The 57,671-nt window shown below is 67.8% G+C and carries 43 protein-coding genes; 28 read left to right on the top strand and 15 right to left on the bottom strand.

Annotated elements, in window-relative coordinates; genetic code table 11:
- Positions 1-484: 484 nt before the first annotated feature.
- The 6 genes from ACTCB7_RS07270 to hmgA form a co-directional block, all read right to left on the bottom strand.
- On the bottom strand, positions 485-2,194 hold the full coding sequence (locus ACTCB7_RS07270; RefSeq protein ID WP_463006140.1) for a methyl-accepting chemotaxis protein: 1,710 nt from the start codon (positions 2,192-2,194) through the stop codon (positions 485-487).
- Between the two features lie 153 nt (positions 2,195-2,347).
- Positions 2,348-3,658, bottom strand: a complete 1,311-nt coding sequence (locus ACTCB7_RS07265; RefSeq protein ID WP_463006139.1) for an arsenic transporter — start codon at positions 3,656-3,658, stop codon at positions 2,348-2,350.
- A 16-nt stretch (positions 3,659-3,674) separates the two neighbouring features.
- A complete protein-coding gene (gene arsC / locus ACTCB7_RS07260) occupies positions 3,675-4,085 on the bottom strand; it encodes an arsenate reductase (glutaredoxin) (RefSeq protein WP_463006138.1) in 411 nt (136 codons plus the stop codon).
- Complete coding sequence (locus tag ACTCB7_RS07255) at positions 4,082-4,426, bottom strand: ArsR/SmtB family transcription factor (protein WP_463006137.1); 345 nt, start codon at positions 4,424-4,426, stop codon at positions 4,082-4,084. The genes arsC and ACTCB7_RS07255 overlap by 4 nt, the downstream gene beginning before the upstream one ends.
- Positions 4,427-4,652: 226 nt before the next feature.
- Positions 4,653-5,672: a fumarylacetoacetate hydrolase family protein gene (locus tag ACTCB7_RS07250; RefSeq protein WP_463006136.1), complete on the bottom strand. Its 1,020-nt coding sequence runs from the start codon at positions 5,670-5,672 to the stop codon at positions 4,653-4,655.
- Between the two features lie 34 nt (positions 5,673-5,706).
- A complete protein-coding gene (gene hmgA, locus ACTCB7_RS07245) occupies positions 5,707-7,014 on the bottom strand; it encodes a homogentisate 1,2-dioxygenase (RefSeq protein ID WP_463006135.1) in 1,308 nt (435 codons plus the stop codon).
- Between the two features lie 308 nt (positions 7,015-7,322).
- Here hmgA and ugpB point away from each other — a divergent pair, with 308 nt between their 5' ends.
- The 5 genes from ugpB to ACTCB7_RS07220 all read left to right on the top strand — a co-directional run bounded on the left by ugpB (position 7,323) and on the right by ACTCB7_RS07220 (position 12,429).
- A complete protein-coding gene (ugpB, locus tag ACTCB7_RS07240; protein WP_463006134.1) occupies positions 7,323-8,669 on the top strand; it encodes a sn-glycerol-3-phosphate ABC transporter substrate-binding protein UgpB in 1,347 nt (448 codons plus the stop codon).
- A gap of 67 nt (positions 8,670-8,736) precedes the next feature.
- Complete coding sequence (ugpA, locus tag ACTCB7_RS07235; protein WP_463006133.1) at positions 8,737-9,612, top strand: sn-glycerol-3-phosphate ABC transporter permease UgpA; 876 nt, start codon at positions 8,737-8,739, stop codon at positions 9,610-9,612.
- Entirely contained in the window at positions 9,612-10,457 is an 846-nt protein-coding gene (gene ugpE / locus ACTCB7_RS07230; RefSeq protein ID WP_463006132.1) for a sn-glycerol-3-phosphate ABC transporter permease UgpE, read from the top strand. The genes ugpA and ugpE overlap by 1 nt, the downstream gene beginning before the upstream one ends.
- Before the next feature lie 104 nt (positions 10,458-10,561).
- Complete coding sequence (locus ACTCB7_RS07225; protein WP_163650235.1) at positions 10,562-11,680, top strand: sn-glycerol-3-phosphate import ATP-binding protein UgpC; 1,119 nt, start codon at positions 10,562-10,564, stop codon at positions 11,678-11,680.
- On the top strand, positions 11,677-12,429 hold the full coding sequence (locus ACTCB7_RS07220; protein WP_463006131.1) for a glycerophosphodiester phosphodiesterase family protein: 753 nt from the start codon (positions 11,677-11,679) through the stop codon (positions 12,427-12,429). The genes ACTCB7_RS07225 and ACTCB7_RS07220 overlap by 4 nt, the downstream gene beginning before the upstream one ends.
- A gap of 152 nt (positions 12,430-12,581) precedes the next feature.
- On the opposite strand, the gene ACTCB7_RS07215 is transcribed toward ACTCB7_RS07220, so the two are convergent.
- The gene (locus tag ACTCB7_RS07215; RefSeq protein WP_463006130.1) at positions 12,582-13,610 is read right to left on the bottom strand and encodes a LacI family DNA-binding transcriptional regulator; all 1,029 of its coding nucleotides are present in this window, start codon (positions 13,608-13,610) and stop codon (positions 12,582-12,584) included.
- A gap of 116 nt (positions 13,611-13,726) precedes the next feature.
- Between ACTCB7_RS07215 and ltnD the strand changes: the two genes are divergently transcribed.
- The 15 genes from ltnD to ACTCB7_RS07140 all read left to right on the top strand — a co-directional run bounded on the left by ltnD (position 13,727) and on the right by ACTCB7_RS07140 (position 33,267).
- Complete coding sequence (gene ltnD / locus ACTCB7_RS07210) at positions 13,727-14,740, top strand: L-threonate dehydrogenase (RefSeq protein WP_463006129.1); 1,014 nt, start codon at positions 13,727-13,729, stop codon at positions 14,738-14,740.
- Entirely contained in the window at positions 14,737-16,017 is a 1,281-nt protein-coding gene (gene otnK / locus ACTCB7_RS07205) for a 3-oxo-tetronate kinase (protein WP_463006128.1), read from the top strand. Before ltnD ends, otnK begins: the two co-directional genes overlap by 4 nt.
- Positions 16,014-16,661 (top strand): 3-oxo-tetronate 4-phosphate decarboxylase, encoded by a 648-nt coding sequence (otnC, locus tag ACTCB7_RS07200; protein ID WP_224416217.1) that lies wholly within the window; start codon positions 16,014-16,016, stop codon positions 16,659-16,661. The genes otnK and otnC overlap by 4 nt, the downstream gene beginning before the upstream one ends.
- A gap of 30 nt (positions 16,662-16,691) precedes the next feature.
- Positions 16,692-17,504: a 2-oxo-tetronate isomerase gene (otnI, locus tag ACTCB7_RS07195; protein WP_463006127.1), complete on the top strand. Its 813-nt coding sequence runs from the start codon at positions 16,692-16,694 to the stop codon at positions 17,502-17,504.
- Between the two features lie 34 nt (positions 17,505-17,538).
- Entirely contained in the window at positions 17,539-18,501 is a 963-nt protein-coding gene (gene denD / locus ACTCB7_RS07190) for a D-erythronate dehydrogenase (protein WP_463006126.1), read from the top strand.
- A 108-nt stretch (positions 18,502-18,609) separates the two neighbouring features.
- The gene (locus ACTCB7_RS07185) at positions 18,610-19,623 is read left to right on the top strand and encodes a TRAP transporter substrate-binding protein (RefSeq protein ID WP_224416220.1); all 1,014 of its coding nucleotides are present in this window, start codon (positions 18,610-18,612) and stop codon (positions 19,621-19,623) included.
- Between the two features lie 56 nt (positions 19,624-19,679).
- A complete protein-coding gene (locus ACTCB7_RS07180) occupies positions 19,680-20,279 on the top strand; it encodes a TRAP transporter small permease (RefSeq protein WP_224416221.1) in 600 nt (199 codons plus the stop codon).
- Positions 20,276-21,550 (top strand): TRAP transporter large permease, encoded by a 1,275-nt coding sequence (locus ACTCB7_RS07175; protein WP_463006125.1) that lies wholly within the window; start codon positions 20,276-20,278, stop codon positions 21,548-21,550. The genes ACTCB7_RS07180 and ACTCB7_RS07175 overlap by 4 nt, the downstream gene beginning before the upstream one ends.
- A gap of 31 nt (positions 21,551-21,581) precedes the next feature.
- Positions 21,582-23,042, top strand: a complete 1,461-nt coding sequence (locus ACTCB7_RS07170) for an aldehyde dehydrogenase family protein (RefSeq protein WP_463006124.1) — start codon at positions 21,582-21,584, stop codon at positions 23,040-23,042.
- 27 nt (positions 23,043-23,069) lie between these two features.
- Positions 23,070-23,963 (top strand): NAD(P)-dependent oxidoreductase, encoded by an 894-nt coding sequence (locus ACTCB7_RS07165; RefSeq protein WP_463006123.1) that lies wholly within the window; start codon positions 23,070-23,072, stop codon positions 23,961-23,963.
- 127 nt (positions 23,964-24,090) lie between these two features.
- Positions 24,091-25,998: a heavy metal translocating P-type ATPase gene (locus ACTCB7_RS07160; protein ID WP_463006122.1), complete on the top strand. Its 1,908-nt coding sequence runs from the start codon at positions 24,091-24,093 to the stop codon at positions 25,996-25,998.
- Positions 25,999-26,074: 76 nt separating this feature from the next.
- Positions 26,075-28,456: an endopeptidase La gene (lon, locus tag ACTCB7_RS07155; RefSeq protein WP_463006121.1), complete on the top strand. Its 2,382-nt coding sequence runs from the start codon at positions 26,075-26,077 to the stop codon at positions 28,454-28,456.
- A gap of 55 nt (positions 28,457-28,511) precedes the next feature.
- The gene (locus ACTCB7_RS07150) at positions 28,512-29,030 is read left to right on the top strand and encodes a porin family protein (RefSeq protein WP_463006120.1); all 519 of its coding nucleotides are present in this window, start codon (positions 28,512-28,514) and stop codon (positions 29,028-29,030) included.
- Positions 29,031-29,045: 15 nt separating this feature from the next.
- Positions 29,046-31,778, top strand: a complete 2,733-nt coding sequence (locus ACTCB7_RS07145; RefSeq protein ID WP_463006119.1) for a cation-translocating P-type ATPase — start codon at positions 29,046-29,048, stop codon at positions 31,776-31,778.
- Between the two features lie 166 nt (positions 31,779-31,944).
- Positions 31,945-33,267: an erythromycin esterase family protein gene (locus tag ACTCB7_RS07140; protein WP_463006118.1), complete on the top strand. Its 1,323-nt coding sequence runs from the start codon at positions 31,945-31,947 to the stop codon at positions 33,265-33,267.
- 26 nt (positions 33,268-33,293) lie between these two features.
- Here the strand turns inward: ACTCB7_RS07140 and ACTCB7_RS07135 are convergent, their stop codons facing one another.
- From ACTCB7_RS07135 to ACTCB7_RS07105, 7 genes are all read right to left on the bottom strand, one after another.
- The gene (locus ACTCB7_RS07135; protein ID WP_463006117.1) at positions 33,294-33,665 is read right to left on the bottom strand and encodes a YkvA family protein; all 372 of its coding nucleotides are present in this window, start codon (positions 33,663-33,665) and stop codon (positions 33,294-33,296) included.
- A complete protein-coding gene (locus ACTCB7_RS07130; protein ID WP_463006116.1) occupies positions 33,650-35,707 on the bottom strand; it encodes a bifunctional DedA family/phosphatase PAP2 family protein in 2,058 nt (685 codons plus the stop codon). Before ACTCB7_RS07130 ends, ACTCB7_RS07135 begins: the two co-directional genes overlap by 16 nt.
- Before the next feature lie 36 nt (positions 35,708-35,743).
- Positions 35,744-36,292: a phosphatase PAP2 family protein gene (locus ACTCB7_RS07125; RefSeq protein WP_224420301.1), complete on the bottom strand. Its 549-nt coding sequence runs from the start codon at positions 36,290-36,292 to the stop codon at positions 35,744-35,746.
- A gap of 97 nt (positions 36,293-36,389) precedes the next feature.
- On the bottom strand, positions 36,390-36,788 hold the full coding sequence (locus tag ACTCB7_RS07120) for a SirB2 family protein (RefSeq protein ID WP_463006115.1): 399 nt from the start codon (positions 36,786-36,788) through the stop codon (positions 36,390-36,392).
- A 108-nt stretch (positions 36,789-36,896) separates the two neighbouring features.
- On the bottom strand, positions 36,897-38,072 hold the full coding sequence (locus tag ACTCB7_RS07115) for a glycosyltransferase family 9 protein (RefSeq protein ID WP_463006114.1): 1,176 nt from the start codon (positions 38,070-38,072) through the stop codon (positions 36,897-36,899).
- Between the two features lie 179 nt (positions 38,073-38,251).
- Positions 38,252-39,358 carry a histone deacetylase family protein gene (locus ACTCB7_RS07110; RefSeq protein ID WP_463006113.1) on the bottom strand — a complete coding sequence of 369 codons (1,107 nt, stop codon included), beginning with the start codon at positions 39,356-39,358 and terminating at the stop codon, positions 38,252-38,254.
- 125 nt (positions 39,359-39,483) lie between these two features.
- Entirely contained in the window at positions 39,484-41,103 is a 1,620-nt protein-coding gene (locus ACTCB7_RS07105) for a Na+/H+ antiporter (RefSeq protein WP_463006112.1), read from the bottom strand.
- A gap of 302 nt (positions 41,104-41,405) precedes the next feature.
- Between ACTCB7_RS07105 and ACTCB7_RS07100 the strand changes: the two genes are divergently transcribed.
- The 6 genes from ACTCB7_RS07100 to ACTCB7_RS07075 all read left to right on the top strand — a co-directional run bounded on the left by ACTCB7_RS07100 (position 41,406) and on the right by ACTCB7_RS07075 (position 53,374).
- On the top strand, positions 41,406-44,774 hold the full coding sequence (locus ACTCB7_RS07100; RefSeq protein ID WP_463006111.1) for a helicase-related protein: 3,369 nt from the start codon (positions 41,406-41,408) through the stop codon (positions 44,772-44,774).
- On the top strand, positions 44,771-45,454 hold the full coding sequence (locus ACTCB7_RS07095) for a DUF4391 domain-containing protein (protein ID WP_463006110.1): 684 nt from the start codon (positions 44,771-44,773) through the stop codon (positions 45,452-45,454). Before ACTCB7_RS07100 ends, ACTCB7_RS07095 begins: the two co-directional genes overlap by 4 nt.
- A 177-nt stretch (positions 45,455-45,631) precedes the next feature.
- Complete coding sequence (locus tag ACTCB7_RS07090) at positions 45,632-47,494, top strand: site-specific DNA-methyltransferase (protein WP_463006109.1); 1,863 nt, start codon at positions 45,632-45,634, stop codon at positions 47,492-47,494.
- 4 nt (positions 47,495-47,498) lie between these two features.
- Positions 47,499-49,202, top strand: coding sequence for an RNA-binding domain-containing protein (locus ACTCB7_RS07085; RefSeq protein ID WP_463006108.1), 1,704 nt, complete (start codon positions 47,499-47,501; stop codon positions 49,200-49,202).
- 88 nt (positions 49,203-49,290) lie between these two features.
- The gene (locus ACTCB7_RS07080; RefSeq protein ID WP_463006107.1) at positions 49,291-52,338 is read left to right on the top strand and encodes a type III restriction-modification system endonuclease; all 3,048 of its coding nucleotides are present in this window, start codon (positions 49,291-49,293) and stop codon (positions 52,336-52,338) included.
- Positions 52,339-52,447: 109 nt separating this feature from the next.
- A complete protein-coding gene (locus ACTCB7_RS07075; protein ID WP_463006106.1) occupies positions 52,448-53,374 on the top strand; it encodes a restriction endonuclease in 927 nt (308 codons plus the stop codon).
- A 9-nt stretch (positions 53,375-53,383) separates the two neighbouring features.
- Here ACTCB7_RS07075 and ACTCB7_RS07070 read toward each other — a convergent pair whose 3' ends face one another.
- Entirely contained in the window at positions 53,384-54,439 is a 1,056-nt protein-coding gene (locus ACTCB7_RS07070) for a tellurite resistance/C4-dicarboxylate transporter family protein (protein ID WP_463006105.1), read from the bottom strand.
- A 588-nt stretch (positions 54,440-55,027) separates the two neighbouring features.
- On the opposite strand from ACTCB7_RS07070, the gene hmpA reads away from it, so the two are divergent.
- Both hmpA and ACTCB7_RS07060 read left to right on the top strand, forming a co-directional pair.
- Positions 55,028-56,212 carry an NO-inducible flavohemoprotein gene (gene hmpA / locus ACTCB7_RS07065; protein WP_224416242.1) on the top strand — a complete coding sequence of 395 codons (1,185 nt, stop codon included), beginning with the start codon at positions 55,028-55,030 and terminating at the stop codon, positions 56,210-56,212.
- A gap of 13 nt (positions 56,213-56,225) precedes the next feature.
- The gene (locus ACTCB7_RS07060) at positions 56,226-57,422 is read left to right on the top strand and encodes an NnrS family protein (protein ID WP_463006104.1); all 1,197 of its coding nucleotides are present in this window, start codon (positions 56,226-56,228) and stop codon (positions 57,420-57,422) included.
- The last annotated feature ends 249 nt before the right edge of the window (positions 57,423-57,671 follow it).

The following is a 57,671-nucleotide window of genomic DNA, read 5'->3' as shown; positions in this document are numbered from 1 at the left end:
GAGCGATGCGATGATCTTCGCAGCCGTCATGCAGATTCGTATATCACTGGCCAAAAGGGAGCCAGGGTCGCAATTCGCCGTGCGGGAAAGGATGTCTCGGAGGCAGGGTTGCCGGTGGGAGTATGCGATAAAGAAAGCCCGGCCCCCCTGGGCTGGGGCCGGGCTTTCCTCAAGCGCTTCGAGCGCCGCCTTCCTTGCTTACCTTTCGCAGGCTTCCAGCCCGCGCGTCCCTGGTGCTACCGCGAACATCCTGTCCGCGCATCCTTGGCTACCTGAGCCATCCTGGCCCGTTCTTCCCTGAGTTGGGCTTCCTGCCCAACGGGGCTCATCTTGCCAAAGCCAACTTGGTCTCTACATAACCTGCGTTATGCTTATTTGTAGGATATTGACTACAAAACCCTGGAAATAGCCGCATCCCGTCCGTGGCTGGTGCAAGAGGGTTTCTGGATCGTGAATCCCCTATCCTCGCCTGCGCGGTTTCCGCTTATGCCGCGCAGGCGGTGTCGCGCTCGTGCATGACGGTGGGTGTATCGACGGGGCGGGCAGCCAACGCGGGCGCCGCCCCTTCCTGCGGTTCGGCTACCGGCGTCGTGGTGAACCGCGACACGTAGTCGTCGAGCCGCTCGGACTGCTGATACAGCGCGTGGGCGGCGGTGACGGCGTGCTGGGCGAGGTCGGCGTTGTTGCGCGTGGTCTCGTCGATCTCGGCGATCGCCCGGTGGATCTCGCCGATGCCGTGGCTCTGTTCCCGCGAGCCCTGGGCGATTGCCTCGAGCCGCGAGGTGATGCGCTGGCCCACGCTCTCGACCTCTTCCATGGTGCTGCCCGCTGTCTCGATGCGCCGGGTGCCGCGGTCCACGAAGGTGTGGGTGTCCTCGATCAGGCGGCGAATGTCGCCGGCCGCCGAACCGCAGCGCTGGGCCAGGTTGCGCACCTCGCCGGCCACCACCGCGAATCCGCGGCCCCGCTCGCCGGCACGCGCCGCTTCCACCGAGGCGTTCAGTGCCAGCAGGTTGGTCTGGAAGGCGATGTCGTCGATCATCGCGATGATCGTGAAGGCCTGGTCCGAGCGCTGCGTGGCCTCGTGCATCGCGGCGATCGCCTCGCGGGTCTGCTGTCCGCCCTGTTCGATGACCTGCACGGCCTGCCGGGACAGCGCGAGCCCCTGTTCGGCATGGGCAGTGTTGCTGTCGACCGTGGTGGTCAGCGCCTGCATGCTCGCCGTGGTCTGCTGGACGGCACCGGCCTGGCGTTCGGCCCGGGTAGCGAGGGCGTCGCTGGTTTCCGCCAGGGCGCCGGCGCTGTCGCGGACGCCGTCGCTGCTCGCCGCCATCGTGGTCACCGTCTGGCGCAGCGCTGCCTGCATCCGGTCCAGCGCGTCGAACAGGCGACCGATCTCGTCGGGGCGGCCGGTCTCGACCGGGGTGGCCAGTTCGCCGTCGGCGATGCGCTCGAAGTGCTGCCGGGCCTGGGTCAGGCGGCGGAACAGGGCGCGTTGCATGGCGATGAAGCTCAGCCCGACCAGCAGCATGGCCAGGCCCAGCGTGGCGGGCATGCCCAGGCGCATCCACGTCACGCTGCGGGCCATGTCCGCCGCCGCGCGGGCTCCGTGGCCTCTGGCGTAACCGGTGAGCTGCTGCAGGGCGTCATCCAGCCGGCCGGTCAGCCGGTTGGCCGTCAGCTTGGCCTGGGTATAGGCCGCCATGTCCCAGGCGTCGAGGGCGGTGAAGGAAGGCTTGATGCCCTCGGCGATCAGCGCCTGGAAGGCCTGTTGCGTGGTCTCGAGCAGCGCCTTCTCGTCGCCGCTCGCCGCAGTGGCGTCGAAATGCGCCAGTGCCGCCTTCGCTCGGGTGAGCTCGGCCTCGGCCTTGTCCCAGGCCTGCTGCGACTGCTTGACCTTGAGGCGGTTGTAGAGGGTCTGGAAGGTGTCGAGCTGCAGGCGCGTGCTCATCAGGGCGCCGTAGGCGCGCTCGGCGGCGCCGATCTGGTGGACGTTCAGGCGGTCGAGGGTGTCGAAGGAGGTCTTGGCGCGCTCGGCGGCGCCGATCTGGTGGACGTTCAGGCGGTCGAGGGTGTCGAAGGAGGTCTTGGCGCGGCTCAGCGCGACGTAGCCGGCGCCGCCGACCAGCATGAGCAGCAGCGTGAAGAGCAGCAGCATGCCGATCATGCCGGTGCGCAACGTCATCGTTTTCATGGTGTTCCTACCCTGCGTCGGTGCGGCTCTGGTGGCCGTTTCAAGGAAGCCGGCCTCGAGCCGGCGCCGGACGGTGGCGCCGAGTATGTAAGAAACAGGTAACAGAACGATGACAGGGCGGGCCGGACGCGGCGTCCGGCCCGGTGCGGCGGTTCAGGGCGCCGTGACGGCGGGCAGCCAGAACGCCAGCGCGAGCAGGGCGGCCAGCAGTACCGGCGGGGTGATGATCAGCCCCACCTTCATGTACTGGCCCCAGCCGATGCGATAGCCCTTGCCGGCCAGCACGTGCAGCCACAGCAGGGTGGCCAGGCTGCCGATGGGCGTGAACTTGGGCCCCAGGTCGTTGCCGATGACGTTGGCGTAGACCATCAGCTCCCGGGTGGTGTCCGATACCGCCGCCTGGTCGATGGCCAACGCGCCCACCAGGGTCGAGGGCATGTTGTTCATCAGCGAGGCGAGCAGTGCCGAGAGGAAACCGGTGCCCACGGTCGCCACCAGCTCGCCCTGGCCGCCGAGCCAGCTGAGTACCCGCGATGCGCCGGCGGTGAGCCAGGCGTTGCCCAACCCGTAGACCACCAGGTACATCCCCAGCGAGAACAGCACGATCTGCCAGGGCGCGTTGCGCAGTACCCGGCCGAGGGGGATGACGTGGGCATGGCCCGGCGTGAACCAGCGTCCGGCGATGGCGATCAGCACCAGGGCCGCTGTGCCCATGATCACGGAAAATGGCAGCTGCCAGCGGGTGGTCAGGAACAGCGCGACCAGCAGCACGGCCAGCAGCGGGAAGGCCGCACGGAAGACCTGCCGGTCGCGGATCGCCTGCGCCGGGGCCTCGAGCCGTTCGACGTCGTAGGTCCGGGGGATCTCGCGGCGAAAGTACCCGCCCAGCACCAGCAGGGTGGCGGCCAGCGAGACCAGGTCGACCGGTACCATCACCTGGGCGTAGCGCGTGAAGCCGACCGCGAAGAAGTTGGCGCTGACGATGTTGACCAGGTTCGAGATGACCAGCGGCAGGCTGGTCGAGTCGGCGACGAAGCCGGTGGCGATGATGAAGGCCAGCGCGGCGCCGGTGCTGAACTCGAGCCGTGCCAGGATGGCGACGACGATCGGCGTCAGCAGCAGCGCTGTGCCGTCGTTGGCGAACACCGCCGAGATCAGCGCCCCGAGCACCACGATCAGCGGGAACAGCCGGCGCCCCCGGCCGTTGCCCCAGCGGGCGATGTGCAGCGCCGCCCAGGCGAAGAATCCGGCCTCGTCGAGGATCAGCGAGATGATGATCAGCGCCACGAAGGTGAAGGTGGCATCCCAGACGATGTGCCAGACGATGCCCACATCGGCCCAGTCGACGACCCCGGTGGCCAGGGCTACCGCGGCGCCGCCCAGTGCACTCCAGCCGATGCCCAGCCCCCGGGGCTGCCAGATGACCAGCACCAGCGTGATCAGAAAGATGGCGAAAGCCAGCATGCGTGTCTCCGGGGAATCAGGGGGCGGGAGAATGGCGCACGACCTCCCCATCCTCCTTGGTGAAAGTCGCCACGGGGCCGGGCAGCAGCTCGAGGACCGTTTCCGACGGCCGGCACAGGCGGGTTCCCTTTTCCGTCACCACGATGGGGCGGTTGATCAGGAGGGGGTGCGCCAGCATGGCGTCGATCAGCTGCTCGTCGGTCAGCGCCGGGTCATCCAGACCCAGTTCGGCGTAGAGCGTGCCCTTGCGGCGCAGCAGTTCCCGCGGGGCCATGCCCATCGCCGCGAGCAGCTCACGCAACTTCGCCCGCGAAGGTGGCGTCTTCAGGTACTCGATGACATGGGGCTCCTCGCCGGACTGGCGCATCATCGCCAGCGTATTGCGCGACGTGCCGCAGTCCGGGTTGTGGTAGATCACGCTGATCATGACGGGGTCTCCGTATCGGTGGGGCAGGCGGGTTGCAGGGCCTCGCACAGCTCGGGGCGGCCGGCGCAGCAGTCGTTGACCAGGAAGCCGAGCGTGTCGCGCATCGCGGCCAGGTCGGCGCGGTAGACGATCGATCGGCTGCGGCGCTGCGCGATCACCAGGCCGGCGCGTGACAGCACGCCCAGGTGGGTGGACAGGGTGTTGTGGGGCACGTCCAGCCGCCGGGCGATCTCGCCGGCGGGCAGGCCGTCCGGTTCATGGCGGACCAGCAGCCGGAAGGCCGCCAGCCGGGTGGGCTGGGAAAGCGCCGTGAAGGTCTTGATGAGGGTTTTATCGTCCATATGTCGAGAATTACAGACATGATGGATAGGCGCAAGGGATGGCGACCAAAGTAATCGCAGTGGGCTTTGACGAGGGCGCAGGGGCCGGCTGGAGAGGAGAGCTATCTGCACTAGCCCGGGGATGGCGGCGTCGATCCGAACCGGCGCGACATTATCGCTGAATGGTGCAAAGAGGCGCGGCCACCGTATCGACGGCGGCCGCGTGCGGAGCTGGGAGGCTAGCGCGTCACGCCGCCGAGTAGGGCACGACCTTCTGGTCGATGGCGCCGAAGAGGCTGTTGCCCTCGCGGTCGAACATCTCGATGCGTACCCGGTCGCCGAAGCGCAGGAAAGGGGTCTTCATCTCGCCGTGGAGGATTTTCTCGACCATGCGCACCTCGGCCAGGCAGCTGTAGCCGACGCCGCCCTCGGCGATCGGCTTGCCGGGGCCGCCGTCCTCGCCGGGGTTGGAGACGGTGCCCGAGCCGATGATCGCGCCGGCCTCGAGACGGCGGGTCCGCGCGGCGTGGGCGACGAGCTGGGGAAAGTTGAAGATCATGTCCGGTCCGGCCTCGGGCTCGCCGAACGTCTCGCCGTTGAGGTGCACGGTCAGCGGCCGATGGACCCGGCCGTCGCGCCAGGCGTCCCCCAGCTCGTCGGGGGTCACGGCGATCGGCGAGAAGCTCGACGCCGGCTTGGCCTGGAAGAAGCCGAAGCCCTTGGCCAGCTCGCCGGGGATCAGGCCGCGCAGGCTGACGTCGTTGACCAGCATGATCAGCTTGATGTGCCCGGCGGCCTGTTCCGGCGTCACCGCCATGGGCACGTCGTCGGTGATCACCGCGATCTCGCCTTCCAGGTCGATGCCGTGCTCCTCGCTGACCGCCTCGATGTCCTCGGTGGGCGCCAGGAAACTGTCGCCGCCGCCCTGGTACATCAGCGGGTCGGTCCAGAAGGTCTCGGGCATCTCGGCGCCACGCGCCTGGCGCACCAGCTGGACGTGATTGAGGTACGCCGAGCCATCGGCCCAGTGGTAGCTGCGCGGCAGCGGCGAATGCAGCGCGCTCATGTCCAGGTCGAAGGCCTCGTCGGCTCGGCCGGCGTTGAGCTCGGCATAGACGGCCTCGAGCCGCGGGGCCAGGGTGTCCCAGTCCTCGATGGCCTGCTGCAGGGTGGCGGCGATCTGCGGCACGCGCACGGCGCGCGTCAGGTCACGGGAGACCACCACCAGTTGGCCGTCGCGGCCATGCTTGAGCGAAGCGAGTTTCATGGGTCGATCCTTGGTTGTCGTCGGGAAGGCGAACTCAGCGTTGTTCCGGGGTGAAGTGCGAGGCCAGCCCCGCCCAGACATCGACGTAGTCGGTCTGGCGGAACGGCGCCTGTCGCGCGGCGGACGTGGTCCGGAAGACGTAGCGGCTTTCGAACATGAACGCCAGGGTATCGCCCTGGTACTGCGGCGCGAGCTCGGCGTGGCTGGCCTTCTCGAACGTCTCGGCGTCGGGCCCGTGGGGCGACATGGCGTTGTGCAGGCTGGCGCCGCCGGGCAGGAAGCCGTCCGCCTTGGCGTCGTACTCGCCGTGGACCAGGCCCATGAACTCGCTCATCAGGTTGCGATGGAAGTAGGGCGGGCGGAAGGTGTCCTCGGCGACCATCCAGCGCGGCGGGAAGATCACGAAGTCGATGTTGGCCGTCCCCGGGGTGTCCGAGGGCGAGGTCAGCACGGTGAAGATCGACGGATCCGGATGGTCGAAGCTGACCGTGTTGAGGGTGTTGAAGCGCGCGAGGTCGTACTTGCAGGGCGCGACATTGCCGTGCCAGGCCACCACGTCGAGCGGCGAGTGCGCAAGGCGCGTCGCCCACAGCCGGCCGGCGAACCGGGCGACGAGCTCGAAGTCACCGTCGATGTCCTCGTAGGCCGCCACCGGGGCCAGGAAGTCGCGCGGATTGGCCAGGCCATTGGCGCCGATCGGCCCCAGGCCGGGCAGCTCGAAGGGCGCGCCGTAGTTCTCGCAGACGTAGCCGCGCGCCGCGGTGGCGTTCTCGAGGCGAACCTGGAACTTGACGCCGCGCGGGATCAGGCCGATCTCGCCGGGCGCGACGAGCAGCTCGCCGAGTTCGGTGCGCAGCCGCAGGGTGCCCTGCTGGGGCACGATCAGCAGCTCGCCGTCGGCGTCATAGAGGAAGCGCTGTTCCATGCTGCGGTTGATGGCGTAGACGTGTACGCCGCAGCCCTGCTGGGCGCTGGCGTCGCCATTGACGGCCAGGGTCAGCAGGCCGTCGATGAAGTCGACACCGCCCTCGGGCAGCGGCCGCGGGTCCCAGCGCATCTGGTTGGGGTCGGCGGCGGCATCCGCCGAGGGCGCCGTGACCCAGTCGCTCTCGGCCAGCGGGCGGTAGGCGCCCTGCACCACCGACGGGCGAATGCGATACAGCCAGCTGCGCAGGTTGCGATGGCGCGGCGCGGTGAACGCCGAGCCCGAGAGCTGCTCGGCGTACAGGCCGTAGGGGCAGCGCTGCGGCGAATTCTGGCCCTCGGGGAGGGCGCCCGGCAGGGCCTCGCTGGCATGGTGGTTGGCGAAACCGCTCTGATAGGAAGGATGAGCAGGGCGCATCGTGGACCTCTCTCGACCGGTCGCGGTGTGACCGTGGGTGTTGTTAGTTTCATTTGAAACTAAATCGTAGAGAGAAGTGGGGGCTGCGGTCAAGGACTGCGTGTGCGAGGCGCGCAATCGAAAACCGCAGGCACCGGGGTGTCATCAAACGAACATCTAATGGTCAGGATTTTGAAACACGGCCACCTTTAAGATCGCCGTCGTCTTTCGAACGACGCATAACCGATAACAATACCTGATCGTTCGGTCAGCGAGTCGCGGTACGGATACCCCGTGTCCGACGACCCCAATCTTTACAGGAGCCTTGCATGTCTCGTTCGCTGTTGACTTCCCCCCGCGCGTGGCGCCGTCCCGCCCTGGGGCTGGCCGGTACCCTGGCCGCGACACTCTTGAGCATGGGCTCGGCCCAGGCCGAAACACAGATCGAATGGTGGCACGCCATGGGTGGCGCGCTCGGCAAGAAGGTCAACGAGATCGCCGCCGACTTCAACGCCAGCCAGGACGAGTACGTCGTCAATCCGGTCTTCAAGGGCAACTACACCGAAACCATGACCTCGGCGATTGCCGCCTTCCGCGCCGGCAAGGCCCCGCAGATCGTGCAGATCTACGAGGTGGGCACCGCGACCATGATGCATGCCAAGGGCGCCATCGTGCCGGTCTACCAGCTGATGGCGGACGCCAACGCCGACTTCGATCCGAACGCCTACCTGCCGGCGGTCGCCGGCTACTACACCACCACCGACGGCAAGATGCTCTCGCTGCCGTTCAACTCCTCCACGCCGGTGACCTACGTCAACCGCGACATCCTCGACAAGGCCGGGGTCGACGAGGTGCCGACGACCTGGCAGGGGCTCGGCAAGGCGCTCGAGAAGGTGGTCGATTCCGGCGCCGCGGAGTGCGGCCTGACCACCACCTGGCCCTCCTGGGTGATGCTCGAGAACTACTCGGCGCGCAACGACATTCCCTTCGCCAGCGAGGCCAACGGCTTCAAGGGGCTGGACGCCCGCCTGCAGTTCAACAAGACCGCGGTGGTCGACCATATCCAGCGTCTCGACCAGTGGCAGGAGGACGGGCGCTTCGTCTACGGCGGCCGCAAGGACGAGGCGGCGCCCAAGTTCTATTCCGGCGAGTGCGCGATGATGATGGGCTCCTCGGCCTCCTACGCCGGGGTGCGTGACAACGCCGACTTCAACTTCGCCGTCGCCCCGCTGCCCTACGACGCCGATGTCGTCGACACCCCCAACAACACCATCATCGGCGGCGCCTCGCTGTGGGTGCTCAACGGCGCCAGCGAGGCGCAGAAGGAAGGCGTCGCGGCGTTCTTCAAGTACCTCTCCTCGCCCGAGGTGCAGGCCGACTGGCACCAGTTCACCGGCTACCTGCCGATCACCACCGCGGCCGCCAAGCTGACCCGCGAGCAGGGGTTCTATGACAAGAACCCGGGCACCGACGTGGCGATCAAGCAGATGACCGGCTCCGCGCCCACCGAGAACTCCAAGGGGCTACGGCTGGGCAACATGGTGCAGATCCGCGACGTGATCAACGAGGCCCTGGAGAAGATCTTCTCCGGCGACGTCAGTCCCCAGGCGGGGCTCGACGAGGCCGCCGAGAAGGGCAATGCACTGCTGGCGAAGTTCCAGCGCGCCAACAGCTGATTGCCCGGCAGGACCGGCCCGCCACCGTGAGCCGGTGGCGGGCCGGCGTGCGTTGCGGAGACCCTGAATGACCCACTTTCAACGTTATCGCTTCACCCCCTGGCTGCTGATGGCGCCGCAGCTGATCATCGTAGGGGTGTTCTTCTTCTGGCCGGCGCTGCAGGCGGTCGAGCAGGCCTTCTATGTCGAGGACGCCTTCGGCCTGTCGCGGCAGTTCGCCGGGCTGGCCAACTTCATCGCCGTGCTGCAGGAGCCCGACTACTACCAGGCCCTAGGCACCACCGTGGTCTTCTCGCTGTCGGTGGCGCTGGGCGCCATGGCCATCGCCCTGCTGCTGGCGGTGCAGGCCGACCGCGTCCTCAAGGGCGCCAACGCCTACAAGACGCTGCTGATCTGGCCCTATGCCGTGGCGCCGGCGGTGGCCGGCGTGCTGTGGCTGTTCCTCTTCGACCCGACCCTGGGGCTGGTGAGTGCCGCGCTCAAGGCGCTGGGCATCGACTGGAACCACAACCTCGACGGCGGTCAGGCGCTGCTGCTGGTGATCCTGGCCTCGATCTGGAAGCAGATGAGCTACAACTTCGTGTTCTTCCTGGCCGGGCTTCAGGCCATCCCCAAGAGCCTGCTGGAGGCGGCCGCCATCGACGGCGCCGGCCCCTGGCGGCGCTTCTGGACGGTGACCTTCCCGCTGCTGTCGCCGACCAGCTTCTTCCTGCTGGTGATGAACAGCGTCTACGCCTTCTTCGAGACCTTCGGCACCATCGACACCGTCACCGGCGGCGGTCCGGGCGGTGCCACCACCACCCTGGTCTACAAGGTCTACCAGGATGGCTTCATCGGCCAGGACCTCGGGGCGAGCGCCGCCCAGTCGGTGCTGCTGATGATCCTCGTGGGTCTGCTGACGCTGATCCAGTTCCGTTTCGTCGAACGTCGAGTCCAGTACTGATGCGCTACCAACGACCCGGGCTGGATCTGGCCAGCCACCTGCTGCTGGCCGTGGGTTGCGGCCTGTTCTTCCTGCCGGTGTGGCTGGCCTTCACCGCCAGCACCCACTCCATGAGCGACCTCTACGCCAACGTCGCGCCGCTGTGGGTGGGCGACGCCGGACTGTCCAACTACGCGCGGCTGATCCACGACCCGGTGGGCGGCCTGGGCACCGACGTGCTGCGGCTGCTCGCCAACTCGATGGTGATGGCGCTGGGCATCGCCGTGGGCAAGATCGCCATCTCCTTGCTGGCCGCCTACGCCATCGTGTTCTTCCGCTTCCCGCTGCGGCGGCTGTGCTTCTGGCTGATCTTCATCACCCTGATGCTGCCGGTGGAGGTGCGCATCCTGCCCACCTACGAGGTGGTCGCCGACCTGCACCTGCTCGACAGCTATCCCGGCCTGATCCTGCCGCTGATCGCCAGCGCCACGGCGACCTTCCTGCTGCGCCAGTTCTACCTGACCATTCCGCCGGAGCTGGTCGAGGCCGCGCGCATCGACGGCGCCGGCCCCTGGCGCTTCCTGCGCGACATCCTGCTGCCGCTGTCGAAGACCAACATCGCCGCGCTGTTCGTGATCATGTTCATCTACGGCTGGAACCAGTACCTGTGGCCGCTGCTGATCACCACCAACGCCGACTACCTGACCGTGGTGGTGAGCCTCAAGCGGCTGCTGACCACCGGCGACGCCCTGGTGCCCTGGCAGGACGTCACGGCCACCGCGATGCTGGCCATGGGGCCGCCGGTGCTGGTGATCCTGCTGATGCAGCGCTACTTCGTCAAAGGCCTGGTCGAGACGGAAAAGTAAGCGGTTACTACGGGTGCGAGGTGCTTTGTACGAAAACCGGCGAGCGCAGGCCGTTTTCGTGCAACGCCCGGGCGCCCTCGAAGAATGCTGACGAGACAACTGTTATGGCAACCCTGCAACTGAGCGCCCTCCAGAAACGCTACGCCAACGGCTTCGTCGCCCTGCACGGGGTCGACCTGGCCGTCGAGGACGGCGAGCTGATCGTGATCGTCGGCCCCTCGGGCTGCGGCAAGTCGACCCTGCTGCGCACCCTGGCCGGGCTGGAATCGATCACCTCGGGCGAACTGACCATCAACGAGCGGCGTGTCAACGAGCTGGAACCCGCCGAGCGCGACATCGCCATGGTCTTCCAGAACTACGCGCTCTATCCGCACATGAGCGTGTTCGACAACATGGCCTACGGGCTCAAGAACCGCGGTGTGCCCAAGGACGACATCCGCCGCCGGGTCAATGCCACCGCCGAGCTGCTCGATCTCGGCGCGCTGCTCGACCGCCGCCCGCGCCAGCTCTCGGGCGGCCAGCGTCAGCGCGTGGCCATGGGCCGGGCGATCGTCCGCGAGCCCCAGGTGTTCCTGTTCGACGAGCCGCTGTCCAACCTCGACGCCAAGTTGCGCGTGCAGATGCGTCTGGAGATCCGGCGCCTGCAGAAGCGGCTCAAGGTCACCTCGGTCTACGTGACCCACGACCAGACCGAAGCGATGACACTGGCCGACCGGCTGGTGGTGATGAACGCCGGCCGGGTCGAGCAGTGCGGCACGCCGATGGCACTTTACGAACGCCCGGCGACCCGCTTCGTCGCCGGCTTCATCGGCTCGCCGGCGATGAACTTCCTGCCGGTGACGGTCCACGGCGAGCGCCTGCGGCTGCCCGATGGCGGAGAGCTGGCGCTGGCCACCGGGCTGGAGTCCGGCAGCGAACTGACGCTGGGGGTGCGCCCCGAGCATCTCGTCGCCCTCGACGAGGGCGACGCGACGACGGACGCGGGCGCAGTCATCCGGGCCACGGTGGAAATGATCGAGCCGCTGGGCGCCGATACCCTGGCCTATGCCCGCATGGAGGGCCTCGACGAACTGCTGGTGGTGCGCCTGCACGGCGAGCACGCCGCCGGCGAGGGCAGCGTCCTGCGGCTGTGGCTGTCGCCCGAGCGCTGCCACCTGTTCGGCGACGACGACCGCCGCATCGAGGCCCACCACGCCACGCCCGTCACCGGAGCCCGAGGATGAGCATGTCACCCCATCGCCCGACGCCGGACCTGCCGGCGATCATCGCCCATCGCGGCTATGCCGCACGAGCGCCCGAAAACACCCTGTCTGCCATCGATGCCGCCCACGCCGCGGGCTGCCGCTGGGTCGAGCTGGACGTGCAGCGCCTCGGCGACGGCATGCCGGTGATCTGGCACGACGCCGACGTGAGCCGCTGCTCCGACGGCCACGCCCGGCTGCGCGAGCTGGACTGGGTCGCCGCCCAGGGGCTCGACGTGGGGCGCTGGTTCGACGCGCGCTTCGCCGGGGAGCGCATGGCCAGCCTCGATGACGCCCTGGCGCGGCTCGCCGAGCACGGCATGGGCCTCAACCTCGAGCTCAAGCTCAGCCCCGGCCACGACGCCACCGCCCTGGCCGCGGTGGCGGGACGTGCCCTGGCGGCCCTGCCGCCCGAGCGGCTGCTGATCTCCTCGTTCGACGACACCCTGCTGGCCCAGGTCCGTCGCGACCATCCCGAGGCCGTGCTGGGCTGGCTCGCCGAGGCGCTGCCCGACGGCTGGCTGGCGCGCTGCCGCAGCCTCGACGCCTTCAGCATCAACCTCGACTGGCAGCGGCTCACCCGCGACGATGCCGCGGCGGTGAAGGCCGCGGGCCTGCATCTGGTGTGCTACACCGCCAACGACCCCGCGGCCTTCGCGCCCTGCTCGGAATGGGGCGTGGATGCCGTGATCAGCGACGACCCGGCGCGCTTCGGCGCCCATCCGGCCTGAGCGGGCTTCAGGGTTTGTACGAAAAGTCGGCGAGCGAAGGTAAGACAAGGCAAAAATTGGTGAAAAAGACGCAGTTTACGCGCTGTAAATGAGTACTTTGAGCCGATTTTTAACGCCGTATTACCGAGCGCAGGCAGTTTTCGTATTAAGCCTCAGGTACTCTCGCCGGCCATCAGCGTAAAGCCCACGTCGAGCGGGCCGTCGACGGTAGCCTCGCCGTCGAGCCGCGCCAGCACCGCCTGGGCGGCACGGCGGCCGATCAGCTCCCGGGGCGAGGCGATGCTGGTCAGCCGCGGCGTCACGTGCTGGCCGATCGCCAGGCCGTTGAAGCCGGCGATGGCGATACGCTGCGGTACCGCGATGCCGAGGCGGTTGGCGTGGAGCAGGGCGCCGGTGGCCAGGTCGTCGTTGGCGAAGTGGATGGCCTCGGTTTCGGGGTGCGTCGCGAGTACCTGATCCAGGGCCCGGGCGCCGGTCTCGAACTGCCCCAGTTGATCCATGTCCAGCAGCGGCGCCTCGAGTCCCGCCGCGGCCAGCACCTCGCAATGCCCCTCGTAGCGCAGCCGGGCGCGATAGTCGCGCGCCATCTGCGCGCCCACGTAGACCACGCGGCGATAGCCGCGCTCGCGCAGATGACCGGCCATGCAGCGCCCCGCCTTGAGGTGGTCGAGGCCGACGTTGAGGTCGATCGCCGTGCCCAGCTCCATGATCTCGACGATCGGCCCCTCCCACTGGCGCAGGCGCCGCCCGCAGACCTCGCTGTGGCGCAGGCCGGTGATGACCAGGGCAGCGGGCGACCAGCCGAGGAAGGTGCCGACCAGCTGGTCCTCGCGCTGCAGGTCGTAGTCGGTGTTGCCGAGCAGGATCTGGTAGCCGCGCGCCTCGAAGGTGGCCTGCAGCCCCTGGATCACCTCGGTGAACACGATGTTGGACAGCGACGGCACGATCACCGCGATGAAGCGCGACTGCGCCGAGGCCAGGCTGCCGGCGAGACGGTTGGGCACGTAGCCGACCGTCTCGATGGCCGCCTCGACCCGGCGGCGGGTGGTCTCGCGCACGGACTCGGGCGTGTTGAGCACGCGCGAGACGGTGATCGCCGAGACACCGGCCTCCCGGGCCACCTCGGCGATGGTGGGCTGCTTGGCGCGCCGGCGGGGGCGGCGGGACGAGGTGTCGGCCATGACCGGAGCGATCTCCTGTGCGGCAGGGGGAGGGTAGGGCGACCGTCAATGCTTAGACATTGGTCGTGCCGGGCGCAAACGCACTTGTGCCTGCGGAACGGCTCATCTAACAATGGATGTTAGCGCTAACATTGAACCGCGTCGACAGCCCCGAACCCGTTTCGCGGTGGCCGGCGCCCAGCACGAGGAGGTCGCGAGTGTCTCATCCACAACCGGTTACCGTCGGTGTCATCGGCCTGGGGGCCATGGGGCTGGGAACCGCCCTGGCCATGCAGGAAGCGGGGCTGCCGGTGATCGGCTGCGACGTCTCCGCCGCCGCCCGGGAGGCCTTCGTGACCGCCGGCGGTCGCTGCGTCGATACCCCTCGCGAGCTGGGCGAGCACTGCGACGTGGTGGTCGTGGTGGTGGTCAACGCCGATCAGGTCGAGTCGGTGCTGTTCGGCGAGGCGGGGCTGACGGCCGCGCCGGGTCGCACGGGTCTGGTGATCCAGTGCGCCACGGTGGCACCGAGCTATGCCGAGTCACTGGGGGCGCGGCTGGACGCGGCGGGCCTGCTCCTGCTGGACGCGCCGATCAGCGGCGGGGCCGCCAAGTCGCGCCAGGGGCGGCTGTCGGTGATGGCCTCGGGCAGCGCCGAGGCCTTCGAGCGCGCCGCGCCGGTGCTGGACGCCATGGCCGAGACGGTGCACCGCCTCGGTGACGCCGCAGGCATGGGCTCGCGGGTCAAGCTGGTCAACCAGCTGCTCGCCGGCGTGCACATCGCCGCCGCCGCCGAGGCCATGGCGCTGGGGATCCGCATGGGCATCGATCCCGAGGCACTCTACGGGGTGATCACCCGCTCGGCGGGCAACTCCTGGATGTTCGAGAATCGCGTGCCGCACATCCTCGAGGGCGACTACACGCCGCTCTCCGCCGTCGACATCTTCGTCAAGGATCTCAACCTGGTGCACCAGACCGGACGCGAGCTGACGTTCCCCACGCCGCTGGCCGCCAGCGCCCTGCAGCAGTTCACCGCCGCCAGCGGCGCGGGCTATGGCCGCGAGGACGACGCGGCGGTGATCAAGGTCTACCAGCGTCTCGCCGGGCTCGACCTGCCGACAGCCGCCAACGACGCGGAGGCGCCGTCATGAGCGTGGTGCTGGGCGCGATCGCCGACGACTTCACCGGCGCCAGCGACCTGGCCAACAACCTGGTCCGGGCCGGCATGCGCTGCGTGCAGACCATCGGCGTGCCGTGCGAGCCGCTGGATGTCGGCGATGTCGACGCCGTGGTGGTGGCGCTGAAGTCGCGCTCCTGCCCGGCGGAGCAGGCCGTCGAGACCTCGCAGGCCGCGCTCGACTGGCTGCGCGGGCTGGGTGCCCGGCAGATCTTCTTCAAGTACTGCTCGACGTTCGACTCCACGGATGCCGGCAATATCGGCCCGGTCGCCGATGCGCTGATCGAGCGTCTGGGGGCGTCGCAGACGGTGATGGTGCCGGCGTTTCCCGTCAACGCTCGCACCGTCTATCAGGGCCACCTGTTCGTCGGCGATCGCCTGCTCAACGAAAGCGGCATGGAGCACCATCCGCTCAACCCCATGACCGATGCCGACCTGGTGCGCGTGCTGGGGCGGCAGACCCCGCATCCGGTGGGGCTGCTCGCCCATGCCACCCTGTCCCGCGGGGCGGCGGCGGCCGGGGAGCGGCTGGGCGCGCTGGCCAATGAAGGCGTGCGTCACGTGATCTGCGATGCTCTCGACGAGCACGACCTGGCCGTGCTGGCCGAGGCGGTGGCCGATCATGCCCTGGTCACCGGCGGCTCGGGGCTGGGCCAGAGCCTGCCCGAGGTCTACCGCCGGCGTGGCTGGCTGGCGCCGATCGACGATGCCGGGCGCCTGGCGCCCGCCGAGGGCGCGGCGCTGGTGCTGGCCGGCAGCTGCTCGCGGGCCACGCTCGCCCAGATCGCGCATTTCCGCCACGACCACGCCGTCTTCGAGCTCGATCCGCTGGCCCTGGCCGAGGGGGATACCACCCTCGAGGCGGCGCTCGACTTCGCCCGCGAGCGCCTGAGCGCGACGCGCCCGGTGCTGATCGCCGCCTCGGCGGCGCCGGAGCAGGTGCGCGCCGCCCAGCAGTGTCTCGGCGTGGTGCGGGCCGGCGAGCTGGTCGAGCGCGCGCTGGCCGAGCTGGCGCGGCGGCTGGTGGCCGAGGGCGTGGGGCGGCTGGTGGTCGCCGGCGGCGAGACCTCCGGGGCGGTGATCTCGGCGCTGGGCGTGGAGACCCTGCGCATCGGCGAGCAGATCGACCCCGGCGTGCCCTGGATGCAGACCGCCGTCGCCGGGCGCGAGGCGCCGCTGTCCGTGGCGCTCAAGTCGGGCAACTTCGGCGGCACCGACTTCTTCACGCGAGCCTTCGAGGTGCTGTCATGAGCCGCCACGACGACAATCGCCTGCGCGAGCAGATCGCCACCCTCGGCCGCTCGCTGTTCGACCGCGGCCTGACCATGGGCTCGAGCGGCAACATCAGCGTGCGCACCGACGACGGCGGCTGGTTGATGACGCCCACCAATGCCTGCCTCGGCCGGCTCGATCCGGCCCGCATCTCGCGGCTGGACGGCGAGGGCAACTGCCTCGACGGCGACAGGCCCACCAAGGAAAGCTTCCTGCACATGGCGATGTACGCCGAGCGCCCGCAGTCCGGTGCCATCGTCCACCTGCACTCCACCCATTCGGTGGCGGTGTCGTGCCTGCCCGAGATCGATCACGACGACTGCCTGCCGCCACTGACCGCCTACTACGTGATGCGCGTGGGCCGGCTGCCGCTGGTGCCCTATCACATGCCCGGCGACGCCGCGCTGGGCGACGCGGTGAAGGGTCTGGCCGGTCGCCACAGCGCGGTGCTGCTGGCCAACCACGGCCCGGTGGTGGCGGGCAAGTCGCTGGAAGCGGCGGTGTACGCCACCGAGGAGCTCGAGGAAACCGCCAAGCTCTACCTGCTGCTGCGCGGGCACAACCCCCGCACGCTGACCCCGGACCAGGTCGCCGCCCTCGAGGCGCGCTTCCCCCGGGACTGACCCGGCCGGTTTTCGTCACGAGGAGACACGATGCTTCGTTTCGCCGCCAATCTCAGCATGCTGTTCACCGAGCGGGACTTTCTCGCGCGCTTCGCGGCCGCCGCCGAGTCCGGCTTCCGCGGGGTCGAATACCTCTTTCCCTATGCCTTCGAGCCGCGCGAGCTGCGCCGGGCGCTCGACGACCACGGCCTGACGCAGGTGCTGTTCAACCTGCCGCCGGGCGACTGGGCGGCCGGTGAGCGCGGCCTGGCCAGTTTGCCCGGGCGCGAGGCGGAGTTCCGCGACAGCGTCGACGAGGCGCTGCGCTACGCCGAGGCGCTGGACTGCCCGCGCCTGCACGCCATGGCCGGCGTGGTGCCGGCGGAGGCCGATGCGGCGACCCGCGAGGCACACCGGGCGACCTATATCGCCAACCTGCGCCATGCCGCCGCCGAACTGGCCAAGGCGGGGCGCACCCTGCTCATCGAGCCGATCAACGAGCACGACATGCCGGGCTACTTCCTGAACCGTCAGGCCCAGGCCCGCGAGATTCTCGAACAGGTCGGCGCGGCCAACCTGCGCGTCCAGTTCGACCTCTATCACTGCCAGATGAGCGAGGGGAACCTCACCGCCGCGCTGGAGGCCCAGTTCCCGCGGATCGGCCACGTGCAGATCGCCGGGGTGCCCGGTCGCCACGAGCCGGATGTCGGCGAGATCCACTATCCGGCGCTGTTCGCGCGGCTCGAGGCGCTGGGCTACGACGGCTGGATCGGCTGCGAGTACCGTCCGGCGGGCGAGACCCGCGCCGGGCTGGGCTGGGGCGCGGCCTACGGGCTGACCACCGGCGCCCCGAACGTCGACTGACGACAACGACAACACGAGGAATCGAGGTACCACGATGCACGTTCTGATCACCGGCGCCGCCGGCTTTCTGGGCCAGCGCCTGAGCGCGGCCCTGCTCGAGCAGGGGAGCCTCAACGGCCGGCCCCTGACGCGCCTGACCCTCGTCGATCAGGTCGCGCCGACCCTGGAAGCGCGCGATGGCGTGACCCTGGACTGCCGGGCGCTGGACATCGCCCGCCCCGGGGCGCTCGACGACGTGCTCGCCGACGCCCCCGCGGTGATCTATCACCTCGCCGCGGTGGTCAGCTCGGCCGCCGAGGCGGACCTCGACCTGGGCCTGCACGTCAACTTCGATGCCACCCGCGCCCTGCTGGAGGGCTGCCGGCAGGCCGGGCTGTCGAGCACCCGGCTGATCATGGCCAGCTCGGTGGCGGTCTACGGCGGCGAGCTGCCGGCGGTGCTCGACGACATGACGGCGCTGACGCCGCAGAGTTCCTACGGCGCACAGAAGGCGATGTGCGAGCTGTTGATCAACGACTACAGCCGCCGCGGGCTGGTCGACGGCTGCGTGCTGCGCCTGCCGACCATCGTCATTCGTCCCGGCCGGCCGAACGCCGCGGCCTCGAGCTTCGCCTCCAGCATCCTGCGCGAGCCGCTCAACGGCGAGGCGGCGATCTGCCCGGTGCCCACCGATCTCGAGCTGTTCGTGATGTCGCCGCGGCGGGTCATCGACGCGCTGCTGCACGGCGCGACGCTTCCCGGCGAGGCGCTGGCCCCCTATCGGGCCTTCATGCTGCCGGGCATCACGGTGAGTGTCGCCGCCATGCTCGAGGTGCTGCGCGAACGCAGTGGCGAGGCGGCGCTTGCGCGCGTGCGCCACGAGCCCGATCCGCGCATCGAGGCCATCGTCGCCAGCTGGCCGGCCCGTTTCAACAACCGTCGCGCCGAGGCCCTGGGCTTTCGGGGCGATACCGACTTCCACGAGATCGTCCAGGCCTTCCTGGACGAGCGTGGCTGACCCCCGAGCCGTTCGGGGCCACTCCTGGGGTTTGTCCGAAAAGTCGGCGAGCGCAGCCAGTTTTCAGGCAAAGCCTAGCTGTCATCACTGCCTATCGAGGAAATAACAATGAGCAAGACCCTCTCACGCCGCTCGCTGGCCGCCGCCGTGGCCGGCGTCACCGCCTCGCTGCTGTCGCTGACCGCCGTCAACGCCGAGGCCGCGCAGACCATCACCCTGGGCCACACGCTGTCCGACAGCTCCCACTACTCGGTGGGCGCCGATGCCTTCAAGGAGACCCTGGAGCGCCTGAGCGACGGCGAGTTCCAGGTCGAGGAGCATCCCTCCGGCTCGCTGGGCGGCGAACGGGCGATGATCGAAGGCCTGCAGATCGGCACCGTGGACGTGGTGATCACCTCGACCGGCCCGCTGGGCAACTTCGTGCCCCAGACCTACGTGCTCGACCTGCCGTTCCTGTTCAAGGACTACAAGCAGGCGCGCTGCGTGCTGGACGGCCCCATCGGCCAGGACCTGCTGGACAAGATGGGCGAGCACAACCTGGTGGGACTGGCGTGGTCCGAGAACGGCTTCCGTCACCTGACCAACAGCAAGCGCGCGGTCAAGACCCCGGCAGATGTCGAGGGGCTGAAGATCCGCACCATGGAGAACAAGGTGCACATGGCGGCCTTCAAGGCGATGGGCGCGCACCCCACGCCGATGGCCTTCCCGGAGCTGTTCACCGCGCTGCAGCAGGGCACCGTCGACGGGCAGGAAAACCCCATCACGGTGATCGTCGCCACCAAGTTCTGGGAGGTTCAGGACCACCTCTCGCTGACCGGTCACGTCTACTCGCCGGCGGTGGTGCTGGGGTCGCCGGTGCTGCTCGACGGGCTCTCCGAGGAGGAGCGCGGCTGGTTCAAGCAGGCCGCCGAGGCCTCGGCCAAGGCCACCCGCGACGAGGTCAGCCGCCTCGAGAAGGAAGGCGTCAAGCTGCTGCGTGACAAGGGCATGCAGGTCGAGACCGACATCGACAAGGCGCCCTTCCAGGAGGCCGTCCAGCCGGCCTACAAGATCTACACCGACGAGTACGGCAGCGAGATGCTCGATCGCATCCACGGCAGCCAGTGCTACCAGGCCAGCTGAGGTGACGGCCCGGCACCCGCGGGTGCCGGGCCTCTCGTGTCGACAAGGTGACGATTATGCTAGAGCGATTCCTGGGCCTGGAGCGCTGGACGACCCGCGTGGCGATGATCGGGGCGGTCGTCATGCTGATCGTGTCGGTGCTGCTGGGCTTCTACCAGGTGCTGACACGCTTCGTGTTCGATGCCCCCTCGACGTGGTCCGAGGTGATCTCGCGTTCGGCGATGATCTGGTGCGTGTTCCTGGGCGCGGCGGCGGGCTTCCGCGGCGGCTTCATGATGTCCGTGGAGGTCATCTACAAGCTGCTGCCGCAGCGCCGGCTGATCTGGATCGAGACGCTGATCGCGCTGTGCTGCGTGGTGGCGCTGTGGGTGCTGATCCAGTACGGCGCGGCAATGACCTGGCGCGTGCGCACCCAGATGCTCTCGGGCCTGGGCATCTCGATCGCCTGGGCCTATGCGGCCATGCCGGTGGGCTCGGCCCTGGCGCTGCTGTCGGTGCTGGCGCGCCTGGCGGCGCAGTGGAGCGGCCGCGAGGCCGTGGGCGTGACCGCCGGTGCCGAGGCGGATGATGCCACCGAGGCGACCAGCGTGCCGCCCGCTCCCACCGTCGCGGCCTCCGATGCCGCTTCCCTCCACGACAAGGAGGCGCGTCCATGAATGCGGCCATCGGTCTGTCCCTGATCCTGTTCTTCGCGCTCGGCGTGCCGATCGCCGTGTCCATCGTGCTGGCCTCGGTCATCGGCATCGAGTTCTTCTCGCGGCTGCCGCTGCTGCTGGTGCCCCAGCAGATGTTCGTGGGCATCGACAAGTTTCCGCTGATGGCGATTCCCTTCTTCATCCTGGCCGGCAACCTGATGGCCGCCGGGGGCATCTCGCGGCGCCTGGTGGACCTGGCCAAGTCGGTGGTCGGCGGGCTGCAGGGCGGCCTGGCGATGACCTGCGTGCTGACCTGCATGCTGTTCGCCGCGGTGTCGGGCTCGAGCGTGGCGACCACCTTCGCCATCGGCTCGATCCTGATTCCGGCGATGGTCAAGCACGACTACCCGCGTCCGCTGGCCGCGGCGATCCAGGCCTCCTCGGCCGAGCTGGGGGTGCTGATCCCGCCCTCGATCCCGCTGATCCTCTACGGTGTGAGCACCGACACCTCGATCGGCAAGCTGTTCATCGCCGGCATCGGGCCGGGGCTGCTGATCGGCGGCTCCCTGCTGCTGTTCCTGTACCTGTTCTGCAAGATTCGCGGCTACGGCCTGCGCGATCGCGAGGAGCGCAGCGCCTTCCCCGTCGCCCTCAGGCGCGCCTGGGTGGCGCTGCTGATGCCGATGGTGGTGATCGGCGGCATCTACGGCGGCGTGTTCACGCCCACCGAAGCCTCGGCGGTGGCGGTGGTCTACGCGCTGATCGTCGGCGGGCTGGTGTATCGCGAACTGAGCCTGGCCGAGCTCTGGCCGATCCTGCGTCACAGCGTGGTCTCCACCGCGGCGGTCATGCTGATCATCGCCGCCGCCGCGCTGTTCAGCTTCCTGATCAGCCGCACCGGGCTGCCCCGCGAGGTGGCCGGCTGGGTGACCCAGGTCTTCGACAGCCCCATCGCCTTCCTGCTGGCGGTCAACGTCATGCTGCTGGTGGTCGGCATGTTCATCGAGACCTCGGCGGCGATCCTGGTGCTGGCGCCGATCTTCACGCCGATCGCCGTGCAGTACGGCATCGACCCGGTGCACTTCGGGCTGATCATCGTCGTCAACCTGGCGCTGGGCATGTTCACGCCACCGCTGGGGGTCAACCTGTTCGCCGCCTGTGCGGTGGCCAGGCTGCCCATCGACCAGCTGCTGCCCTGGCTGCTGCGCTTCGTGCTGGTGGTGCTGGCCTGCCTGCTGGCGATCACCTATCTGCCCTGGATTTCCATGGGGCTGGTCGAGCTGCTGTATTGAGCCCGGCATGCCCCGACGAGGAGAGACGTTCATGACACTCAACGACGCCCTGCCGCCACCCAAGGCCCTGATCGGCGGCGACTGGATCACCACGCCGCAGACCCTGAGCGTGGAGGCCCCCGCCCGCGGCGAGCCCCTCGCCGCCATCGCCCGCTGCGAGGCCGAGCACGTCGACCGCGCCGTCGCCGCCGCCCGCCAGGCCTTCGACGGCGAGCTGGGTGACTGGCAGGCCTGGACGGCGCGGCGCCGCGGCGAATGGCTGGAGACCTTCGCCCGGGCCATCGAGGCCGACGCCGAGGCGCTGGCCGCGCTGGAGTGCGCCGACACCGGCAAGCCGCTGCGCCAGGCCCGCGGCGACATCGCCGCCTGTGCCCGCTACTTCCACTTCTACGCCGGGGCGGCCGACAAGCTCCACGGCGAGACGATTCCGTTCGCCGCCGACTATGCGGTGATGACCCTGCGCGAGCCGTTCGGCGTGTGCGCGCAGATCACGCCCTGGAACTACCCGGCGCAGATCTTCGGGCGCTGCGTGGCCGCCGCCCTGGCCGCGGGCAACACCGTGGTGCTCAAGCCCGCCGAGGACGCCTGCCTGAGCGTGCTGCGCCTGGCGCGTCTCGCCGTGGACTGCGGCCTGCCGCCCGGGGCGCTCAACGTGGTGACCGGCCTGGGGAGCGAGGCGGGGGCCGCGCTGGCCGCGCATCCCGGCATCCAGCACCTGTCGTTCACCGGCTCGCCGGCCACCGGCACCCGGGTCACCCAGGCGGCGGCGGTCAACCACGTGCCGGTGACCCTGGAGCTGGGCGGCAAGTCGCCCCAGGTGGTGTTCGCCGACGCCGACCTCGACAGCGCGCTGGACGCGGTGGTGCGCGGGATCATCCAGAACGCCGGGCAGACCTGCTCGGCGGGCAGCCGCCTGCTGGTCGAGGACGCCTGCCACGACGCCGTGCTGGCGCGGCTCGCCGAGCGCTTCGCCGCCCTGCGCTGCGACGCCGGGGAGCGTGATCCGGACTGCGGGCCGCTGATCAACGCCCGCCAGCGCGAGCAGCTGGAGCGCCGGCTCGACGCGGCACACGCCGACGGCATCCGCACCCTGGCACAGGGGCGGCTGGCCGAGGGCGCGCCCGCCGGCGGCCACTTCGTGGTGCCGCGGGTGCTGGTCGACATTCCCGACGACCATGCGGTGCTGCGCGAGGAGTTGTTCGGCCCGGTGCTGGCGGTGCAGCGCTTTTCCGGCGAGGCCGAGGCGGTGCGCCTGGCCAACGCCACCGAGTACGGCCTGTGCGCGGGCATCTGGACCCGCGACGGCGGGCGCCAGCTGCGCCTGGCCAAGCGCATCCGCAGCGGCCAGGTGTTCATCAACGACTACGGCGCGGCCGGCGGGGTGGAGCTGCCCTTCGGCGGCGTCGGTCGCTCCGGCCACGGCCGCGAGAAGGGCTTCGAGGGGCTCCGGAGCTTCACCCAGATCAAGACCGTGGCCATCCGCCACGGCTGACGGACATCGAGACACGAGGACGACACCATGAGCACGCCCCGCACGATCGGCATGATCGGCATCGGCCTGATGGGCCACGGCATCGCCGCCAACCTGCTGCGCCACGGCCACACGCTGCGCTTTCTCGAGCATCCCGGCAACCAGCCGGTCGACGACCTGCTGGCCGCCGGCGCCACGCCCATGGCCACCCCGCGCGAGGTGGCCCGGGGCGCCGAGGTGGTGATCCTCTGCGTCACCGGCACCCCGCAGGTGGAAAGCGTGCTGTTCGAGGCCGACGGCGTGCTCGAGGGGCTCGATGAAGGCGCCGTGGTCATCGACTGCTCCACGGCGATCCCCAGCTCCACCGAGGCGGTCGCCGAGCGGGTGGCCGCCGCGGGCGGGCGCTTCATGGACGCGGCGATGACGCGCACCCCGAAGGAGGCCGCCGAGGGGCGGCTGAACCTGATCGTCGGCGCGCCCGAGGCGCTGTTCCAGGAGGTCCGGCCGCTGCTCGAGGACTTCGCGGAGAACATCACCCACGGCGGCCCGGTGGGCTCGGGGCACACTCTCAAGCTGCTGCACAACTTCGTCTCGCTGGGCTTCAGCGCGGTGCTGGCCGAGGCGGCGGCCGCGGCCCGGGCGGGAGGCATCGACGCCGCGGCGCTGCTCGAGGTGCTGGGCAACGGCGGCGGCGCGGGCGTGGTGCTCGAGCGTCTGCGGCCGTTCATCAGCGCCGAGGATGCCTCGGGCTTCCGCTTCAGCCTCGCCAACACCTTCAAGGATATCGGCTACTACAACGCCATGGCCGCCGACCTCGGTGCCGAGCGCGAGGTGGCCGGGGCCATCGAGTCGCTGTACCGACGCATCAACGAGGCCGGCCACGGCGAGCGCCTGGTGCCCGAGCTGATCACGCTGCTTACCCCTGACTCGCCGCAATCCTGACCTCACGCCGCCTCGGCGGCGTACTTTTTCGCCACAGCGCTCTCTATCTGGACTATCTGTAAAGACCTGAGCCGGGAAGACCGGAGCCGGAAACCCCGCTCGGTCGTCCAGCCCCGGGAGAGCGCCGATGTCATCCGAACCGACCCCTGCCGCGTCCGGCCCCTGGCGACGCAACGCGTTGATCGCCGCCCTGGTGCTGGGCGCGATCGCCGTGTCGCTGGGCCTGCGTCTGGCGATCGGTGATCTCCGTCTCGCCGGGTCGCTGACCTGGCCGGCGCTGCCGCTGTGGCTGGCCCTGATCGCCGGACTGCCCCTGCTGATGGACCTGCTGGTGCGCCTGCGCGAGGGCGTGCTGGGGGCCGACGTGCTGGCGGGGCTGTCGATCGTCGTCGCCTACGTGCTGGGCGAACTGCTGGCCGGCGCCCTGGTGGTGCTGATGCTCGCCGGCGGCCAGGCGCTGGAGAGCTGGGCGGTGCGGCGTGCCTCCTTCGCCCTCGAGGCGCTGGCCCGGCGCCTGCCGGCGGTGGCCCACCGCTGCCGCGAGACGGGGACGGAGGACGTCCCGCTGGCCGCGGTCGCCGTCGGCGACCGGCTCGAGGTGCATCCCCACGAGGCCTGCCCGGTGGACGGCACGGTGCTCGAGGGCCACAGCACCATGAACGAGGCCTATCTCACCGGCGAGCCCTTCCTGCTGCCCAAGGCGCCCGGTTCGGCGGTACTGTCCGGGGCGCTCAATGGCGAGGGCGTGCTGACGATCCGCGCCGACCGGCGCGCCGCGGACTCGCGCTATGCGCAGATCATGCAGGTCATGCGCGATGCCGAGCAGCATCGCCCGCGGCTGCGCCGCCTGGGCGATCGCATAGGTGCGGTCTACACCCCGCTGGCGATCCTCGTCGCCGCCGCAGCCGGCCTGGCCAGCCAGGACCCGGTGCGCTTTTTGAGCGTGTTGGTGGTGGCGACCCCCTGCCCGCTGATCATCGCCATCCCGGTGGCGATCATCGGCGCGATCTCGCTGGCCGCCCGACGCGGCATCATCATCCGCGATCCGGCGGCGCTGGAGCGCATCGCCACCTGCCGCGTGGCGGTCTTCGACAAGACCGGCACGCTCACCTACGGCGAACCCCAACTGACTGAGATCGACACGGCACCCGGCCAGTCCCGCGAGGCGGTGCTCGGCGTCCTGGCGAGTCTCGAGCGCTACTCCCGCCACCCGCTGGCCGGGGCGGTGCTCGCCGCCGCCCGGGCGGAAGGCGTTCCCCTGCAGGAGACCCGCGAGATCCATGAAGCCCCCGGCGAGGGGCTGGAAGGACGCGTCGACGGCCGCCGCATCACGGTGACCGGCCGCCGCCAGCTGCTCGCGCGCGCTCCCGAGACCTCGCTGCCGCCGGTGCAGGGCGGCCTGGAGTGCGTGGTGTGCATCGACGGCACCTATGCGGCGACCTGCCGCTTCCGCGACGAGCCGCGCCGCGAGGGGCCGGCGTTCATCGCCCACCTGGGGCCGCGCCACGGCTTCCGGCGGGTGCTGCTGGTGTCGGGGGATCGCGAGAGCGAGGTGCGCTACCTGGCCGAGCAGGTGGGGATCGACGAGGTACGCGCGGGGCAGAGCCCGGAAACCAAGCTGGCACTGGTTCGCGAGCTCGCCACGCACGACGGCGTGCTGTTCATGGGCGACGGCATCAACGACGCCCCGGCGCTGGCGGCGGCCACCGTGGGCGTGGCGTTCGGCCAGGGCAGTGCGGTGACGTCCGAGGCGGCGAGCGTGGTGATCCTCGACAGCGCCCTGCAGCGTGCCGACGAGGTGCTGCACATCGGCGACCGGCTGCGGCGTATCGCACTGCAGAGTGCGGTCGGCGGCATGGCGCTGAGCCTGATCGCCGTCGGGGTGGCCGCGCTGGGCTACCTGCCGCCGGTGGCCGGGGCGCTGGTTCAGGAGCTGATCGACGTTGCGGCGGTGGCCAATGCGCTGCGCGTGGCCTGGGTCTCCCGCGATCTGGCGGACGATGTGGCGCCGAAACCTGCGCTCGATCAAGGCTGAGGCAGGTTGTCTCGCCGGGTCCCCGGCGCCCGGCCTATCTTCGCAGGGGAGGGCGAACGGGCCGGGGAGAGGGATCATGAAGGACGAAGCCATCCTGGCGGACGACGAGAGCGTCGAGCAGGCACTGCCCGACGACGTGTTGCTCATCGTGCCAATGCGTGGCGTGGTGTTGTTCCCGCAGCTGGTGCTGCCGATATCGGTGGGGCGGCCACGCTCGGTCGCCGCCGTGCAGGAGGCCATGAAGAGCGGGCGCTCGCTGGGGTTGCTGTTGCAGCGCGACCCGAGTGTCGAGGAGCCCGGTCCACCGGATCTCTACCGCGTGGGCACCATGGCCACGGTGTTGCGCCATGTTGCCGACGAGAGCGAGCACCGGCTGATCTGTCAGGGGCAGTCGCGCTTTCGTGTACTCGATTTCATCGGCGGCTATCCCTTCCTGCTGGCGCGAATCGAGCACCTTGCCGTGCGCGAGGTTCACGGCCCCGAGATCGAGGCCCGGATGCTGACTCTGCGCGACCGCGCCCTGGAAGCCCTGGGTCTGCTGCCCCAGTTGCCCGAGGAACTCACCCGGGCGGTGCGCGCCATCGACGAGCCGGGGCTGCTGGCGGACACCATCGCCGGCTACCTGGACCTGCCCCCCGCGGAGAAGCAGGAAGTGCTCGAGCTGACCGACCTGCGCGCCCGGCTGGAGCGTGTGCAGCGCCTGCTCGACTACCGTATCGAGGTGCTCAAGCTGTCACAGACGCTCCACCAGCGCACCCAGGCGTCCATGAGCGAGCGCCAGCGCGAGGCGCTGCTGCGCGAGCAGCTGCGCACCATCCAGCGCGAACTCGGCGAGGGCGGCGAGCGGGATGCCGAGATTCACGAGCTCGAGGCGCGTCTGGCGGCCTGCCCGATGCCCGAGGAGGCCGAGGCCCAGGCGAAAAGGGAGCTGGCGCGTCTGGCGCGGATGCCCGAAGGGGCGGCGGAATATACCATGGCGCGCACCTATCTCGACTGGCTGCTGGCGCTGCCCTGGACGCGCACCAGCGAGACCCCGATCGACCTGGCTCGGGCCCGCGAAATTCTGGACGCCGACCACTACGGGCTCGAGCGCATCAAGACGCGCATCCTCGAACACCTGGCCGTGCACCGCCTCAATCCCGAGGGCAAGAGCCCCATCCTGTGCTTCGTCGGCCCGCCCGGGGTGGGCAAGACCTCGCTGGGCCAGAGCATCGCCCGGGCGATGGATCGTGCCTTCGTGCGCGTCAGCCTCGGTGGGGTGCACGACGAGGCGGAGATCCGCGGTCATCGGCGGACCTATATCGGCGCCATGCCCGGCAACATCATCCAGGCCCTGCGCAAGGCCGGCACCCGCGACCCGGTGTTCATGCTCGACGAGATGGACAAGCTCGATGCCGGCTTTCAGGGCGACCCTGCCAGCGCCCTGCTCGAGGTACTCGACCCCGAGCAGAACGCCACCTTCCGTGACAACTACCTGGGCGTGCCCTTCGACCTCGCCCGGGTGATGTTCATCGCCACCGCCAACGTGCTCGACGCGATCCCCGGGCCGCTGCGTGACCGCATGGAGGTGATCGAGCTGCCCGGCTACACCGAGACCGAGAAGGTCGAGATCGCCCGGCGCTATCTGGTGGCGCGGCAGCGTCGGGCGACGGGGCTCGGCGAGGCACAGCTGACCCTGACCGATGCCGCGCTGCACCGGCTGGTCGGCGACTACACCCGCGAGGCCGGGGTACGCAACCTGGAGCGGTTGATCGGCGCGGTGGCTCGCCACGTGGCGGTGCATGTCGCCGAGGGTGACGACACGCCAGCGACGGTGGACGCCGACGACCTGCCGGGGATTCTCGGCGCGCCGCGCTTCGAGAACGAGGTGGCGATGCGAACCAGCGTGCCCGGCGTGGCCACCGGACTGGCCTGGACCCCGGTGGGCGGCGACATCCTGTTCATCGAGGCCAGCCGCGCCGAGGGCGGCGGGCGGCTGATCCTCACCGGCCAGCTCGGCGAGGTGATGAAGGAAAGCGCCCAGGCGGCGCTGAGCCTGATCAAGGCGCAGGCCGGCGCACTGGGACTCGACCCCGCACGACTGGCCGGTGACGACATTCACATTCACGTGCCTGCCGGGGCGATTCCCAAGGATGGACCCAGCGCCGGGGTGGCGATCTACACCGCCCTGTTGTCGCTGCTGACCGGACGCTGCGTGGCGCCGGATCTGGCGATGACCGGCGAGATCACCCTGCGCGGGCTGGTGCTGCCGGTGGGCGGCATCAAGGAGAAGGTGCTGGCCGCCCAGCGGGCCGGCATCCATACCGTGCTGCTGCCGGCCCGCAACCGGCACGACTGGGAGGAGATTCCCGCGTCGGCCCGCGAGCGGCTGACCTTTCACTGGATCGAGCGGGTCGACGAGGCGATCGACCTGGCGCTGCAGGACGGCGTTCCGCCGCCCGCGGCGGCCGCCGGCTGAGCCGCCCGCGTCGATCCCTGGATTCGAACCACCCCCCCGTTGCGAGGCCCGACCCATGACCCCCGTTTCGCGTCTACTGTGCTGTCTGTTGCTGCTCGTTGCCCCGGCCGCGCCGGCGCTGGCCTATCACGGTGCTCTGCCGGCCGGCTATGCCGGTGTCGATGCGCTGTTGTGGACGTACGATCCGGCGGGGGGCGACAGCGACTCCAGCCTGGGATTGCGTCTGCGCGGCGGCTGGCTGGCCAACGACTATCTGGGTGTCGAGGCCCAGCTGGGTGGCGGGGGGCGCGAGCACGACCGGCAATCGCGCAGCGAGCTGGACTGGCTGGCCGGCGCCTACGTCAAGCTGATGCTGCCGGTCAACGACGCCATCCACCTTTACGCCCTGGGCGGCGTGGCCCACGTCTCCGGCACCTTCGCCGGCGAGAACAGCGAAACCGGACTCTCCGGCGGGCTGGGGGCGGAAATGGGCCTCGTACCCAATCTCGCCATCGGCGCCGACTACATGCGCTACGCCGATGACAACGACACCACCTTCGATGCCGTCAGCTTCGGCCTGACCTACCACTTCTAGGGCGGAGCCGAACGCGTGACGCACCCCGAAACCGTGTCACCCCCCGCGCCGCACTCGGCCGAACCCGATGCCGTGGCGCGGCGGGCGCATGTCGAGAGTGCCGAGAGCGTGCTGCGGCGGCTCGACAGTCACCCGGCCGGGCTGAGCCCCGAGGAGGCGGCACACCGGCTGGCGACCCACGGCGCCAACGTGCTGCCGGAGACCGCGCGCACGCCGACCTGGCGGCGCCTGCTCGCCCAGTTCAACAATGCGCTGATCTACCTGCTGCTGGCCGCGGCCGTGGCGGCCGGCGGGCTCGGTTACGTCATCGATGCCACCGTCATCCTGGCCGTGGTGGTGATCAACGCGCTGGTCGGCTTCATCCAGGAAGGGCGGGCGGAGACGGCGCTGCGTGCCATCCACGACCTGGCCCCGCCGCAGGCCCGGGTGGTGCGTCAGGGGCAGCGCGGCACGGTGCCGGTGGCCGAGCTGGTGCCCGGCGATGTGGTGCTGCTCGAGCCGGGCGACCGGGTGCCCGCGGACCTGCGGCTGGTCACCGCCCAGGGGCTGCTGGTCGACGAGGCGATTCTCACCGGCGAGTCGGCCGTCGCCGAGAAGCAGACGGGGGCGGTGATGGCGGACGCGGCGCTGGGCGATCGTCACTGCATGGCCTACGCCGCGACCTGGGTGGTGGCGGGGCACGGCAGCGGGGTGGTCGTGGCCACCGGCATGGCCTCCGAGGTGGGGCGCATCAGCGCCATGCTGCGCGATGTGCGGGTCACCACCACACCGCTGCTCGACCAGCTCAACCGCTTCGCCCGACGCTTCCTGTGGGTGGCGCTGCCCAGTGCGGTGCTGGTGTTCCTGTTCGCCGTGTTCTGGCGCGGCTACGCCTGGCCGCAGGCGCTGATCGCGGTGGTCGCCATCCTGGTGGGCGCGGTGCCCGAAGGACTGCCGGCGGTGATCTCGATCACCCTGGCCATCGGCGTGCGGCGCATGGCGCGGCGGCACGCGGCGATCCGCCGCCTGCCGGCGGTGGAGACGCTCGGCGCGGTATCGGTGATTGCCTCCGACAAGACCGGTACCCTGACGCGCAACGAGATGACGGTGTGCCGGCTGGAGAGCGGTGCGGCCCGGGCCACGGTGACAGGGCGTGGCTACCGTCCCGAGGGCGCGCTGCAACCGACCCGGGACGCTGATGCCGAGGCGGACTGGTCGGCGCTGATCCGCGCCGGGGTGCTGTGCAACGATGCCGATCTGGTGGCCCGGGACGGCGACTGGCAGGTGGTCGGCGACCCCATGGAAGGCGCGCTGCTGATTCTCGCCCACAAGGCCGGGCAGGACCCCGAGACCCTGCGCGCCGCCTGGCCGCGGCTCGACGAGATCCCCTTCGGGGCCGAACACCGTTTCATGGCCACCTTCAACCAGGCGCCCGATGGCCGCCACTGGCTGTTCATCAAGGGCGCGCCGGATGCCCTGCTGACACTCTGTCAGCGAGAGGCCCGCGCGGATGGCACCGCTGCGCTCGACCAGGACGCCTGGACGGCGCGGATCGAGTCGATCGCCGGGGCGGGCGAGCGGGTACTGGGCTTCGCCGCCAAGCCGCTCGAACGACGGAGTTCGCCCTTCCGCAACCTCGGGGAGGGTCTGGGCTTCCTCGGTGTGGCCGGCTTCATCGACCCGCCCCGCGACGAGGCGGTGGCGGCGGTGGCCGAGTGCCGCCGGGCCGGCATCGACGTCAAGATGATCACCGGCGACCATGTGTCCACCGCCTTGGCCATCGCCCGGGATCTGGGGCTGGCCGAGCAGCCCCGGGCGCTGACCGGCCACGAGCTCGAGACGCTTTCGGCCGAGGCACTCGCCGGGCGGGTGGGGGCGGTCCAGGTCTTCGCGCGCACCACGCCGGCCCACAAGCTGCGCATCGTCCAGGCGCTGCAGGCCGGCGACGCCGTGGTGGCGATGACCGGCGACGGGGTCAACGACGCCCCGGCGCTGAAGCAGGCCGACATCGGCATCGGCATGGGGCACAAGGGCACCGACGCCGCCAAGGAAGCCGCCCAGATGGTGCTGCTCGACGACAACTTCGCCTCGATCGTCGCCGCGGTGCGCGAGGGGCGCGTGGTGCACGACAACATCCGCAAGGTGGTGGCCTGGACGCTGCCCACCAACGGCGGCGAGGTGATGACCGTGGTTGCCGCGCTGCTGTTCGGCTTCACCCTGCCGATGTCGGCGGTGCAGATCCTCTGGATCAACCTGGTCACGGCGGTGACGCTGGGCCTGGTGCTGGCCTTCGAGCCGGCCGAGCCCGGCGTCATGGCGCGCCCCCCGCGCCCCCGGGGACAGGGGTTGCTGACCCGGCTGCTGGTGTGGCGGGTGGTGTTCGTGTCGCTGCTGTTCACGGGGGTGGCACTGGGCGTGTTCTTCCTCGCCCTGGCACGCCATGCCGACCTGGCCCTGGCGCGCACGCTGGTGGTCAACACCCTGATCGCCCTGGAGGTGGTCTATCTCTTCTCGGTGCGCATCAGCCACTCCACCGCCCTGACCTGGCACGGCGTGATGGGCACCCGGGCGGTGCTGGCGGGGCTGACGGTGGTCGCCCTGGCGCAGCTGGCCTTCACCTACCTGCCGGTGATGCAGCGGCTGTTCGAGACCCGGCCGCTGGGCGCGGACGACCTGGCCTGGCTGACGGGTGTGGCGGTGGCGGCGCTGGGGGTGCTGGAGCTGGAGAAGTGGCTGGTGCGGCGCGTCACCGCCCGCAATGACGGCTGACCCCGCTACCGGGCCGGTGCCGTCGGGGATGAATCCCCGCCCACAAGCCCCCCCCCCTCAGGCTGACCGGTGTGGGCGCGACTTCAGTCGCGATGAAGGCGCCACCGGGCCGGCGCTTTACAGGCTAGACTTCGGGCATGGCGATGGTATTCGGGAGGGTCCGATCATGACGACGCCGCTTTCCTGTGTCCGCCAGCTGGGCCGCCGCCTCGACGAGCGCGACAGCGACTACGACGCCCTGCTCGAGGCGGTGGGCGAGCGGCCGTTCGTGTTGCTCGGCGAGGCCTCCCACGGCACGGCGGAGTTCTACGCCCTGCGCGATGCCATCACCCGACGCCTGATCGAGGAATGCGGCTTCGAGGCGGTGCTGGTCGAGGCCGACTGGCCCGATGCGTGGCGGCTCGACCGCTTCGCCCGCGGCGAGAGCGACGATACCCTGGCCAGCGCCTTCGACGACTTCCAGCGCTTTCCCCAGTGGATGTGGCGCAACGACGTCATGCTCGAGTTCATCACCTGGTTGCGCAACCACAACGCCGCCCGGCCCGAGGCCGATCGGGTCGGCTTCCACGGCCTGGATCTCTACAGCCTGCATCGCTCGGCCGAGGCGGTGATCGCCTACCTGACCCGCATCGACCCCGAGCAGGCCGAGCTCGCCCGTCGCGGCTATGCCTGCCTCGACCACCATGGTGATCCCTTCCATTACGGGCGCCAGGCGGCCTTCGGGCTGAGCCCCTCCTGCGAGGCCGATGCCGTGGCGCTGCTGACCGAGCTGGTGCGCCGGAGCGAGCAATACCTGCGCGCCGACGGTCGTCGGGCAGCGGATGCCCAGTTCCACGCCGAGCAGAATGCGCGGGTGGTGGTCAATGCCGAGGCCTACTACCGGGGCATGTTCGGCAGCCGGGTGGACACCTGGAATCTGCGCGACAGCCACATGGCCGAGACCCTGGCCGAGCTGCACGACCACCTGCGCCGTCAGGGCGGCCAGGGGCGGATCGTGGTCTGGGCGCACAACTCGCACGTCGGCGATGCGCGGGGCACCGAGATGGGCTGGGCGCGCTCGCAGCACAACGTGGGCCAGCTGGTGCGCCAGCGCTTCGGCGCGCGGCGGGTGCTGTCGGTGGGCTTCACCACCCACACCGGCTACGTCGCGGCGGCGCGGGACTGGGAGGCCCCGGTGGAGCATCGCTGGGTGCGGCCGTCGCGCCCGGACAGCTACGAGCGGCTGTTCCACGACAGCGGCCTGGACCGTTTCTACCTGCCGCTCACCGGCGAGCGGGCCGAGCCGCTGCGCTCACGGCTGCTGGAGCGGGCGATCGGCGTGATCTACCGGCCCGAGACGGAGCGCGGCAGCCACTACTTCCGAGCCTCGCTGCCGGCCCAGTTCGATGCGCTGTTCCACCTCGACGAGACCACCGCCGTCGACCCGCTCGACCGCAGCGGGCCCTGGCACCGGGAGGGCATGCCCGAGACCTACCCCTTCGGCGTGTGACGGTACGCCCTGTCAGGGACGCCCTGTCAGGGCGTGAGCCACCACCCGACGACGGCCGCGACCAGCGCGACGTAGACTACGACTACCAGAATCGCGCCACGCCGGCCCAGCGCCGCGGGTGGGCGCGCCGCCGCCTGCCGGCGGCAGTCCTGCATGACCGTATCGGGGATCAGCCGCAGGCACAGCCAGATCCCCAGTGGCAGCAGCAGCAGGTCGTCCAGATAGCCCAGCACGGGAATGAAATCGGGGATCAGGTCGATGGGCGACAGCGCGTAGGCGATCACCGCCAGGGCCAGCCAGCGGGCCGCCGCCGGGGTGCGTGGGTCGCGCGTCGCCAGGTAGAGGGCGGCGACCTCGCGCTTGAGGGCGCCGGCCCAGGCCTTCAGTTGTTGCCACATGGCGGGGCCAGGCTTGCGGGGGTGGCCAGCAGCAGCGGCGTGTCGGCGGACGGGGTTGCAAGGCGTGTGTCTGCGTCCGATGCCGAGCCCTGCAGCGCCTGCCTCAGCAGGGCCGGCGTGTCGGTGACGCCGGAGACGTCGTGTTCCACGGCCAGCAGCCCGAGCAGGTCGCGGCGCTGCTGGATCCGCAGCGAACCGACCCACAGCGGCTGGGGCGTGGCCCGGCAGGTGCCGGTCAGGGTGAAGTCCGTGGACCAGACATGCAGGACCAGGCGGCGGCCCGTCTGTCCGGCGATCGGGCGCGTGGCGCGCAGGGTGGAGGGCTGGCCGTCGTTGAGGCGCGGCAGCGTCGGCAGGCCCGCGGCGGCATGGCCGGGGCTCAGCCAGTGCAGGGTGCTGACCGGCGTCCAGGGCACGTCGACCTGCCAGCCGGCGGCGCTGAGGCGTTGTCGCAGGCTCGCCAGATCCCCTGCCCATTGCAGGACCATCGGCTCCTCGCCTTCACCGCCCAGGTCGATGCGCCGCGTCGGCAGCTGTTGATAGGCCGCCTGCGACCAGTCCTGCCAGGCCAGCTGCTGCATTGTGGGGTGGGGCACGTAACGCTCGCGATCGGCGGCCAGCTGCCCATGCAGGTGATAGGGCCAGACCACGGCCAGGGTCAGCAGGACCACCAGCGACAGCCCGCGGGCCTCGCGAAGCGGGGCGTGACGGCGCTGGTGGCTGATCGCCAGCAGGATCACCCAGGCGGTGCCGATGGCCATGCCGGCGCTGACGTCGGCCAGCCAGTGGGCACCCAGATACAGGCGCGAGACGGCGATCAGGGTCACCACCAGGGCCGCGGCACCGACCACCCAGCCGCGCCGCCGGACGGGCAGGGCACGGGCGACGAGATACGCCAGGAAGCCGTATATCACGGTATTGATGGTGGCGTGACCGCTGGGAAACGAGAAGGCCTCCCAGCCGCTGTAGAGCCCGGCGGTGGGGCGCGGCCAGTGGACCAGTGCCTTGATCAGCGGCGTGAACAGCGCCGCGCCGCCCACCGCGGCCAGCCAGTAGAGGGCGCTGGGCCAGGCACGGCGGAGCAGCAGCCAGGCGGCGACCGTGATGGTGAGGGTGGTGGTCACGATGCCGTCGCCCAGCTCGGTGATCGCCAGCATCAGGGTGTCGCCCCAGTGGGTGCGCAGGGCCTGCAGGGCATGGAAGACCGCCTGGTTGGCCTGCACCAGGGGGTCGCCGGTGAGCAGGTCCTCGAGGAGGCCCAGGAATATCCACAGGCAACCCAGAAGCACCGCAATGGCGAGGGTCAGCATCAGCCCCTCGCCCTGCACGGTGGCCAGCAGACGCGCCACGCCGCGCTGCGCCGTCGTCGCCCGGGGTGCACACCAGTCTTCCAGGCGCGTCATGCCGGCCTGCAATGCCTGAAGCCCGTGAGTCAGCACCACGCGGCGGGTCAGCCAGACGACGAGCCAGACCAGCAGCGCCACCAGCACCAGCAGCAGCACCAGGCGCCCGGCGACCTGGGCGACCACGTGAAGCGACTCGCCGAGCAGTACCCCGGCCAGCACGTGGGTGGAAGCCCAGACGATCGCCGAGGCGATGTTGACGACATAGAAGCGCCCCGGCGGCATGCCGCTCATGCCCGCCGCCAGCGGCACGAAGGCGCGGGGGCCCTGCACGAAGCGCGCCAGGAACACGCCCTTGCCGCCGTGGCGTCGGAAGAACGCCTCGGCCCGCCCCACCCATTGCGGATAGCGGCTCAGCGGCCAGACGCCGGCGATGCGCGCCTCGTAGCGGTAACCGAGCCAGAAGGAGACGCCGTCGCCGGCGATCGCGCCCGCCAGGGCGGCGAGGATCAACGGCACGGTGCCCAGCGACCCGGTGCTGACCAGGGCACTGATGCCGACGATCAGCATCGAGCCCGGCACCAGGGTGCCGGCGACCGGCAGCGCCTCCGCCATGGCGGACAGGCCCACGATGGCATAGGCGATGGCACTGTGCTGCGCCGACAGTTGCGTGATGTCGGTGACGAGGGATTCCAGCATCGGGTAGCGGCTCCGGCCGGGGAGTTTGGGGGCAGTTTACAGCAGGCGCACCAGACGGCGGTTGAGCCAGCCCTCGCGAGTATAGAGCCCCCTGACCACCAGCGCCGCCAGACTGCCCGTCACCAGCCCGCCGAGGACGTCGCTCGGGTAGTGGGTGCCGACGTAGACGCGCGAGAGCATCACCAGCAGGGCGGCCAGCGCGAAGGCGCCGCCGGCGCGGAAGCGGCGTTGCAGCAGGAAGGTCGCGGCGATGGCGGTGACGGCGGTGGCATGGTCGGAGGGAAACGACGGGTCCGCGCTCGGCGCGATCAGCAGATGCGACAGGCCCTCGGTGTAGGGGCGGGCGCGCTGCACGAACAGCAGGACCAGCTGGTTGAGCGCCAGCCCGCCGAGAAACGCCAGGCCCGCCGAGGCCGCCAGATGACGCGCCCGGTCGCGCTGCGAGCGGGCCCACCACAGCGGCACCACGGCCAGCACCATCAGCGGCACGCCGAATCGGGTGACGGCGATCATCAGGGTATCGAGGGCGGGAAACTGGCCGGCCAGGCCGTTGATGGCATGCAGCAGGGCGATATCGGGTGACACGGGCGACTCCGGTGACGGCGATGACTGTGCCGCTACGCTGACCGCAATGCCTTAAGGTCGGCTTAAGCGCCGCCTTCCTGATGCCCCGCGTCGGTTGTCAGCCCGGCGACAGCCCGGCCAGCCAGGAGTACGGATCGTGCATGACGGCCGCTCCCGCGATGTACAGGAAGACCGCCAGCGCGGCCAGCGCCGCCACGGCGCGGATGATCGGCGTGCGCCCACGGCGGATGGCCAGGCTGCCCAGCCCGATGTAGCCCGCCAGGGCGATCAGCTTGGCCGTCAGCCAGGGGGTCTCGCTCGGCCAGGTCCGCAGCGTGACCATCAGCGTGCCCCCCGAGAGCAGCAGCAGCGTGTCGATGACGTGCGGCATCACCCTGACCCAGCGCCGCTGGCGCGCCGGGGACTGGCTCGCCGACCAGGCGGCGCGCAGCAGGAACAGCGTCACGCTGAGCGTGGCCGCGGCGATGTGCAGGTGCTTGAGAAGCAGATAATCCATGAGCAGGGTTCGTTTGCCGACCGGATCGGATGATACGCCGCCCTCGGGGCGACGGCCTGCGACCCGAGCGCGCACCGCCCGCATCACGTCACCTGTTCGCTATTCGCGCTATCGCGCCGTCCACGCCGCCGGAGCGCGGCGCACTGCCATCCTGGTCGATGGCTCGTCGGCCTTCCGCGATATGCGCGTGAAGGTCATGCCCTGGAGTTTGGGCGCATGCGGCGCCGTGCCGTCGAGCGTGGCCACGACCTGCGCCGGGGAGGGCGACAGCAGCACCCGGTCGGCCCCGCCACGAGGCGCGAACTTGCGGGAGAGCGCGGTGTTGAGCACGGCGGTCACGGGCACGTCGAGCGCGACCGCCATGTGCATGGGGCCGGTGTCCGGGGTGATCAGGCGCGGCAGCTGCGCCAGGGTGGCGGCGAAGTCGCGTAGCCCCATGGCGGGCGCCACGCAGCCATGGGGGCCGCGGTGGGCTTCCAGGGCCGGGCGCATCGCGGTTTCTTCCGGGCCGATCAGCACCATGAAGCGCCGGCCGCGTGCATTGAGTTCGTCGCACAGCGCCAGCCAGAAATCCAGCGGTAGACGCTTGTCCAGGTGCCCACCCACGAACACGCCGACCTCGAACGGCTCGTCGGCCAGTTGCCGGAGCCCGGTCGTCGCCCGGGTACGCTCGGCATCCGAGATCGTCATCCAGGGTCGCGCCTCGCACGCCAGTCCCAGGGTGCGCGCGATGGCCGCCGCCACGTCGTAGACGTGATTGTGGCCGGGCGGCAGGCGGTAGACCTGATCGTAGAGCCCGGCCAGGCGCGAATCGGCGCCCAGGGTACGTCGGGCACCGGCGGCCTTCAGGCAGAGTCGCCCGGTCAGGGAGGTGTCCGCCACCTGGATGGCCAGGTCGTAGCGGCGCCGGCGCAGCGTGCGCCACAGCGCGGCGAGTTTCCAGGGTCGGGCCAGCATGTCCCGGCCGAGGGCGTGACAGTGAGTCAGTGGCATGCCCGCGAACAGGGAGACGGTGGTGTCGGTGGCCAGGTAGTCGATCTCGAGGTCGGGGCGCCCCGCGGCCAGCGCCTGGATCAGCCGGGCGCTGATCAGGGCATTGCCGATGCGGAAGTTGGGGCGCACCAGCAGCACCCGCCGGACGCCTTCCAGGGTCTGCGGCGTCGCCGGGGTCGCGTCGGACGAGGCGCTGAGCAGGCGATAGAGCCAGGCCTTGGCGCGCTTTTCCAGGCGCTTGCCCAGCTGGCGCATGGCGGTGTGACGGCGTAGGCGGGTCAGCAGGAACATGGTGAGCCACTCGCAAAACGGGATGTAGGCACTATCGAGAGAGTACCTTAACGGTTGCTTAATGATTTCGTTTTGCTGCACGGCGAAACGATGGCTTACAGACGCGAGGCGGCCAGGATTTCGGCGGGCAAGGGCCCGCCATGGTGACAATTCTGGTCTGGCGCGGCAAGTACGGGGCGTCACTCCTCGGGCGGGGTGAAGGCATCGCGGTGATAGGCCGCGGCGGCGGCGACCTCGGCGACGCCGCTGATGCCCGGCACCGGCGGCTCGCCGCCGGCGAGCACCTCGAGCACGGCATGCACGCCGCGCGGCAGCGAGACCAGGTTGTAGCCGCCTTCCAGCACGAAGGCCAGGCGCCCCTCGCAGTGGCGTCGGGCCAGCGCCTGCAGCCGGGCGGTCATGGCGCCGAAGCCCTCGTAGGTGACGTTCAGGGCCAGGTCGTTCCAGTGCGGATCGAAGCCCGCCGAGACCAGGATCAGGTCGGGCCGGAACCACTCGGCGGCGGGCGCGAGGATCTCGTCGAAGGCCTTGAGGAAGGCGGCGTCCCCGGCGCCGGCGGGCAGCGGCACGTTGACCGTGGTGCCCTCGCCGAGCCCCACGCCGACCTCCTCGAGCCGGCCGGAGCCGGGGAAGTAGGGCGGGGCGCGATGAAGATCGAAGAACAGCACGCTGGGGTCGGCCCAGAAGATCTCCTGGGTGCCGTTGCCGTGATGGGCGTCCCAGTCGACGATCATCACCCGTTCGCAGCCCAGTTCCGCCCGGGCGTGGGCGGCGGCCACCGCCACGTTGTTGAACAGGCAGAAGCCGCGGGCGCGCACCGGCTCGGCGTGATGGCCGGGCGGGCGAACCAGGGCGAAGGCGCTCGACGCGCGCCCCGCGACCACGGCCTCCACCGCGGCGATGGCGGTGCCGGCGGCCACCTCGGCGGCCTCGGCGCTGCCCGGCGAGACCGCGGTGGTGTCGACATCCAGCCAGGCGCTCTTGCCGCGCAGCTCGAGGATGTTGGCGACGTAGGAGGAGGTATGCACCCGGCAGAGCTGCTCGCGGGTGGCGCTCTGCCCGGTCTCGAACACCACCCCGGCGATCGGCTCGCTGTCCAGCAGGTGCTTGATGGCGGTCAGCCGCCCCGGGTGCTCCGGGTACTGCCAGGTGACGGCGAGGCCCGAGAGGATCTGGCGCAGGTGGCGATCCAGGCGCGAGGAGAGCAGCGGGACGTTGCCGTCGGGCTGGTGGGTGAGAACCCGTTCGTCATAGAACACGATGACTGGCATGTCTGGCGCGGTCACGAGGGCCTCCCGGGATGTCGAACGCTGTTCGTTTCGGAGTCGTCACTGACAACCATAGCCCACCCCGGCGCATCCGGGCGCCTCGTGACGCGCGGTGGCGACGGGCGAGCCCGCCGCCACCGGGTTCACGACAGGGAGGCTTCCTCGTAGTCGAGCTCGCGGATCAGCGTCTGCAGCATCGGCTCGTCGATATGGCGGCGCTTGCGCAGCCGGTAGAGCTCCTGGCGCTGCACGGCAATCGCCTGGCGGCGCAGCTCGGTCTCCAGGGCGTGGCGCTGGCGTGCCTGGTCGGCTCGCTCGTCGCGTTCCAGGGCCATCGCCTGAAGCTCCTGGCGATAGGCCTCGATGAGGTGCGCGGCGGTCGAGCGATGCAGCTCGGCCTCCTCGCCGGCGGGGCTCGCCGCACGCTGTTCCAGCCACTCGAGCGCGGAGCGGGTGGCCGCCTGGCGGGCGCGGATCAGCTCGCGCTCGTGCTGGGCCAGGTCGTCGAGCGACAGGAAGCGCATGAAGTAGGGCACGCCCAGCGCGCCGATCACCAGCGACAGGATGATCACCGCCGCGGCGAGGAAGATCATCAGGTCGCGGCCGGGGAAGGGCGCGCCGTCGATCAGCAGCGGCACCGAGAGCACGCCCGCCAGGGTGATCGCCCCGCGCACGCCGGCCACCGAACTGAGCGCCGTGACCAGCAGGCGCGGCGGGTTCTCGGCGGTCTTGCCGCGCAGCCGGAGGAGGCGCTCCTCGGCCCAGTGGTAGGCGTAGACGAAGGCGAAGCGGATCACCAGCAGCACGCCCATCAGCGCCAGGGCATAGCCGCTCAGCGTGGCGATACCCAGGTCATGCGGCCCGCCGGTGGCCCAGACGCGCTCGACGATGCCCGGGAACTGCAGGCCCAGCAGCAAAAAGACCGCGCCGTTGAAGCAGAAGTCGAGCATCTCCCAGAGGCTGCGGTTGAGGATGCGCGTGCTGGTCTTGACCGGCAGCATGTCGACGCGGCTCTGCACCATGCCCGCGGCCACCGCGGAGAGAATGCCCGACATGCCGGCGTGCTCGGCGAGGAAGAACGCCGCGAACGGCAGCAGCAGGATGGTGACCACGTAGGTCGCCGGGTCATAGAGGTGGCGCGCGGTCATCCACTGCTTGAACTTGCCCACCAGCCAGCTCAGCCCGCCACCGATCAGCAGCCCGCCCAGCGCCACCACCAGGAACTCCCCCGATACCGAGAGCAGCGAGAAGCTGCCGGTGACGGCGGCGGCGATGGCGAACTTGAACGACACCAGGCCGGTGGCGTCGTTCATCATCGCCTCGCCCTCGAGCTGGTGCGCCATGTGGCGCGGCAGGCGACCCTGGGCGATGGCGATCACCGCCAGCGCATCGGTGGGCGAGAGGATCGCCGCCAGGGCGAAGCTGGCGGCCATGGGAATCGTCGGCAGCAGCCAGTGGATGACGTAGCCGACCACGGCCACCGTGAGCAGCACCAACAGCAACGACATGGCGGCGATCTGGCCGCCGTACTCGGTGAACTCCTTCTTGGGGATCTTCCAGCCGTCGTAGAACAGCAGCGGCGGAATGAACAGCATCATGAAGATCTCCGGGTCCAGCTCCACCGTCATGCCCAGCGGCGGCAGGGCCAGTACGCTGCCCAGCAGAATCTGCAGGATCGGCAGTGGCAGGGGCATGAGATTGGCGAGCGGACGGCTGGCGGCGACCGCCAGCGTCAACAGGAAGATCAGATTGAGGATGTCCATGGCGGGGCGGAAATCCAGAAGGGCGGAAAGCGTGTGACGCGCACTCTAGGGCAGATACGGTTGCCGGAACTTGACCCGGGCAGGGGAAAGGGCGAGCCGGGGCCACGGCGATTGGCGCTGGCTTGATCTGGGTCAAGTGGGGGCGTACCCGGTAGGGGAGACGGGCGACAGCCGGTGCCCGGCGGTCGAACCGCGACGCTTCGTGATGCCAATTCCTTGATATAAACTTTGGGGCTTCGCTCAGCAAAGAATGACGAGACCGTCACAGAAGAGGCGGCCAGGAAACGGCAGGGGGCCGCATCATGGAGATCATCGACAATGTCAACCGGCTGCTCGGCGACGATCTGAAGGACACCCTGCGGCCTGGCGCCCGCCTCAAGATCGCGGCCTCCTGCTTCTCGATTTTCGCCTACGAGGCACTCAAGGACGAGCTGGAGGCGCTGGACGCTGTCGAGTTCATCTTTACCTCGCCCACCTTCGTCCCGGACCAGGCCAGCGACAAGTTCCGCAAGGAGCACCGGGAGTTTCACATCCCCAAGGTGAAGCGCGAGCGCAGCGTCCACGGCAGCGAGTTCGAGATCCAGCTCAAGAATCAGCTGACCCAGCGGGCCATTGCTCGTGAGTGCGCCGATTGGATGCGCCGTAAGGCCAGCTTCCGCTCCAACCGTGGTCAGGCCGCCATGCAGCCCTTCGCCGGCGTCGCGGCCTCAGGCGGCGATACGGTCTATATGCCGTTGCAGGGCTTCACGGCGGTGGATCTGGGCTACCAGCAGGGCAACGCGGTCTCCAATTTCGTCACCCGCTTCAGCGAGCCGGGCCACACCTCTCGGTTCATGGCCCTCTTCGACCAGCTGTGGCAGGACGAAGAGAAGCTCGAGGATGTGACCGAACGGCTGCGCGAGCATATCGCCTCGGTCTACCGGGAGAACCCGCCGGAGCGGATCTACTTCCTGATGCTCTACCACATCTTCCACGAGTTCCTGGAAGACATCAGCGAGGATGTGCTGCCCAACGACCGCACCGGCTACCAGGACAGCGTCATCTGGCAGAAGCTGTTCAACTTCCAGCGCGACGCGGCCACTGGCGTGATCAACAAGCTGGAGACCTATAACGGTTGCATCCTGGCCGACAGCGTGGGCCTCGGGAAGACGTTCACCGCCCTGGCGGTCATCAAGTACTACGAGCTGCGCAACCGCTCCGTGCTGGTACTGTGCCCCAAGAAGCTCGCCGACAACTGGTTGACCTACAACCGCAACCTGACCACCAACGTGCTGGCCCAGGACCGCCTGAATTACGACGTGCTCTGCCATACCGACCTGCAGCGCACCCGTGGGGAATCCTTCGGCATGCCGCTGGATCGCGTCAACTGGGGCAACTACGACCTGGTGGTGATCGACGAGTCGCACAATTTCCGCAACAACGACGTCTACAAGGACCGCGAGACGCGCTACCAGAAGCTGATGAACCAGGTGATCCGGGCGGGCGTGAAGACCAAGGTGCTGATGCTCTCGGCCACGCCGGTCAACAACCGCTTCACCGACCTGAAGAACCAGCTGGCGCTGGCCTACGAGGGCGAGGCCGAGAACCTGACACGCCATCTCAGCGGCGCCCAGGACATCGAGGGCATCTTCCGGCGCGCCCAGGCCACCTTCAACGAGTGGTCGGCGCTTCCGCCCGAGAAGCGCACCACGGGGGCCATCCTGCAGGCGCTGGACTTCGACTTCTTCGAGCTGCTGGACAGCGTCACCATCGCCCGTTCACGTCGGCATATCGAAACCTTCTACGATACCCGCGATATCGGCAGCTTCCCGGAGCGCCGCAAGCCGCTGTCGTTTCACTGTCCGCTCACTCACCGAACCGATGTGATCGGCTTCAACGAGATCTTCCAGCAGCTCTCCCAGCTCAAGCTCTCCGTCTACGCCCCGATCAGCTACATCCTGCCCAGTCGCCTCAAGAAGTACGAGGCGATGTACGACACCGAGGTGTACAGCGGGAGGTCCAGCTTCAAGCAGGTGGACCGGGAGAGGAGCCTGCAGGCCTTGATGACCACCAACCTGCTCAAGCGTCTGGAGAGCTCGGTGGCGGCGTTTCGCCTGACCCTGGAGGGGCTGCAGGATAGCTACCAGACCATCCTGGACAAGATCGCGGCCTTCAAGCGGACCGGGCGCGCCGAGAGCTTCGCGGACATCGCCGCGTCCTTCGAGGATTCCGGACCCGACGACGACAGCATCCCCATGCCGGGCGATGCCACGGTGGGCAAGAAGGTCCAGATCAGCCTGGCGGACATGGACCTGCCGTCCTGGGAGCATGACCTGGGCAATGACCTGGTGTGGATCGAGCTGCTGCTGGAGGAAATGGACAAGGTCACCCCGGCCGACGATGCCAAGCTGCAGCACCTGAAGACCCAGATCGCCGGCAAGCTGGCCTCGCCGATCAACCCCGGTAACCGCAAGGTGCTGATCTTCACCGCCTTCGCGGATACCGCCAAGTACCTCTACGACAACCTGGCACCAAACCTGCTGGAGAACCAGGGCGTATACACCGGCCTGGTAACCGGCAGCGACACCCCGAAATCCACCCTCGGCGCCATGCCCAATAGTCGCCAGCACTACGACTTCCAGGGCCTGTTGACGCTGTTCGCCCCACAGGCCAAGAGCAAGGCCATGGTGTACCCCGGTGAACCCCGTGAGCTGGATATCCTGATCGGGACCGACTGCATCTCGGAAGGCCAGAACCTGCAGGACTGCGACACCCTGATCAACTACGACATCCACTGGAACCCGGTGCGCATCATCCAGCGTTTCGGGCGTATCGACCGCATCGGCTCGCCCAACGCCAGCATCCAGCTGGTCAACTACTGGCCGGATATCAGCCTGGACGAGTACATCAACCTCAAGGAGCGCGTCGAGAACCGCATGGTGATTGCCGACGTCACCGCCACCGGCGACGACAACGTGCTCAATGCCCAGTCCAACGACGTCGCCTACCGGCGCGAGCAACTGCGCCGGCTGCAGGATGAAGTGGTGGAGATGGAAGACCTCAAGTCCGGCGTGTCGATCACCGACCTGGGCCTTAATGAATTCCGCATGGACCTGCTGGGCTATATGAAGGAGAACGGCGACCTGAGCCGTATTCCCAATGGGCTGCATACCGTGGTGCCAGCCCGCCCCGAGAGGGGCCTGCAGCCCGGGGTCATCTTCACCCTGCGCAATCTCAATCAGCAGGTAGGGCACCAAGGGAGTGGCCTGCAGCAGCAGAACCGCCTGCACCCTTTCTACCTGGTCTACATAAGCCACACCGGCGAAGTAATCAGCGACTACACCGAGGTCAAGCGCTTGCTGGATCTGGCCCGCACCGCATGCAAGGGGCTGGGCGAGCCTGTCGAAGCCGTCTATCGGCACTTCAACGAGGAGACCCAGGATGGCCGGGAGATGCACGCCTACTCGGCGCTACTGGATCAGGCCATCCGCTCGATGATCGAGGTGAAGGAAGACAGGGATATCGACAGCCTGTTCAGCGGCGGCGAGACCACGGCACTTGTCGATACCATCGAAGGGTTAAACGACTTCGAACTGATCACCTTTATCGTCATTCGTGACGCGGGCTCGACCATAGACACAGGTACGGAGCGCCATGTGGCCAGCAGGGATAGCGAGAGTAAAGCACCATGACGGTACCGCTCTACCAGTACCCCGCCAAGACAATGCTCGGTCGAGTGGTGGCCAAGCAGCGCATCCTGGCGCATGTGCGGGCCACCGCCACCCTCAGGGAGCGTCTGCGGGATGACGTCGCCCAGATCACCTGGCATGCCAAGCTGGCCCATAGCACGCTCAATCTGCCTGGCACCGATGACGTACCGGAGCTGCAGGTCTTCGTGATCACCCTCAAGGGCGATGATCTGCACCGAGACGTGCTGCGGGCCATCGACCGCGCCATTCCCTTTCCGATCCTGTTCGAGCTCCACGGCACCCGCGGCATCCGTGTCACCGCCGCCTACAAGCGGCCCAGCCAGGCCGACCCCAGCAAATGGGTGCTGGATGACCATTACGCCAGCAGTGACTGGTTGCCAGCCGAGACGCCTCGGCAGCAGCTGCCCACGGCCATCGACCTGAAGCAGCTCTACCAGCAGCTGCTGCGCAGCCTGCTTCCCGAACCGGCGGGGCAGGGCGAAGCCCTGCCGGAGCAGTTGGAGCGCTTGAGGGCCCTGGAAGCTCTCAGGAAGGACGCGGCTACCCTCGAAAAGCGCCTGCGCAGCACGAAACAGTTCAACCGCAAGGTCGAGATCAACGCCGAGCTGCGCTCGATCCGCCAGAGGTTGGCTGATTATGCAATTGCCGACTACGACACCTGATCACGACCCGTTGGGAGCCCTTGGAAAACGTGGCGAGCGACGTTCAGTTCGTGTTTCGCCGGCGCACAGAAAGCGGAATGTACTTCAGTACATGAGTATTTCGAGCACCGCCGGGACGCGAAATGACGAGCGCAGTCGTTTTGCAAAGGTTCCCACAGAGGTCTGGAGACACGCGACATGATGGACAAGCTGAAGATGCACTCGCCCAACCTGACCGAGGCCAACATTGCCAAGCTGGCCGAGCTGTTCCCCAGCTGCGTCACCGAAGCGCGCGATGAGCAGGGGCGGGTAAAACAAGCCATCGACTTCGATCAGCTGCGCCAGGAGCTCTCCGACCATATCGTCGAGGGGCCTCAGGAACGGTATCGACTGGACTGGCCCGGGAAGCGAGAAGCCCTGCTGGCGGCCAATGCGCCGATATCCAAGGCGCTTCGCCCATCCAGAGAACGAAGCGTTGATTTCGAGTCGACCGGGAATGTCTTTATCGAGGGCGACAACCTGGATGCTTTGAAGCTACTCCAGGAAAGTCACCTGAACAAGGTAAAGGTCATCTTTATCGACCCGCCTTATAATACCGGGAGCGATTTTGTTTACCGGGACGAGTTTTTCGAAGACCTGGCATCGTATCAGGCGAGGTCCAGCCAGTCTTCGAGCGATGGCAGCCGGCTGGTTGTCAATGCCGAATCCAATGGCCGGTTTCACTCCGACTGGCTGAGCATGATGTATTCCCGGCTTCGCCTGGCAAGGAATCTCCTCAAGGAGAATGGCTGCATTTTCATCGCCATCAATGACTGCGAGTACGAGAATTTGAAGAAGGTGGCTGCCGAGGTATTCGGGGAAGCCAACTTTATCGCCACCATCGTGTGGGAGAAGGTCCATACAAGGAAAAATTCGAGCAAGTACTTCTCGGTGAGCCATGACTATATCGTCTGCTTTGCGAAGGAAAAGGCGAAGTGGGACAGGAAGCTTGTTCCCAGGGACAATACCGATGCTTACCGGAACCCGGATGATGACCCGAAGGGGCCCTGGAAGCCCGATCCAATAACGGCACATAACTACTATTCTGCTGATTATTTCATCGAAAAGCCGGATGGCACTTTGATCAGGCGGCCATGCGATAGATACTGGGCATTCAGTGAGGACAGCTGGAAGCAGAAGGTCAGGAACAACGAGGTCATCTGGGGCGAGGGCGACGCCATGCCCATGGTGAAGCGATACTTGTCGGATGTTCAGGATGGTCTTGTGCCGATCACGCTCTTCAGCAGAACGTTTGCTGGGGACTCCGCACTGGCAAAGAAGGAGCTTTCATCGCTGCTGGGTGTTGGTGCCCTTTTTGACTACCCTAAGCCCTCCCTGCTCGTGAAAAGGTTGCTGCAGATATCGACGCGAGACAATGATATTGTCCTTGATTTTTTCGCGGGCTCATCAACCACAGCACACGCCGTCATGGATCTGAATCGTGAGGATGGTGGTTCCAGAAGGTTCATTATGGTCCAGATCCCGGAAAGGATTGATGAGTCGGAAGAAGCCTTTGGGCAGGGCTACCGGAATATCGCGGAAGTCAGCAGGCAACGTATCATGGCCGCTGGCAGGAAAGTGGGCGAAGGCGAAACCCGTCTCGATGTCGGTTTCCGGTATTTCCATGTTGATACGGCGAACCTGGAAGATGTTTTTTATTCACCCGACGCCGTGAGCCAGCCTGGGTTGACAGGGCTTGTGGATAACATCAAGAAGGACCGCACGCCAGAAGATCTACTCTTCCAGGTCCTGCTTGACTGGGGCGTAGACCTTTCCCTGCCCATCTCCCGCCAGGAGCTTGATGGAAAAACCGTCTTCTTCGTCGATGGAGCCGAGAAGCATATGGCCCTGGCCGCCTGCTTCGACCTCGATATCGACGAGGCATTCGTCAAACAGCTCGCCGAGTACGAGCCGCTGCGTGTGGTGTTCCGCGATGCCGGCTTTGCCAGCGACAGCGTCAAGATCAACGTCGAGCAGATCTTCGCCCAGAAGTCGCCCAATACCGACGTCAAGGTGATCTAGGCCCATGAGCATGGACGAGCAGGCGCTGAAGCAGTTGCTGCACTCCCTTATCGAGCGCTGGGAGAGCGAGGTGGTCGAGTTCAAACGCGGTGGCAAGGGCTTCTCCACCTCGGATCTCGGCAAGTACCTCTCGGCGCTGGCCAACGAGGCGAATCTGCGTGCCTGCGAAAGCGCCTGGCTGGTCTTTGGCATCGATGACAAGACCCGGCGCATCCTGGGCTCCGAGTACCGCCAAGCCCCTGGCGAACTCGACAAGCTCAAGATGCAGATCGCCGACGGCACCGAGCCCAGCATCACCTTCCGTGACATTCACGAGCTGGAAACGCCGGAGGGCCGAGTGCTGCTGTTCGAGATTCCGCCCGCGCCGATGGGCATGCCCATCGCCTGGCTGGGGCATTACTACGCCCGCGCCGGGGAGAGTCTGACCGGCTTGGGCCTGGACAAGCAGGATGCGATCCGGCGACAGACCGACGCCACCGACTGGTCCGTGCAACTGGTGACGAATGCCACGCTCGACCATCTCGACCCCGAGGCGGTCAGCAAGGCCCGCGAGTCCTTCGCCAAGAAGTACGCCAACCGCTTCGAGCCCGGCGAGGTGATGGGGTGGCCGCTGGCCACATTCCTGGACCGCGCCAAGCTGACCCTGGACGGCAAGGTGACCCGTGCGGCCCTCCTGCTGCTCGGCAAGGAGGAGGCGGCGCCGCTGCTATCCCCGCATCCCGCTCAACTGACCTGGAAGCTGGAGGGGCCGGAGCGGGCCTACCAGCACTTCGGCCCGCCGTTTCTGCTGGCCACGACGCAGTTGTACCAGCGTATCCGCAATATCCAGTTGCGGCTGCTGCCTCAGGACGAGCTATTACCTATCGAAGTCTCCAAGTACGACCAGAAAATCGTGCTGGAAGCGTTGCATAATTGCATCGCTCATCAGGACTACAGCCGCAATGCGCGTGTGGTGGTGGTCGAGCAATCCGACCGGCTGGTCTTCGACAATGAAGGCAGCTTTTTCGAGGGTGAGCCCGGTGATTACCTGGAAGGGCACCGGGTCCCGAAACGCTACCGTAACCCCTTTCTGACCCAGGCCATGGCCGAGCTCAACATGATCGATACCATGGGCTACGGCATTCACGACATGTATTCCCGCCAGGCCCGGCGTTATCTCCCCCTGCCTGACTATGATCTGAGCGAGCCAGGCGCCGTCAGACTTGGTATCTACGGTGGCGTGGTCGACTCCGCGTACAGTCGCCTGTTGATTCAGAAGACGGACTTGTCTCTTGTCGATGTGCTGGCATTGGATCGCATCCAGAAGAAGCTGCCGATCGCCGATGATGCGGTGGCTCGCCTCAAACGGGCCGGCCTGATCGAAGGGCGCAAGCCTAACTACCACGTCTCCGCCAGCGTGGCGGGAGCCACGGCCAGCAAAGCCGAATATATCCGCACCCGTGCTCAGGACGATGAGTTCTATGCAAAATTGCTGAAGGATTATCTCGAAAAGTTCGGTCAGGCGAACCGCTCGGATATCAACGCGCTGTTGCTGGACAAGCTGAGTGATGCCCTTACATACAAACAAAAATACAATAAAATCAGCAATTTGCTGACAAAGCTCCGGCGCCAGGGCGTCATCGTCAACAAGGGCTCTGACACGGCTCCCCGCTGGCGTCTTGCAGAGACCGTGCAAGGTGATCAGCAGAGACGTGCAGAGAGAAAATGACGTTATTTTTTGAAAATCAAAGGTTTATATTTCCCTGCGGTTGCTTTCTTGCAGAGAGCGTGCAGAGAGAAGGTCACAGAGGGTTGCTATGAAGCTCAAGTTCAAGACCCAGGAATACCAGACGCGGGCCGTCGAGGCACTGGCGGACTGCTTTGCCGGCCAGCCCTTCAGTAGTGGTATCCGCTATCGCATCGATCCGGGCGAGGCAGCCCCCCTGGCGCAGCCGCTGCAGCGTGACCTCTACGCCTCGCCAGACCCCGACGACGCCGGCTTCAAGAACGCCGCGCTGGAGCTGACGGAGCTGGATCTGCTGAACAATATCCGGACCGTGCAGCGCCGCCAGAACCTGCCGCTCTCCGACGGCCTGAAGAAGGATGACAAGACCGGCTGCCCCTACAACCTGGACGTGGAGATGGAGACCGGCACCGGCAAGACCTACGTCTATCTGAAGAGCATGTTCGAGCTGAAGCAGCGCTACGGCTGGAGCAAGTTCATCGTGGTGGTGCCCAGCATTGCCATCCGCGAGGGGGTCTACAAGTCGCTGCAGATCACCGCCGACCATTTCCTGGAGAGCTACGGGGAGAAGGCGCGCTTCTTCATCTACAACTCGAAGCAGCTGCACAACCTGGAAAGCTTCTCCTCGGATGCCGGCATCAGCGTGATGGTCATCAACGTGCAGGCCTTCAACTCCCGTGGTGCCGACAACCGCCGCATCTACGATGAGCTGGACGATTTCCAGTCGCGCCGCCCCATCGACGTCATCAAGGCCAACCGGCCGATCCTGTTCCTCGATGAGCCGCAGAAGATGGAAGGGGGCAAGACGCTCAGCTCACTGAGCGAGTTCAACCCGCTGTTCATCGTGCGCTATTCGGCGACCCACAAGACGACCTACAACAAGATTCACCGCCTGGATGCCCTGGACGCCTACAACCAGAAGCTGGTGAAGAAGATCTCGGTGCATGGTGTCACCACCAAGGGCCTCACCGGCACCGATGCCTACCTCTACCTGGAAAATATCGAGACAGCCAGGAACAAGCCCCCGGTGGCCTGGATCGAGTACGAAGTGAAGTCGGCCGGCGGCGTGAAGCGCAAGCGCCGCAAGCTCGGCAAGGGCGACAACCTGTATGAGCTCTCGGATGGGCTGGATCAGTACAAGGGGTTCGTCGTCTCGGAGATCGACGCGCGGGTCGATCAGCTCAGCTTCACCAACGGTGTCGAGCTCACTGCCGGGGAGGTGACCGTCGATGTCACCGAGCAGGCGCTGCGCCGGATCCAGATTCGCGAGGCGGTCAAGGCGCACTTCAAGAAGGAACAGCGGCTGTTCTCCCAGGGGGTCAAGGTGCTCACGCTGTTCTTCATCGACGAGGTGGCCAAGTACCGCCAGTACGATGAGGGTGGTGAGGTGCTGGGCGAATACGCCCGGATCTTCGAGGAAGAGTACAACCACCAGCTCAACCAGGTGCTGACCCTGGAAGACAGCGCGTACAACCGTTACCTGAAGGGCATCGACGTCTCGGACACTCACAACGGCTACTTCTCCATCGACAAGAAGTCCAAGCGCCTCGTCGACCCCAAGACCAAGGCACGCTCGACCGAGACGGACGATGTCGATGCCTACGATCTGATCCTGAAGGACAAGGAGCGCCTGCTTTCCTTCGAGGAGCCCACGCGCTTCATCTTCTCCCACTCCGCCCTGCGGGAGGGCTGGGACAACCCCAACGTGTTCGTCATCTGCACGCTGAAGCACAGCGACAACACCATCTCCCGGCGCCAGGAGGTGGGGCGCGGCCTGCGCCTGGCGGTCAACCAGCTCGGCGAGCGCATGGACGACCCGCTGACGGTGCACGACATCAACGAGCTGACGGTGGTTGCCAGCGAGAGCTACAAGGACTTTGTCACCGCCTTGCAGCGCGACATCAGCAACGAGCTCTCCGAGCGTCCGCGGGTCGCCGACGAGGCCTACTTCACCGGCAAGCTCCTTGTGTCGGATGAGGGGGAAGTAGAGGTCACGCCCGCCATGGCCAAGGAGATCTACCGTTACCTGCTCAAGAACGACTACACGGATAGCGCCGACCACATCACCGAGGCTTACCACCAGGCCAAGGAGGACGGCACCCTTGCCGAGCTGCCGGAGACGCTGCAGCCCCATGCACAGCAGGTCTTCCAGCTGATCGACAGCGTCTTCAGCAACGCCCAGCTGCCGCACATTGATGACGGCCGCAAGGCCAAGCGGAACCCGCTCAACGACAACTTCCACAAGAAGGAATTTCAGGAGCTCTGGGAGCGCATCAACCGCAAGGCGGCGTACTCGGTCAGCTTCGATTCCAATGAGCTGATCGAGAAATGCGTGGGCTACCTGGATCTGAAGCTCAGCGTTAAGCGCCTGGAATACCAGGTGGAACGTGGCACCCAGAAGGCGGAAGCCAGCTACCAGGACCTGACCAGCGGGCAGGCCTTCACCGTCAACGAGAGCGAGCGGGTCAAGCATGACGGCTCGCTGCATTCGGCGGTCCAGTACGATCTGATCGGCCGTCTGGCCGAGGCCACACAGCTGACGCGGCGTACCATCGCGGCGATTCTCTCCAAGATCCAGCCCAGAACCTTCAAGCAGTATCAGATGAATCCCGAGGACTTCATGGCCCAGGCCGCCAGGCTGATCAACGAGCAGAAGGCCACCATGGTGGTTAAGCACATCAGCTACGACCCCATCAACGAGCAGCACAGCCAGGAAATCTTCACCATCGAGAAGTCGGAGAACCAGCTGGATCGGGCCTACAAGGCCAAGCGCCATGTCTTCGACTACGTGGTGACAGACTCCAGGATCGAACGGGACTTCGTCGAAGAACTCGATACCGGCAAGGAAGTGGTCGTCTACGCCAAGCTGCCGAAAAGCTTCTTCATCCCGACCCCGGTGGGCAACTACAACCCCGACTGGGCCATCGCTTTCAACGAGAATGCCGTCAAGCACGTCTACTTCGTGGCCGAGACCAAGGGCAGCATGTCATCGCTGGAGCTGCGTGAAATCGAGCAGGCCAAGATCAAGTGTGCCACGGCGTTCTTCGACACCATCGCCACGGCGAAGGTGAAGTACGATGTGGTGGATTCCTACGACAAGCTGATGGACCTGGTGCGTTGAGGAAGGAGCAATGCCAGGCCTCTGGTGGCCTGGCGCCATACTGCAATCAAGAAAGGACAGTGCTGTGCCCAGAGTGATATTGGTGAGAAGCCCGCTTGAGCTGACGAGAATGGACCAGGTGGGTTATGGCTGGTCGCAAATGAACTTCTCGGAGCACTCGTCTGCAGAGTCCCTGATGGCATCTTTCCATGACCGGGGAATCGAGATCGGCAGGAAGGGCAATCAGATTCGGCGCTTCTTCAATATTTGCGCCGATGACCTGATAGTGGTCCCGGTGGCTCGCGCCATACTGCTTGCCCGAGCCACCGGGGAGAAGAGCTTTGCGCAGGATATCGCCTACGGGGAAAATCGGGTCGGAGTGAGGTTTTTACGCGGAGAGGACGGTACGGTCAAGCGTATCCCTCGTGACGATCTTTCTACCGCCCTTGAAACGCGTCTGAAAATACGCATAGCCGTCGCATCGCTGGATGAGTTTTCGGATGAGCTGGAAACGCTCTATGCCCGTCTCGAAGCTGGTGGCTTCAGCGATATAAGCGGGCAGCATGAGGCCGAAAACGGCGAAGCAGTCGAGGCCTTCAAGAAGTCGCTCCTGAAGCGCATACAGCAGGGCAGCACTTTCCTTTCCGGGGGTGGAAATGGGCTGGAAATGCTGGTGATGGAGCTTTTGAAACTAGAAGGGTATGACGTTCATCGACCCAGCAAGCGTCACTATGAAGGTATTGCCGATGCCGACATCGAAGCTTACCGAAAGGATCGGTTCAACCCCTCGAAGCTCCTTATCCAGGTAAAGCATCACAAGGGAGTGACGGACGATCATGGTGTTCGCCAGCTTGCGGCAATCGATGAGGATGATGCCCAGCGCTGGCTGATCACGACAGCCATTGTCGACGAGGGTGTCGAGGCCTTGGCCGAGAAGGATGGCATTCAGATCATGGATGGCGATGATTTTGCAGACTGGCTCTTCGAGCATTGCCAGCACCTGTCTGTTGCGACACGAAGCCGGCTGGGGCTTTCCGATGCCCCTGTGTTGCTTTAAGAGCGTCGTTCAGTCGTTCGACGGGCTGCCCTGGGCACGCTGATTTCTGCGTGCCGTCAGCATGCCGATGGCCGTGCCGATCCACACGGCGAGCGCGGCCCAGAGGGAAAGATGGGGCAGCACGAGCAGCGCCGGCATCGCCAGCGCCTCGCCCAGGCGCGCGGTGGCGGCGGTGTACATGGCGATCGGGAAGACGATGCTCCAGTACTGGGGGTCGTAACGCAGGGGATGGCGCGCGATCAGGTAGCGCCAGGCCGACAGGCCCAGCAGCAGCGGGATCCACCAGGTGGCCGATGCCCACATGAACAGCGTGATGCCCCTGATGAACGGCAGAAAGTCGCTCAACGACGGCACGTGGGGCAGGGTGAGCATGAGCCCGGCGCCCGACAGGGTGGCGATGGCCATGGCGCCCATGTTGATCCAGTAGGGGGGCGAGAGCAGCGTCACGTCGAGGGCCACGAAGGTCAGGCGGTAGAAGATGATGGGGATGATCACCAGATAGAGCATGCAGCCGACCAGGAACAGGCACAGGGCGGCCAGCAGGGCGAGTGTTCGCCACGCCTCCGGCCACTCGATCAGCGTGCACAGGATGGCCAGCGAGTGGGTCGCCACGGACGCGAGCAGCCAGGAACCGTTGATGCCGTTGCGCAGGCTGGGCTTTCTGGGGTGCACGATGACGGCGATGAAGAACCAGTACATCACGACCAGCCATGACAGCATGCCGAGGCCGAGAAGCATGTCGGCCATGGGGGGCGAGTGGGCGATGAGCTGCATCTGGGCGCCGAGGATGCAGGTGCCGGGAATCAGGGTGAAAAATCCCGGGCCCCGCGAATGCGAGTGCATGTCGGCGACCAGGCGATGAGGATGCCGAATGATGCGGACGAGAAGCAGGCCGAAAAGCACCAGATAGGCCGCAACATTGATGTAGAAAAAGGCCCGCGCTATCGCCTCGATCTGCAGAAGATGCGCCGCGATCGAGAGCGCGCCGGTGGCCATGGCGACGGCAAAGTAGCCGGGAAAGAAGTCGGCGGCGGCGCGATCGATTCGTATGGCGGGTCTTGTCATGTCGGTGAGATCTCTGCGGAATTGCGAAAGCTGCCGGTGGCGTCGACGCCACCGTTAACCCCGCCGAACAGGGGCCGGTCTGGGGTGGTCAAGCCTGCTCCATCGGCGCTGCTGATTCGCCACGTAGACAGCGATTGCTCGCGCCGAGGTGGTGCCTTGTCGCGTGAATAGGCCGGGTGGACGGGGCAGCCGAACACCGGTGCCCAGGGCACGATCTCCCGGTCGCCCCGTTCGAGAGCCGGCACGAACCAGTCTGGCGTTATGCACTGCTGCCGATTGGCGTGAATTGCCTGGTGATACTGGCGAACGCCGTGCGGGTCAAGGTCCGGCCAAGGGGGTGTCATCCTGACAGAAGTGTCAATAAGACAGCAAAAAGACTGTCATCTTGACCGTCCCGGCACGGAGGCATCGCCGCGAAATCGCCGGCAGGTCCCAAGGGCATTGTTGAATGGTTTATAAATCAGTTAGTTGGAGGCGTTTCGCGACAAAGTGCCGCATCCGGGCGACCGTTTTGAAGGCGGGCACATGGGTTGCTACACCTGTAATCAGGCTCATGCCTGACCAATCGAAACATCAAAGGGGTTCAACATGTTGACGGACCAGCAGGAAAGCCTGATCGAGGCAACCGCTCCCGTGGTGGCCGAGCATCTCGACGCGATCACGAAACGTTTTTATCCGCTGATGTTCGAGCGTTACCCGGAGGTCGTTCCGCTGTTCAATCAGACCCACCAGGCCGACGGCGGCCAGCCCCGGGTGCTGGCCAGCGCGGTGCTGGCCTACGTGCAGATGCGCAAGGAACCGGACAAGGCCCGCGAGGTGCTGGCCACGGTGGTCAGCAAGCACGTCTCGCTGGGGATTCAGCCCGACCAGTACCCGATCGTCGGCGAATGCCTGATGGCGGCCATCGGCGAGGTGCTGGGCGATGCCGTGACCCCCGAGATCGCCGATGCCTGGGGCGCGCTCTATCAGGAGCTGGCCGACCTGCTGATCGATCTGGAGGCGGAAGCCTACCATGAGTTCGCCGCGCGTCCCGGCGGCTGGCAGGGCACGCGCACCTTCCGCATCGCCGAGACGCGTCAGGAGAGCCGGGTCATCCGCTCCTTCGTGCTCGAGCCGGTCGACGGCGGGCCGGTGGCGGATTTCGAGCCGGGGCAGTTCATCGGCGTCAAGCTGAGCATCGACGGCGAGCCCGTCTATCGTCACTACAGCCTGTCCGGCACGCCCAACGGCAAGACTTACCGGATCTCGATCAAGCGCGAGACGGGCGGCCGGGTCAGCGAGTACTTCCATGACCGCCTGGCCGTCGGCGACACGCTGGAGCTGCTGCAGCCCTCGGGGCAGCTGACGCTCGACGAGGCCTCGACGCCGGTGATGCTGATCAGCGGCGGGGTGGGGCAGACGCCGATGCTGCCCATGGCCTGCCGGGCGCTGGAGCAGGGGCGCCGGGTGGTCTACCTGCACGCCGCCCAGGAGCGCGCCCACCACGCCTTCGCCGACGAGCTGGCGGCCCTGGCCCGCGAGCATGCCGACCACCTGACCTCGGTGACGCTCTACGAGCGGGGCCGCGAGGACGACGACAGGGCCGACCACATCGGCCGCGTCAATCGCGAGCTGCTGGCGCGTTATCTGCCCGAGGGCGAACCGGAGTGCTACTTCGTGGGGCCGCAGGGCTTCATGACCGCCGTCGATCACGCCCTGGACAGCCTGGGCGTGCCCGGCGAGCGGCGCCACTACGAACACTTCGGCCCCTCGCGGCCGCTGCAGGCCGGCTGACCGGGAGCGCCCGATGCACGACTCGTCTGTCCTGGCGCGCCGCATGCCGCTGTGGCGGCTGGCGTTTCGTCCCTTCTTCCTGCTCGCCGCGGCCTTCGGCCTGCTGGCGATGCTGGTGTGGGGCGGGGTGTGGAACGGTCACGTATGGCTCGCCCCCTACGGCGGCCTGATGTGGTGGCACCCGCACGAGATGCTGTTCGGCTTTGCCGCGGCGGTGGTGGTGGGCTTCCTGCTCACCGCGGTGCAGAACTGGACCGGCCGGCCGGGCCTCTCCGGCTGGCCGCTGCTGGGGCTCGCCGTCCTCTGGCTGGCGGCGCGGCTGGCGATCGCTTTTCCCGGCGGGCTGCCGGCGGCGGGCGTGGCGACGCTCGACGTGGCCTTCCTGCCGCTGGCCGCGGTGCTGCTGGCGCGGCCGGTGATTCACCGGCGCCAGTGGCGCAACCTGGTCTTCGTGCCGGTGCTCGCGCTGCTCGCCGTGGCCAACCTGGCCATGCATCTGGCGCTGTACGGCGGCGCGGCGTACCTGCTGCGCGGCGGCGAGTCCCTGGCCGTGCTGCTGATCACGCTGCTGATGGTGATCCTCGGCGGCCGGGTGATTCCCTTCTTTACCGCGCGGCGTCTCGACCGCCCCCAGGCGAGCCGCCCGCTGGTGCTCGAGGCGGCGGCGATCGGCGGCGTCGTGGCGCTGGTCGGCCTGCAGCTGGTGGTTCTGGTCGGTGGCGTGGTGCCGGACGGCGTGTGGGCCGGGGTCGCCGGGGTGGCGGCGCTCGCCAACCTCGTGCGCGGGCTGCGCTGGGCCGGCTGGCATGGCTGGCGCGAGCCGCTGCTGTGGAGCCTGCATCTGAGCTACGGTTTCGTCTGCCTGGGCCTGGCGATGTGGGCGCTTTCAGCCTGGCACATCGTGAGCCTGTCGCTGGCGATCCACGCCCTGACCGTGGGCGGCATGGGGGGCATGATGCTGGCGATGATGGCGCGCGTGGCCCTGGGGCATACCGGCCGGGCGCTCGTCGCGCCGCGCGGCATCGCCACGGCCCTGGCGCTGATGCTGCTGGCCGGTGTGGCGCGTGCGCTGCTGCCGGCCCTCTGGCCGCAGGCGCTGCCGGTGGCGCTGAATCTCGCCATCCTCGCCTGGAGCCTGGCGCTGGCCCTCTACCTGGTGCGCTATGTTCCGGTGCTGGGGAGTCGGCGCGCCGATGGCGCGCCGGGCTAGTGGCGATCTCTCGGCAGCTCGTTCATCCGGAACCCGGCCGTGGGAGCGACGTCAGTCGCGATGAACCGGCCACCGGGCCGCCGCTGTCGGGGATGAATCCCCTCCCACAAGACCGCCCATCAGGCTGACCGGCACGGCCACGGTTGCTGGCTGTGGGAGATTCTATGTTGCCCGTCAAGCCTTGATGGGGCTTGGAGGGCGATATCCCGTCTCATGCTTCATCAGTGAAAAGGCGATGCGTGCCAGCTT

It is taken from the genome of Modicisalibacter sp. (genome assembly GCF_055145905.1).
Note: the sequence above shows the minus strand (reverse complement) of the source record. Positions and strands in the feature narration are given on the sequence as shown.

What these genes read in the sequence shown, in the direction of transcription:
- ACTCB7_RS07170 (WP_463006124.1), top strand. Translation starts at nt 21,582, where the DNA reads ATGACACTCAACGACGCCCTGCCGCCACCCAAGGCCCTGATCGGCGGC.
- ACTCB7_RS07100 (WP_463006111.1), top strand. Translation starts at nt 41,406, where the DNA reads ATGGAGATCATCGACAATGTCAACCGGCTGCTCGGCGACGATCTGAAG.
- lon (WP_463006121.1), top strand. Translation starts at nt 26,075, where the DNA reads ATGAAGGACGAAGCCATCCTGGCGGACGACGAGAGCGTCGAGCAGGCA.
- ACTCB7_RS07120 (WP_463006115.1), bottom strand. Translation starts at nt 36,788, where the DNA reads ATGGATTATCTGCTTCTCAAGCACCTGCACATCGCCGCGGCCACGCTC.
- ACTCB7_RS07220 (WP_463006131.1), top strand. Translation starts at nt 11,677, where the DNA reads ATGAGCATGTCACCCCATCGCCCGACGCCGGACCTGCCGGCGATCATC.
- otnI (WP_463006127.1), top strand. Translation starts at nt 16,692, where the DNA reads ATGCTTCGTTTCGCCGCCAATCTCAGCATGCTGTTCACCGAGCGGGAC.
- ACTCB7_RS07225 (WP_163650235.1), top strand. Translation starts at nt 10,562, where the DNA reads ATGGCAACCCTGCAACTGAGCGCCCTCCAGAAACGCTACGCCAACGGC.
- ugpA (WP_463006133.1), top strand. Translation starts at nt 8,737, where the DNA reads ATGACCCACTTTCAACGTTATCGCTTCACCCCCTGGCTGCTGATGGCG.
- ACTCB7_RS07255 (WP_463006137.1), bottom strand. Translation starts at nt 4,426, where the DNA reads ATGGACGATAAAACCCTCATCAAGACCTTCACGGCGCTTTCCCAGCCC.
- otnC (WP_224416217.1), top strand. Translation starts at nt 16,014, where the DNA reads ATGAGCCGCCACGACGACAATCGCCTGCGCGAGCAGATCGCCACCCTC.
- ACTCB7_RS07115 (WP_463006114.1), bottom strand. Translation starts at nt 38,072, where the DNA reads ATGTTCCTGCTGACCCGCCTACGCCGTCACACCGCCATGCGCCAGCTG.
- arsC (WP_463006138.1), bottom strand. Translation starts at nt 4,085, where the DNA reads ATGATCAGCGTGATCTACCACAACCCGGACTGCGGCACGTCGCGCAAT.
- ACTCB7_RS07075 (WP_463006106.1), top strand. Translation starts at nt 52,448, where the DNA reads ATGGACCAGGTGGGTTATGGCTGGTCGCAAATGAACTTCTCGGAGCAC.
- ACTCB7_RS07160 (WP_463006122.1), top strand. Translation starts at nt 24,091, where the DNA reads ATGTCATCCGAACCGACCCCTGCCGCGTCCGGCCCCTGGCGACGCAAC.
- ACTCB7_RS07135 (WP_463006117.1), bottom strand. Translation starts at nt 33,665, where the DNA reads ATGTGGCAACAACTGAAGGCCTGGGCCGGCGCCCTCAAGCGCGAGGTC.
- ACTCB7_RS07185 (WP_224416220.1), top strand. Translation starts at nt 18,610, where the DNA reads ATGAGCAAGACCCTCTCACGCCGCTCGCTGGCCGCCGCCGTGGCCGGC.
- ugpE (WP_463006132.1), top strand. Translation starts at nt 9,612, where the DNA reads ATGCGCTACCAACGACCCGGGCTGGATCTGGCCAGCCACCTGCTGCTG.
- ACTCB7_RS07070 (WP_463006105.1), bottom strand. Translation starts at nt 54,439, where the DNA reads ATGACAAGACCCGCCATACGAATCGATCGCGCCGCCGCCGACTTCTTT.
- otnK (WP_463006128.1), top strand. Translation starts at nt 14,737, where the DNA reads ATGAGCGTGGTGCTGGGCGCGATCGCCGACGACTTCACCGGCGCCAGC.
- denD (WP_463006126.1), top strand. Translation starts at nt 17,539, where the DNA reads ATGCACGTTCTGATCACCGGCGCCGCCGGCTTTCTGGGCCAGCGCCTG.
- ACTCB7_RS07140 (WP_463006118.1), top strand. Translation starts at nt 31,945, where the DNA reads ATGACGACGCCGCTTTCCTGTGTCCGCCAGCTGGGCCGCCGCCTCGAC.
- ACTCB7_RS07090 (WP_463006109.1), top strand. Translation starts at nt 45,632, where the DNA reads ATGATGGACAAGCTGAAGATGCACTCGCCCAACCTGACCGAGGCCAAC.
- ACTCB7_RS07270 (WP_463006140.1), bottom strand. Translation starts at nt 2,194, where the DNA reads ATGAAAACGATGACGTTGCGCACCGGCATGATCGGCATGCTGCTGCTC.
- ltnD (WP_463006129.1), top strand. Translation starts at nt 13,727, where the DNA reads ATGTTAGCGCTAACATTGAACCGCGTCGACAGCCCCGAACCCGTTTCG.
- ACTCB7_RS07095 (WP_463006110.1), top strand. Translation starts at nt 44,771, where the DNA reads ATGACGGTACCGCTCTACCAGTACCCCGCCAAGACAATGCTCGGTCGA.
- ACTCB7_RS07180 (WP_224416221.1), top strand. Translation starts at nt 19,680, where the DNA reads ATGCTAGAGCGATTCCTGGGCCTGGAGCGCTGGACGACCCGCGTGGCG.
- ACTCB7_RS07175 (WP_463006125.1), top strand. Translation starts at nt 20,276, where the DNA reads ATGAATGCGGCCATCGGTCTGTCCCTGATCCTGTTCTTCGCGCTCGGC.
- hmpA (WP_224416242.1), top strand. Translation starts at nt 55,028, where the DNA reads ATGTTGACGGACCAGCAGGAAAGCCTGATCGAGGCAACCGCTCCCGTG.
- ACTCB7_RS07105 (WP_463006112.1), bottom strand. Translation starts at nt 41,103, where the DNA reads ATGGACATCCTCAATCTGATCTTCCTGTTGACGCTGGCGGTCGCCGCC.
- ACTCB7_RS07150 (WP_463006120.1), top strand. Translation starts at nt 28,512, where the DNA reads ATGACCCCCGTTTCGCGTCTACTGTGCTGTCTGTTGCTGCTCGTTGCC.
- hmgA (WP_463006135.1), bottom strand. Translation starts at nt 7,014, where the DNA reads ATGCGCCCTGCTCATCCTTCCTATCAGAGCGGTTTCGCCAACCACCAT.
- ACTCB7_RS07265 (WP_463006139.1), bottom strand. Translation starts at nt 3,658, where the DNA reads ATGCTGGCTTTCGCCATCTTTCTGATCACGCTGGTGCTGGTCATCTGG.
- ACTCB7_RS07085 (WP_463006108.1), top strand. Translation starts at nt 47,499, where the DNA reads ATGAGCATGGACGAGCAGGCGCTGAAGCAGTTGCTGCACTCCCTTATC.
- ugpB (WP_463006134.1), top strand. Translation starts at nt 7,323, where the DNA reads ATGTCTCGTTCGCTGTTGACTTCCCCCCGCGCGTGGCGCCGTCCCGCC.
- ACTCB7_RS07130 (WP_463006116.1), bottom strand. Translation starts at nt 35,707, where the DNA reads ATGCTGGAATCCCTCGTCACCGACATCACGCAACTGTCGGCGCAGCAC.
- ACTCB7_RS07060 (WP_463006104.1), top strand. Translation starts at nt 56,226, where the DNA reads ATGCACGACTCGTCTGTCCTGGCGCGCCGCATGCCGCTGTGGCGGCTG.
- ACTCB7_RS07250 (WP_463006136.1), bottom strand. Translation starts at nt 5,672, where the DNA reads ATGAAACTCGCTTCGCTCAAGCATGGCCGCGACGGCCAACTGGTGGTG.
- ACTCB7_RS07215 (WP_463006130.1), bottom strand. Translation starts at nt 13,610, where the DNA reads ATGGCCGACACCTCGTCCCGCCGCCCCCGCCGGCGCGCCAAGCAGCCC.
- ACTCB7_RS07165 (WP_463006123.1), top strand. Translation starts at nt 23,070, where the DNA reads ATGAGCACGCCCCGCACGATCGGCATGATCGGCATCGGCCTGATGGGC.
- ACTCB7_RS07080 (WP_463006107.1), top strand. Translation starts at nt 49,291, where the DNA reads ATGAAGCTCAAGTTCAAGACCCAGGAATACCAGACGCGGGCCGTCGAG.